We start from the raw sequence: 56,970 nt of genomic DNA on the forward strand, positions 1-56,970 counted from the left end.
CAGGCTTCTGCTCCGCGAGCGAACCCGCCAGCGCCAGAACGAACACCATGGGCAGGAACCGGCCCAACAGCATCGCGATCCCGATAGTGGTGTTGAACCACTGCGTGTCCGCGTTCAGACCCGCGAACGCCGAACCGTTGTTGTTGGCACCCGACGTGTACGCGTACAGAATCTCGGAGAACCCGTGCGCACCCGAGTTCGTCATCGAGTTGACCGGAGTGGGCAGAGCCATCGCCGCAGCGGTGAAGCACAGCACCAGCGCCGGAGTGATCAGGATGTAGCACGCCGCAAGCTTGATCTCACGGGTACCGATCTTCTTGCCGAGGTACTCCGGGGTACGACCGACCATCAGACCCGCGATGAACACCGCGATGATCGCCATGATCAACATGCCGTACAGGCCCGACCCGGTACCACCCGGAGCGATCTCACCGAGCTGCATACCCAGCATCGTGATACCGCCGCCGAAGCCGGTGAACGAGGAGTGGAAGGAGTTCACCGCACCGGTCGAGGTCAGCGTGGTGGCCACCGCGAAGATCGACGAACCGCCGACCCCGAACCGGGTCTCCTTGCCCTCCATCGCCCCACCCGCGATGTCGAACGCCGGCCCGTGATGGGCGAACTCCGTCCACATCATCAACGCGGTGAAGCCCAGCCAGATCACACCCATCGTCGCCAGGATCGCGTACCCCTGCTTCAGGGAGCCCACCATCCGGCCGAACGTACGGGTCAACGCGAACGGAATGACCAGGATCAGGAAGATCTCAAGAAGGTTCGACAGCCCGTTGGGGTTCTCGAACGGATGCGCCGAGTTGGCGTTGAAGTAACCACCACCATTGGTACCCAGCTCCTTGATCGCCTCCTGCGAGGCGACCGCACCACCGTTCCACTGCTGCGAGCCGCCCAGGAACTGGCCGACCCCGTGGATACCCGAGAAGTTCTGGATCGCACCGCACGCCACCAGGGCAACCGCACCCACCACCGAGATCGGCAGCAGGATCCGCACGGTGCCCCGCACCAGGTCGGACCAGAAGTTGCCGAGCTCACCGGTACGCGAACGGGCAAAGCCCCGCACCAGCGCGACCGCGACAGCGATACCCACCGCGGCCGACACGAAGTTCTGCACCGCCAGACCACCGGTCTGCACGACATGGCCCATCGCCTGCTCGCCGTAGTACGACTGCCAGTTGGTGTTCGCGACGAACGACGCCGCCGTGTTGAACGCCTGGTCCGGATCGATCGAGGCGAAGCCGAGCGAGCCGGGCAGACTGCCCTGGACACGCTGCAGCAGATAGAGGAACAGCACGCTCACCGCGGAGAACGCCAGGACACCACGCAGATAAGCGGGCCACCGCATCTCCGTATCAGGATTCGCACCGATGGACTTGTAGATCCACTTCTCGACCCGCAGATGCTTCTTCGAGGAGTAGACGGCGGCCATGTAGTCGCCGAGAGGGCGGTACGCCAGACCCAGCGCCACCACGAGCGCGAGCAGCTGGAGCACACCAGCAAGGACGGGGCTCATATCGGGCTCAGAACCTCTCCGGGTACAGAAGGGCGAGGACGAGATAGCCCAGCAGAGCGACGGCCACGATCAGACCGACAACGTTCTCGGCAGTCACAGCTTCGCCACCCCCTTGGCAACGAGAGCCACCAGCGCGAAGACCGCGATCATGGTGACGACGAAGGCCATGTCGGCCACCGTGTGCTCCTAGATGAGATTCGGATTTTCGGACCTCATGAGCAAACCCTCGTCCGAAGCCCCTGTGGCCTGCGTTGATGCCTTTCTTACGGGTAGGGGCGCGCCCTTGACGGCGCCCATACGTGCCTCATACGCGCCCCATATATGCGCCGGTACGCGCGCCGCGCGGGCACACAGAAGGCCGGTGGGCCGTACTTCCCTGCGGGGAAGTACGGCCCACCGGCCTGAGCTGTCTCGAGCCGCGGTCGGCGACTCAGCGCACCTCGGTGATCTCGGGTCCGCGCTGGAGCTGACCCATGCCACCGGAGAACTTGGAGCCCTCCTGGTCCTCCTGCTGCACACCCTCGGGCACCATCTGGGCGTCGTTGGGGAGCTTGAGGACGATCGGGTCGCGCGGCGCCATCGGGCCCTCGCCACGGACGACCACGGTGTCCCGGAAGATCGTTTCCAGCAGTCCGGCGGCCTCCGGCTGCACGGCTCCCTGACCGGAGATCACTCCGCGCAGGAACCAGCGGGGCCCGTCGACGCCGACGAAGCGCACCAGCTGCACGCCGTTCGTCCCGTCCGGAAGCTGTACGGGGACCTGTGCCCGCAGCTCCCAGCCCAGCGGGCCCTCGAGCTCGTCGATGATCCCGCCCTGCTTGGTGATGCCGGTGGCGATCTCCTCGCGGACCTCGCCCCAGATGCCCTCTTTCTTGGGGGCGGCGAAGGCCTGCAGCTGGATCGCGCTGTCGCGCAGCACGACAGTGGCGGCGACGATCGCGTCTCCGGCGACCTCGACGCGCAGCTCCATGCCCTCGACCCCGGGGACAAAGATGCCGCCCAGGTCGACCCGGCCCTCGCCGGGCTGGGAGACCTCGTCGATGTCCCACGGTCCGTCCGGCCGCGGCGCCGGCGGGAGATTCACCCGGCGCGCACCGCTCTCGGCGGCGTCGGTGTCATCGAGCTCGTCGACGACCTGCTCGGCCTCGCGCGCTTCGTCCGCCACATCCTCGGCGGAACCACTCTTCTTGCGACGTCCGAACACGTCACTGTCCTTCCCGGTCGGGTACGACCGAAGCGTAGCTGTTCCCGCCCTGGGTGATCCCGCCCCTGACGCCATCAACATCGTCACCGGTGGCATGCCCGCCGGTGGATCCGAAACCACCCTCGCCCCGGGCCGAGCCGGGCAGCTCCGACACCTCGTGGAAGCGCACCTTCTCGACCTGCTGGACGACCAGTTGGGCAATCCGGTCGAACCGCTCGAACCGTACGGTCTCGCGCGGGTCGAGATTGATGACGATCACCTTGATCTCTCCACGGTACCCGGCATCAACCGTCCCCGGGGCATTCACGAGGGCGACTCCGCAGCGTGCTGCGAGGCCGGACCGCGGGTGCACGAAGGCGGCGTACCCGTCGGGCAGGGCGATCGACACGCCGGTGGGCAGCACCACCCGTTCCCCGGGGGCGAGTTCGGCGGCCTCGGTGGTCACCAGGTCGGCCCCCGCGTCGCCCGGGTGCCCATATGCCGGAATCGGCACCTCCGGATCGACCCGGCGAATCAGTACGTCGACGGGATGGCGCATCACGGGTTCACCTCGAAGGCGCGGACACGCTTGGACTGGTCCGGGTCGGCCATCGCGGCCTGGATCTCGGCCGGGCGGCCGTTCTCGATGAAGTGGTCGACCTTGACCTCGATGAAGAGGGCCTCGGCGCGGACCGCGACAGGCCCGTCCGGGCCGCCGATCCGGCCGGTCGCACGGGAGTAGATCTTCCGGCCGTGCACGGCGGTGATCTCGGCGTCCAGGTGCAGCACGGTGCCCACCGGCACCGGACGCACGAAGTCGGTCTCCAGCCGTCCGGTCACCGCGATCACCCGCAGCAGCCAGTTCAGCGAGCCGAGCGTCTCGTCCAGCGCGGTGGCCAGTACGCCGCCGTGCGCCAGACCGGGAGCGCCCTGGTGGGCGGGCTTCACGGTGAACTCGGCGGTGACACTCACACCCTCGCCGGCCCGCGCCTGGAGGTGCAGGCCATGTGCCTGCCCCCCACCGCAACCGAAACAGTGTTCGTAGTGCGAACCGAGGAGCTCGCCGGGGGCCGGGGCGTCGGGGTGCCGGACCGGTTTCACCGCGCCGGCCGGCGGCTTCAGAGCCGCAGATGTTCCACTCACAGGCGCAGACCTTACCCGCGCGGGTACCCGCAGGTCGCGCCGTGCCAAGCTTGGGTTCATGCAGCCTTCCACCCCGCCTTTCGACGAACGTCTGACCGCGCCCCGTTCGTGGTGGCTCATCGCCTTCCTGATCGGCGTCGCCTGCGCCCTGATGCTGCTGCCGCTCGGCACCCTGCCGCTGCTGGCCGGCCTGGTCGGCGGCACGGCTCTGGCCTCGCTCGCGGTCAGCTCGTACGGCTCCGCCCGGATCCGGGTGGTGGCGGGCGCCCTGGTCGCGGGCGACGCCCGGATCCCGGTCTCGGCGCTCGGCACGGCCGAGGCGCTGGACGCCGAGGAGGCGCGCGCGTGGCGCTCGTACAAGGCGGACACCCGCGCGTTCATGCTGCTGCGCAGCTACATCCCCACGGCGGTACGGGTAGAGGTCACGGACCCCCAGGACCCGACCCCGTACGTCTATCTGTCGACCCGGGAGCCGCAGGCCCTGGTGGCGGCGCTCACGGCGGTACGGGCGTAGGACGCACGGCCGGCGGCGGCTGCCGGGGCATCGAGGGCTCAGCCCTCGATCTCCTTCGGGAGGTCCTTGTGCAGCTTTCGGGGCCGCTCCAGCGGCGGCTGCTCCGGAAGCCGGTCCCAGGGGACCTGGCCCTTGCGCAGGTCCTTCCTGACCTTCTCGGCAAGCTTCTTCGTGTCGCGGCGGTTCATCATCGCGCCGACGGCGGCGCCGACCATGAACGGGATCAGGTTCGGCAGATCGCGCGCCATGCGCTTCATGATCTGCTGGCGCAGCTCCCGCTTCATCTGGCCGCCCAGCGCCGCATTGACCGTCGTGGGGTGGCCGGCGTCGATGCCGCGCTCCTCCGTCCAGGAGGTGAGGTACGCGGTGCTGCGCTGGGTGAGGCCGCCCGGCGGGCGCTGACCGTAGACCTCGTGCAGTTCGGCCACGAGCTTCATCTCGATCGCGGCCACGCCGGTGATCTCCGCGGCCAGCTCGGCGAGCATGGCCGGCGGTACGGGCATCATGGCCGCCGCGCCGATACCGGCGCCCACGGTGGCCGTGCCCTTGCTCGCACCTGCGACGAGTTTGTCGGCGAGCTCCTCGGGACCGAGTCCCGGGAACTGCCTGCGCAGGGTGGCAAGGTCGCGCACAGGGACGCGGGGAGCCGTTTCGATGATCCGGTCGGCGATATGACCGATCGCCGACCTGGCGCTCTCCCCGCCCTTGCGGACGCCCCGTTTCACTGATTGCAGACGGCCTGCCCCGGTCACGGGCTCCGTCCTGTCGACCTGCTGCTCGGCCCCATCGGCCGCGTCGACTGCTGGTGCTGCCACTCGTCCTGCTCGTGCCACCTCTGCTGCGATGGCGGCTTCCACTGCTTCGAGCGAGGCCCAGCGGCCCCGCTCGTCGTCAGACTCGCCCGGAGGGGGTGGCAGGGCGGACCGCTCGGCAGGCGCTGCTACGCCTTCCACCGGGCCTGTACCGCCCTGATACGCCTCCGACGACCTCTTACGCCACAAGCGCCGCTTCCGGAACGGTGTATCGCCTGCCACGGCCGACCGAACCTAGTCGCAGTCGCGGCAGATCGGCTGGCCGTTCTTCTCGCGAGCCAGCTGACTCCGGTGGTGCACGAGGAAGCAGCTCATGCACGTGAACTCATCGGCCTGCTTGGGCAGAACCCTTACAGCGAGCTCTTCATTGGACAGGTCTGCGCCGGGCAGCTCCAGTCCTTCGGCCGCGTCGAACTCGTCGACGTCGACGGCGGACGCCGTCTTGTCGCTCCGGCGTGCCTTGAGCTCTTCAAGACTGTCCTGGTCGACGTCGTCATCGGTCTTGCGTGGGGTGTCGTAATCCGTTGCCATTTGTCGCACTCCCCCTCTGGGTGTCTGCGGTGTCTCAGCGCACGTAACGCGTGAGAGGCCGGACTTGTGCCCGACCCGAGGCGGAGATTTTGCCTCACATCAAGGTCTGTTACTCAATCGACACCCGAGCGGACCTCTCGAGAGCGATCGGCTTGGGTGGCGAAGGGGACCGTACACGGTCCGAACGCCGCGCTTCACGGGCGCCACCCCGTGTACTTCCCGTGATATCAACCCCCGAAAACCCCGACTTTTGCCGGATTTTTGGTGGGAGGCCTGATCACGGAGCGTGGATGGTCCGAAATTCGCTCCTGTGATCGATCACACACGGCACTTCCGGGCACGGGTCCCGAAAATTCCGCTCAAAGCGAACAGGGCGATCTGTGTGCGAATCGCTCGGACCAGCCTCTCAGACCGGCAGGGTGACGCGCATCACGAGACCACCACCCTCACGGGGCTCCGCGATGATACGGCCGCCATGAGCGCGCGCCACCGACCGCGCGATCGACAGGCCGAGCCCGACCCCCTTGTCGCTGCCCGTTCGCTCCGTACGGAGCCGCCTGAAGGGCTCGAAGAGGTTGTCGATCTCGTACGCCGGCACCACCGGGCCGGTGTTCGAGACCACCAGCACCGCCTGTCCCGGCTGCAGCTCGGTGGTGACCTCCACCCAGCCCTCCTCCGGAATGTTGTAGCGCACGGCGTTCTGCACGAGGTTCAGCGCGATCCGCTCCAGCAGCACACCGTTGCCCTGGACGACGGCGGGCACGATCTCGCCGCGGAACTCCACGCCCTTCTCCTCGGCCTCGCCGCGCGTCTGGTCGAGCGCCCGGGAGGCGACCTCGGCCAGGTCGACCGGTTTGCGCTCGATGATCTGGTTGTCGCTCCGGGCGAGCAGCAGCAGGCCCTCGACCAGCTGCTCGCTGCGCTCGTTGGTGGCCAGCAGGGTCTTGCCGAGCTGCTGGAGCTCCGGCGGCGCCTGCGGGTCGGAGAGATGGACCTCCAGCAGCGTGCGATTGATCGCGAGCGGGGTGCGCAGCTCGTGCGAGGCGTTCCCGACGAACCGCTGCTGTGCGGTGAAGGCCCGTTCCAGCCGGTCGAGCATGTCGTCGAAGGTGTCGGCGAGCTCCTTGAGCTCGTCGTCCGGACCGTCCAGCTCGATCCGCCGGGACAGGTCCGTACCGGCGACCTGGCGGGCGGTCCTGGTGATCCGGCCCAGCGGGGAGAGCACCCGCCCCGCCATGGCGTAGCCGAAGGCGAAGGCGATGACGCTCAGGCCGACGAGGGCCAGCAGCGAGCGGTTCAGGAGCGTGTCGAGCGCCTGCTGCCGCTGATGGTTGACGCACGAGTTCATGGCCGCGTTGACAGCGCTCGGCGACGATCCCTCACCGGACAGGTTGCACACGTCGCTGGACACCTGGCCGCTCACGATCTTGAACGGCAGCTCGCTGCCCACGTGCAGGGCCTGTGCGGCCAGCATGTAGATGATCGAGAGCAGCAGGATGCCGGCGATCAGGAACATCCCGCCGTACAGGAGGGTGAGCCGTATCCGGATGGTCGGGCGCAGCCAGGGGTACGGGGGCTCCAGCTGTTTGGGGTCCCAGGTGGGCTTCGGGGGCGCCGCGGGTGGCGCCGGGGCGGCGGACACCGGCGTCAGATCCGGTAGCCGGAGCCGGGCACGGTGACGATCACCGGCGGCTCTCCGAGTTTGCGGCGCAGCGTCATGACCGTCACCCGCACGACGTTGGTGAACGGGTCGGTGTTCTCGTCCCAGGCCTTCTCCAGCAGCTGTTCCGCCGAGACGACCGCTCCCTCGCTGCGCATGAGCACCTCCAGCACGGCGAACTCCTTCGGCGCGAGCTGGATCTCGTGCTCGTCGCGGAAGACCTCGCGGCGGTTGGGGTCCAGCTTGATGCCGGCGCGCTCCAGGACGGGCGGCAGCGCGACCGTCGTACGGCGCCCGAGGGCCCGTACCCGCGCGGTCAGCTCGCTGAAGGCGAACGGCTTGGGCAGATAGTCGTCGGCTCCGAGCTCCAGGCCCTCCACACGGTCGCTGACGTCCCCGGATGCGGTGAGCATGAGCACCCGGGTCGGCATGCCCAGCTCGACGATGCGACGGCAGACGTCGTCGCCGTGCACCAGGGGGAGGTCCCGGTCCAGCACCACCACGTCGTAGTCGTTGACCTCGATGCGCTCCAGGGCGGCCGCACCGTCGTACACGACGTCGACGGCCATGGCCTCCCGGCGCAGTCCGGTGGCCACCGCATCGGCGAGCAGTTGCTCGTCCTCCACGACGAGTACGCGCACGGCGCTGTCCTTCCTTTGAAACTTCAGAACGTCCGAATGAGCGCACGGACCGTGATCCGGGCCGCTCAGCAGCACTGTCTGTGCGGCACCATCCTGCCCGCAACGCGTATAAACCGGCGGTAAGGCGGCGCGGCACGACCTGCGGCTTCCGGGAATTCACCGGATTTCCGGGCCAGTTGAGGTTTCTCTGAGCCCGGGGCTGGGGAGGACGAATTCACACCCGCGATCACGCCATGTATGTGGCACTCCACGGCCGCTCCGTCCCCCGGAGAGTGCGTGATCACCCGCCCTACCGCCCTCGGCGGAGGGAAACCCGGGCACACCCCCGTGCCACCGACCCACGATGAGGGGGCGCACTATGGACGCTTTCACCGCAGGTCTGCTGCAACGAATCAGGACGACCGAGTCCGACCTCACCCGTGCTCGTGAGACGGGCGACGACTTCCTCGCGGACGTCGAGCAAGGAGAACTGGACGACCTGCACCGCCTGGCCGCCGAGCACGGCGTCGAAATCGGCGCCTCGGCCGTCTGAGTCGTCGGCACAGGGCCCCGGCGTCGCCAGCGACGCCGGGGCCCTGTGCCGTCCGTCAACGTCCACCACAGCCCGTACCAGGGGCTTTGCCGGTGGTGCCGTCAGTCGTGCCAGGCGCCCAGCTCCTCCAGCAGCGCCTGCAGGGGCTCGAAGACGCCCGGCGTGGCGGCCAGTGTCAGCTCGCCGTCGGCAGCCAGCCCGGGCCGCCCGCCGGTGCGGGCGCCCGCCTCCCGGGCGATCAGGTCACCGGCCGCGAGGTCCCAGGGGTGGAGCCCGCGCTCGTAGTAGCCGTCCAGCCGGCCGGCGGCGACGTCGCAGAGATCGATGGCGGCCGAGCCGCCGCGCCGGATGTCGCGCAGCTTCGGGATCAGCTGCTGGGCGACATCCGCCTGATGCCTACGGACGTCTGTGACGTAGTTGAAGCCGGTGGAAACCAGCGCCTGATCGAGCGGCGGCGCGGGCCGGGTGCGCAGCGCCGCACCTTCGCCGTACGCCCCGCCGTTTGCGTACGCACCGCCGCCGAGGACCGCGAAGTACGTCTCGCCGCGCATCGGGGCCTCCACCACGCCCACGACCCGCTCGCCGTCCCGCTCGGCGGCGATCGAGACGGCCCATGTCGGCAGTCCGTAGAGGTAGTTCACCGTGCCGTCGAGCGGATCGATGACCCAGCGGATGCCGCTGCTGCCCGCGGAGCTGGCGCCCTCCTCACCGAGGAAGCCGTCCTGGGGTCGGCGCTCGGCAAGGAAGCCGGTGATCAGCTTCTCGGCTGCGATGTCCATCTCGGTGACGACATCGATGGGGCTCGACTTCGTCGCGGCCACGCCCAGATCGGCGGGGCGGCCGTCGCGCAGCAGCGCACCGGCGCGCCGGGCGGCCTCCCGTGCGAGGTCGAGCAGTTCGGACTGGACGGGGTCGGTCACAGAGGACACAGGGGTCACAGCGGTACAGCGCTCCTAGGCGTAGGGACTGTCGGCGCCCGCGGCGGCGGGCTTGAGGGCACGGGCCGGGCAGCAGCCGACGGGACAGAGGTCGTGGCTCGGGCCGAGCGCCCCGAGCGCGCACCGCTCCACCGGGCGTCCCTGCTCGGTGACGGCGCGCTCCAGCACCAGCTCGCGCACGGCCGCGGCGAACCGCGGGTCGGCGCCGACCGTTGCGGACCGGCGGACCGGCAGGCCGAGCTCGGCGGCCTTCGCGGTGGCCTCGGTGTCGAGGTCGTACAGGACTTCCATGTGGTCCGAGACGAAGCCGATGGGGGCCATCACCACGGCGGGCACGCCCTCCCCGTGGAGCGCCTCCAGGTGGTCGCAGATGTCGGGCTCCAGCCACGGGATGTGCGGGGCACCGCTGCGCGACTGGTAGACGAGCTGCCACGGGTGGTCGGTGCCCGTCTCCTCGCGGACGGCGTCGACGATCAGCCGTGCGACTTCGAGATGCTCGGCCACATAGGAGCCACCGTCGCCGTGCGTCTCCTCGGGGCCGGAGGTGTCGGCGGCGGAGGTGGGGATGGAGTGCGTGGTGAAGGCGAGGTGGGCGCCGGCCCTGACGTCCTCGGGAAGATCGGCCAGCGACTTCAGGACGCCGTCCACCATGGGCCGTACGAAGCCGGGGTGGTTGAAGTAGTGCCGGAGCTTGTCGACGCGTGGCACCGGCAGCCCTTCGGCCTCCAGGGCGGCCAGCGACTCGGCGAGGTTCTCGCGGTACTGACGGCACCCGGAGTACGAGGCGTAGGCGCTGGTGGCGAGGACGGCGATGCGGCGGTGCCCGTCGGCGGCCATCTCGCGCAGGGTGTCGGTGAGGTACGGGGCCCAGTTGCGGTTGCCCCAGTACACCGGCAGATCGAGTCCGTGTTCCGCGAAATCCTTGCGCAGGGCGTCCAGCAGGGCCCTGTTCTGGGCGTTGATCGGGCTGACGCCGCCGAACAGGAAGTAGTGCTTGCCGACCTCCTTGAGCCGCTCCTCGGGGATGCCGCGGCCGCGCGTCACGTTCGCCAGGAACGGGACCACGTCGTCCGGACCTTCGGGTCCGCCGAAGGAGAGCAGCAGCAGGGCGTCGTAGGGAGCGGGAGCGCACAGATCGGACATGGGAACGATCCTGCCACCCGCCTGTGACAGCGCGTCGACCGACGTCCATCGGCGCGCCCGTCGGGCACCCGCCGCGGTGTCCTGCGCAGTTGGCCGCCCGTAAGCTGTAGCGGCCACCTTCACGCATTACACCCGTGCATGACCTCGCTGTACCGGAGCCTCGCTTGCCCAGTCCCTACCGCGCGATATTCGCCGCCCCCGGCACCAAGGGGTTCTCGGCGGCCGGCTTCTTCGGCCGGATGCCGCTGTCCATGATGGGCATCGGCGTGGTGACCATGGTGTCCCAGATCACCGGCCGATACGGGCTCGCGGGAGCGCTCTCCGCGACGCTGGCCATGTCGGCCGCGGTCCTCGGCCCGCAGGTGTCCCGGCTCGTCGACCGGCACGGGCAGCGGCGCGTCCTGCGTCCGGTCACCCTGGTCGCGATAGCGGCGGTGGCCGGTCTGCTGATCTGCGCACAGCAGCGGCTGCCGGACTGGACACTCTTCGTCTTCGCGGCGGGCGCCGGCTGCGTCCCCAGCGTGGGTGCGATGACCCGGGCCCGCTGGGCGGAGATCTACCACGGTTCGCCGCAGCAGCTGCACACCGCGTACTCGTGGGAGTCGATCGTCGACGAGGTGTGTTTCATCTTCGGGCCGATCGTCTCGATCGGCCTGTCCACCGCCTGGTTCCCCGAGGCGGGTCCGCTGCTGGCCGCCGGGTTCCTGCTCGTCGGCGTCTTCTGGCTGACCGCCCAGCGTGCCACGGAGCCGGTGCCGCACCCGCGCGAGCAGCACAGCAGCGGCTCGGCGCTGCGCTCCCGCGGTCTGCAGGTGCTCGTGGCCACCTTCGTGGCGACCGGCGCGATCTTCGGGGCGGTCGATGTGGTGACGGTGGCTTTCGCCGAGGAGCACGGCCACAAGGCCGCGGCGAGCCTGGTGCTGGCCGTGTACGCGCTGGGGTCCTGCCTGGCCGGAGCCGTCTTCGGGCTGCTCAGCCTCAAGGGAAAGCCGGCCACCAGGTGGTTGGTGGGTGTGTGCGCGATGGCCGTGAGTATGATCCCCCTCCAACTGGCCGGGAACCTGCCGTTCCTGGCCGTGGCGCTCTTTGTCGCGGGCCTCGCCATCGCACCGACGATGGTGACCACCATGGCCCTCGTCGAGCAGCACGTGCCACGCGCCAAGCTGACCGAGGGCATGACCTGGACCGGTACCGGGCTCGCCGTCGGTGTGGCGCTCGGCTCCTCGGCCGCAGGCTGGGTGGTCGACGCGTCCGGGGCTGCGGCGGGGTACGCGGTGCCCGTCGTGGCGGGAGCGCTCGCGGCCGCGGTGGCGTTCCTGGGGTATCGCCGGCTGGCCGAGCCGGTTCCTACGGGGAGGCGCGGGGAAGATGACCGACACCTACGCACGGACGACGACGAGCGCGTGGCGTAACTGGGCGGGAAATGTCACCGCCCGTCCGGCCCGGACCGCCGCCCCCGCATCCGTCGACGAGCTGGTGCAGGCACTGCGAAGGGCTTCCGAGGACGGTCTGAAGGTGAAGCCGGTCGGTACCGGCCACTCGTTCACCGCCACCGCGGCCACCGACGGCCTCCTGATCCGCCCCGCTCTGCTCACCGGCATCCGGGAGATCGACCGCAAGGCGCTGACGGTGACCGTCGAGGCCGGCACCCCGCTGAAGCGGCTGAACACCGCGCTCGCCCGGGAGGGCCTGTCGCTCACCAACATGGGCGACATCATGGAACAGACGGTCGCCGGGGCCACTTCGACCGGCACCCACGGGACCGGCCGCGACTCGGCGTCCATATCGGCCCAGATCCGCGCCCTGGAACTGGTCACGGCGGACGGCACGGTCCTGACCTGCTCCGAGAAGGAGAACGCCGACATCTTCGCCGTTGCCCGGATCGGGCTCGGCGCCCTGGGCGTCATCACGGCGATCACATTCGCCGTGGAGCCGGTCTTCCTGCTGACGGCCCGTGAGGAGCCGATGGCCTTCGACCAGGTCACGTCCGACTTCGATCAGCTGGTCGCCGAGAACGAACATTTCGAGTTCTACTGGTTCCCGCACACCGGCAACTGCAACACCAAGCGCAACAACCGCAGCGCGGGCCCCGCCGCTCCGCCCGGCAAGGTCAGCGGCTGGATCGAGGACGAGCTCCTCTCCAACGGGATCTTCCAGGTGGCCTGTTCGCTCGGCCGGGCGGTCCCCGCAGCCATCCCGTCGATAGCCAAGCTCTCCAGCCGCGCCCTGTCGGCCCGTACGTACACCGACATCCCGTACAAGGTCTTCACCAGCCCGCGCCGGGTCCGCTTCGTGGAGATGGAGTACGCCCTCCCGCGCGAGGCCGCTGTCGACGCGCTGCGCGAACTGAAGACGATGGTCGACCGTTCACCGCTGCGGATCAGCTTCCCGGTGGAGGTCCGCACGGCCCCCGCGGACGACATCGCGCTCTCCACGGCTTCGGGCCGGGAGAGCGCGTACATCGCCGTCCATCTCTACAAGGGCACGCCCTACCAGGCGTACTTCACCGCGGTCGAGCGGATCATGACCGCCCATGGCGGCCGCCCGCACTGGGGCAAGGTCAACACCCGCGATGCCGAGTACCTGGCCGGGGTGTATCCGCGGTTCGGCGAGTTCACCGCCGTACGCGACCGGCTCGACCCGGACCGGCTGTTCGGCAACGACTATCTGCGCCGGGTCCTGGGCGACTGACCACGACAGCAGCGGTCAGCGGCCACCGGTGTCCGTGCCGGTCGTGGCGGGGTCCTCCTGCCCCGGGGCGATGCCCGCGCCGGTGGAGTCCGGAGCGACGCTGCTGCCGTCGCTCGGCGTCGGGGTGGGCGTGGGGGCCGGGGCCGTCTCATCGCCACCCGGGCTCGACGGTGTGGGGGTGGGCGTCGGTTCGATCGTGGGACTGTCCCCCTGTCCCGTGTCCGGGCTCCGGCTCTGCCCTTCCTGTGAGTCCGTGCCGGGCGTCCCGCCGCTCTCCTGACCCGGCGTCCGCCCCTGACCCGGATCGCCGCTGACCGAAGGCGCCGGGTCGTCGTGCCCCGGGCCCTGGGCCCCACCGCGCACGACAGAGCCGACGGTCGTTCCCTGACCACCGCTCAGATCGTTGCCGGAGATCAGCTCGTACGTGGTGATGCCGGCCATCGACACGGCGAAGACCGCCACCGCGCCGAGCACGGGACGCTTCCAGCCGCGGATCCGGGTGCCATGGGTGGTGGACGCGGTGAACTCCTCGTCCGGGGCCGCCGGATACGACACGAGCAGCCGGGTCGCGTTGCCGGCGGGCGGCTCCAGCAGTTGCGTACGGTCCGGATCTGCCGTCACTGTACGGAGCACCGTCGTGGCGTCCACGGATGCGTCCGACAACCGTCGCCCGCTCCCCGATCCAGACGGCTCGCGCGCCCCACGGGTGTCCCGCGTCTCCCTCGTATATACCGTGACTTCACGGATCTGCTCGCCCGTACGACGGAAGAAGTGCTGGAAGACGGAGCCGCCGCAGGTGGCGACGACACTCATCACTCCGGCTCCGAGAATCGTTCCGTACACGCCCAGTTGCGAGGCCGCCACGGCTGCCGCGATCGCTGCCACGGCACTCCCCGCCACCTGCGGCACGTTCAGATCTATACGCCTTTCCTTGGGTTCTATGTCAGTTTCCGGCTTCTGCACCATTCCCAGCCCTTGATTGACATCTCTCCCACCATGCAACAGGAAGGGACAATTGGGCGAAGTAAATGGTTCCACTTCAGGCGATTCTGTGAAGCAGGACACGCATCAGGGGCATATCGCGGCCAAGTGGGTATCCGAACTCCCGTGCCTGACGAGAACTTCGGCGGCGCGCCGGTCCACCCACATGGCCCGAATGGAGTACTGTGGCGAGCCCTGGGGCCGGACTCCCACGTGGTGTCCGGGATCTTCGGGAGGGGGCCGAAGGAGGCACTCGATCCGGCGGCGCCACGGCATCGCACGGGGGCCAGCTACGCAGGGTGACAGATAGTCACTCAGCGTCGCACATCAGGTCACCGTGTCATACCGGCGATCAAGGGCTCACGCCCGACACGCCGGGCAACACGGCAATGTTGTGGCAGGCTGCACCCGGGCAGGCCACACTCGACTAGCGGAAGCAGCGACGCACGTGACGTCGGCAGGCACCACCCGGGAGGTCCCCATGCCCGAACTGCGTGTCGTGGCCGTCTCCAACGACGGCACACGACTGGTGCTCAAGGCTGCGGACAGCACGGAGTACACGCTTCCGATCGACGAGCGGCTGCGCGCCGCCGTGCGCAACGACCGCGCGCGCCTCGGCCAGATCGAGATCGAGGTGGAGAGCCACCTCCGCCCCCGCGACATCCAGGCCCGTATACGAGCCGGTGCCTCCGCGGAGGAGGTCGCTCAGCTCGCCGGAATTCCGGTCGACCGTGTCCGCCGCTTCGAGGGCCCCGTGCTCGCCGAGCGTGCCTTCATGGCCGAGCGGGCCCGGAAGACTCCCGTGCGCCGTCCCGGCGAGAACACCGGCCCCCAGCTCGGCGAGGCGGTGCAGGAACGACTCCTGCTGCGCGGCGCCGACAAGGAAACCGTCCAGTGGGACTCGTGGCGCCGCGACGACGGCACCTGGGAAGTCCTGCTCGTGTACCGGGTCGCGGGCGAGCCGCACTCGGCGAGCTGGACGTACGACCCGCCGCGCCGGCTGGTGCAGGCCGTGGACGACGAGGCGCGTTCGCTGATCGGCGAGACCGACGATGTCGCCGCGCCGGAGCCGAGCTTCCCGTTCGTGCCGCGGATCGCGCGGCTGCCGCGTGACCGGCCGCTGGACCGTGCCCTCGACCGCCAGATGGAACGGCCCGCTCCGCCACCCCCGCCCGAGCCGGACGAGCACATCGTCACCGCCTCGGCCAGCGAACGCGACTCGCTGACCAGCCTGCTGGAGGCGGTGCCGAGCTTCCGTGGCGACATGGTGGTACCGGAGCGGCCCGCGCCGCCCGAGCCGCCGACGACCACTCCTGCCGCGCAGGAGCCGGAGGCCGACGAGCCGCCGGCTGCGGCGGCTTCCGCAGGAGCCGGTTCCGCCTATGCGGATGTGCTGATGCCGCGAGCGGTGGCCGGCCACCGCGACCGGCTGACCGGCACGACGGACCGCCAGGCCGAGGCGGACGGCGTCCGTCCGGGCCGCCGGGCCGCGGTGCCGAGCTGGGACGAGATCGTCTTCGGCACCCGCCGCAAGAAGCAGGACTGACCGGGGTGACCGTGGCATGACGAGGGCCCGTACGCCGCTGCGTACGGGCCCTCGTGCTCTCTGCCCGTCCGACCGGAACCCATTTCCGCAGTTCCGCTTACTGGCGGGACCGACGCCGCTACTGCGGATCGGGGCCCTTGGCGACCGGCCGGGACTCGTCGGCGGACCACTCGGACCAGGAGCCCGCATACAGCGCAGCGGGAATCCCGGCGACGGCCAGAGCCAGCACCTCGTGCGCGCCGGAGACACCGGACCCGCAGTAGACGCCGACCTCCGGCGCACCCTCCGTACCGAGCTCCTTGAATCGGGCCGCCAGCACCTCTGCGGGCAGGAACCGGCCGTCGGCGCCGGCGTTCTCGGAGGTCGGGGCCGAGACCGCGCCCGGGATATGACCACCGACCCGGTCGATCGGCTCCACATCGCCTCGGTAGCGCTCCGCGGCCCGGGCGTCGAGCAGCAGGCCGGAGCGGGCCGTTGCCGCGGCGCCGTCGGCGTCCAGCAGGGGCAGTGCGCCCGGCGCGGGCCTGAAGTCGCCCTCGGCAGGGGTGGGCGTCTCGGTGGAGAGCTCGCCCTCCCATGCGGCGAGACCGCCGTCCAGTACGCGGACGTCCGGGTGCCCAGTCCAGCTCAGCAGCCACCAGGCGCGTGCGGCGGCCCAGCCCTGGCCGCCGTCGTAGACCACCACGGGAGTGTCCCGGCTGACGCCTGCGCGGCGCATCGCTGCGCCGAATTCCTCCGGGTCCGGCAGCGGATGACGGCCGCCGCTGCCTGCAGGTCCGGCAAGTTCCGCGTCCAGATCGACAAAGACCGCGCCCGGGATGTGCCCGGCCTCGTAGTCGGGGAGGCCGTGCGGGCCGCCGAGTTGCCAACGTACGTCCAGGAGCACCGGCGGACGCGGCCCCGCCGATTCGCTCACGCATTCGGGTACGGAGATGATGGGCTTCATGGGTGCCATCCTCGCGCAGGAGGCGTCAGACCCGTAACAGCACCGAAGCGGGCACATCGCAATAAACCGGGCTTCCTCTGTCGACATACCGGAAAATGCGGCGCGGCCGGGACGCATCGTGCGCCGGGTGATGCAAGCATCTGCACGGGGCGCACACCTCTCGCACCGCCGGTCGGCGCGTCGGCCCCGTTCCCCCCGTACGGCCACCACGATGGTCCGAGAAGAGAGTGACGATGACCGAGGCTGCCGCCCGGCGCACACCCGGAACACCTTGCTGGGTGAGCTTGATCGTGCACAGTCTGTGTACGACGCAGGAGTTCTACGCCGACCTGTTCGGCTGGGAGTTCGTGCCCGGCCCGGACCAGCTGGGCCCCTACGTCCGCGCGCTGATCGACGGGAAAGAGGTCGCGGGCATCGGACAGCTGCCGCCCGACCGGCACCTGCCGGTCGCCTGGACGACATACCTGGCCACCGACGACGCAGACGTGACGGCGGAGGCGATCCGCTCCTGCGGGGGGACGGTCGGCGTCGGTCCGCTCGACGCGGCCGACGCGGGCCGGATGGCCATCGTCTCCGACCCGAGCGGGGCCGTTTTCGGGATCTGGCAGGCCGCGGCGCACGTCGGTACGGCGCTCGCGGGGGCTCCCGGAACCCCGGTCTGGAACGAGCTGGTGACCAGCGAGACCTCGACGGTCGCCAAGTTCTACCAGGCGGTCTTCGGATTCGAGCCGGAAGCGGTCGTCTCGGCCGACTTCGACTACCAGACGCTGCATCTGGGCGGCCGCCCGGTGGCCTCGCTGCACGGCGTCGGCCGCGCGCTGCCGCGCGACCGGGGCCCGCACTGGATGACGTACTTCGAGGTCGCCGACACCGACGAGGCCGCCGCGCGGGTGGTGGACCTCGGCGGGCATGTGCTGCAGCCACCGCGGGAGGGATCGAGCGGCCGTGTGGCGACGGTCTCGGACCCGGAGGGCGCGGTCTTCACGATCGTACGATCGGCGGATCGCTGATCCCGCACTGCCGATGGCCGCGCAGCCCGGGCCTCTTCGGTTCGTGCGGACTCCTACCGGTCCCCAGCGGCGAGCACCGATTCGATGTGCCGCAGGAGGCCCGGCCACCCCTCGCCCATGCCGTGGAACGCCGTTTTGCCCAGAGGCGAGTCGACATCGAACCCGGCGTGTTCCAGGAACAGCCGGGTGCCCGTCCCCTCGGCCTGAAGCCGCCAGGTGATCGTGGTGTCCAGAGAATCGGGGGCAAAGCTGTAGCGCAGGAGGCGCTCGGGCTCGACGGCGAGCACCTCGCACGCCTGCTGCCCCCAGGGGCCCATGTCCAGGGTGAAGCGGTGTCCCACCACCGGCCGCACATCACCGGCGGCCCACCACCGCGCGTGCAGTTCGGGGTCGGTCAGCACCCGCCAGACCGCCGCCGGCGGATGGGCGATGAACTGGTCGCAATGAATGACGGACGGCTCTGCTCCGGTCACGGGTTCTCCTCGTCGATCAGGTCGCTCAGCGCGCCCATCCGGGCCCGCCAGTAGCGTTCGAAGGGATGCAGCCACTCGACCGCCTCGGCCAGTGGGGCTGCTTCCAGGTGGTAGTAGCGGTACCGCCCCCGCGGTTCCTCACGCACCAGCCCCGCACCTCTGAGCACCGCCAGGTGCTCAGAGACCGCGGGCCTGCTCAGCTCGAACGCGCCGGCAAGATCTCCCGCCGCGCGTGGGCCGTCGCGGAGAGCTTCCAGGAGCGTGCGCCGCACCGGGTTGGCCAGAGCGCTGAACACATCTGCTGCCGCCATGCCCACCATGATGCGTCGGAAAACTCCGACACGTCAAGCGCGCGGTGACGAGACAGGCAGCGGGTGGCGGCCCTGCGGTCCGCAGCGGCGGCTCAGCCGGGCGTGACCGGGAGAACGTCCGGCGACAGTGCGCCCGCGCGGGCCGTCGCGCTGGTCATCCTGCGCTGGTGGTGGCGCCTGCACAGCACCTCGTAACCCACCTCGCCGGCCAGCTGGTTGACATCCCCCACCACGACCTGGGCGCCTTCGACGACCATCTCGCCGCCCACCGTGCGGGCGTTGTGCGTGGCCCGTGCACCGCACCAGCAGAGTGCTTCGACCTGGAGGGTCTCGACCCGGTCGGCCAGCTCGATGAGGCGCTGGGACCCGGGGAACAACTTGGTCCGGAAGTCGGTGGTGATCCCGAACGCGAAGACGTCCAGACCGAGGTCGTCGACGACCCGCGCGAGCTGGTCGATCTGTACGGGGGCGAGGAACTGGGCCTCGTCCACGATCACGTAGTCCGCCCTGCCGCCGCGGGTGATGTGGTCGACGAGGTGTGCGTACACATCCATGTCCTCATCGGCCTCGACGGCCTCCGTGACCAGCCCCAGCCGCGACGAGAGCTTGCCCTCCCCCGCCCGGTCGTCACGGGTGAAGATCACACCTTGCAGACCACGGGCCGACCGGTTGTGGCCGATCTGCAGCGCCAGCGTGCTCTTTCCGCAGTCCATCGTTCCGGAGAAGAACACAAGCTCGGGCATGAGGGGTTGAGCACCTTTCGATTCGAACGGGGGTGGGCGAGCAGCAGGAGCAGGTCAGGAACGCACTTCGAGGAGCGGAACGAGCTGTTCGACGGGGGTCATCGAGCCGTGCATGCCGACCATCGCGGACTCGTGCGGCTCCTGGACGGAGGCGGTGACCACGACGTCGTCGTGGGCGGCCGCGACCACATCGCCGATCCGGCCGTACACCCGCTCGTCGACCTGCGGGCCGAACCAGCCGGCCGCGATCGCCTCGTCCCGACTCGCCACCCAGAACTGTTCGCCGAGCACTTCCTGCCAGACGGTCAGCACATCGGCTTCGGCGCCCGGGACGGCGTACACGTGACGGGCCCGGCCCTCGCCGCCGAGCAGGGCGACGCCCGCGCGCAGCTCCCAGTCCTCGTCGAAGTCGATCCGGGACTGCTCGTCGAACGGAATGTCGATCATGCCGTGGTCCGCGGTGATGTACAGGGCGGAGCGGGGCGGCAGCTGTTCGGCGAGGCGCCGCACGAGACCGTCCACATACATCAGCTGCCCGCGCCAGGCGTCGGAGTCGACGCCGAAGCGGTGCCCCTTGCCGTCGATCTCGCTGTAGTACGTGTAGACGAGCGACCGGTCACCGGCGGCGAGCCGGTCCGCGGCCAGATCCATCCGCTCCTCGCCGGTGAGCCTGCCGTGGAACGTGCCACCGCTGAGCGCGATCTTGGTGAGCGGAGTGTGCTGGAAGGTCGGGGCGGAGACCTGCGCTGTCTGCACGCCCGCCTCGTCCGCGAGCCGGAAGACGGTGGGGTACGGCTGCCAGGTCTCCGGCGGGGTCCAGGGCTTCCAGCGGAGCTGGTTCATCAGCTCGCCGGTCTCCGGATTGCGGGCGGTGTAGCCGGGAAGACCGTGTGCGCCGGGCGGCAGCCCCGTACCGACCGAGGCCAGCGAGGTCGCCGTGGTGGCCGGGAAGCCCGCCGTGATCGGACGGCCGGTGCCCCCGCGCGAGGTGGGGAGCAGCGAGTGCAGATACGGGGCCTCGTCCGGGTGGGACTTGATCTGCTCCCAGCCGAGACCGTCTATCAGGAAGACGCAGTTCCGGTCGGCGGGGGTGAGCTCGGGGATCGCCGCCGTGAAGCCGGGCACGCCCTGTCCGGCGACGAGCGTCGGCAGCAGATCTGCGAGCGAGCCACTGCCGTACTCCGGGACGGGCGCCGTGTCGAGGGGGAGCAGGACGGGGTCCTGCCAGGCCGGATGGGCCATCAGCGGCCGGTCGCCGCGGTCGGAGCCGCGGCCGTCGCCTCGGAGAGCGACTGGGCGAAGGCGAGGGTCTGGCGCACCGTGTCGGGGCCGTCGCCGGCCTCGCTGACACGCAGGCTCAGGTCGTCGGCGGTGGAGCTGCCGGTGTAGCCGTGGTCCGCCTCGCAGTTGGGGTCGCCGCAGGCGGCGGGCTCCAGGTCGATCCGGGAGACCGCACCCCAGCCGATGGTGAGGACGACCTCGCGGGGCAGCGTTCCCGGCACGTACTTCTCGGGGTCGGCCACGACACGGCTGACCACGACCGACGAGATCCGGTCGAGCTTGACCGACTCGGTGGAGGTGGTGGCGTACGGCGACGGGGAGCTGGTGTCGGCGTTCTGCTCGTCGGTGTGGCTGACGATGAAGCGGTTGTCGGTCAGCACCAGGACCGTGACGTGCCTGCGCACCTCGTTGGAGTCGAAAGTGGTCTCCTGGTGCACCAGGTACGACGCGACCGGCTCGCCGCCGACGGCGGCCTCCACCGCCTCGGCCACAAGGGCCGGGTAGTAGCCGCTGCGCTCGATCGCCGCGCGCAGCCCCTGGGTCGTCGTACCGGTCTTCGCCATACGCACCATCCTACGGGGGGTGGATGGCTGCCGGGGACGCTGTGCGAAAGGGCCAGGGGCGGGCCGGCCAGTGGCTTCAGTAGTTGGAAAGGCGACGAGGGCCCAGGTCGGTGCGGGCAGGGGGCGGCGCCAGCCGGACGCTCGCACCGAGCACGGTCAGGCCCTGGGTGGCGACGACGACCGGTTCCAGTGCGACAGAGACCACCTCGGGGTGGTCGTCGACGAGCCGGGACACCCGCAGCAGCAGCTCTTCGAGCGCCGCGGAGTCCACGGGCGCCGAGCCGCGCCAGCCGAAGAGGACCGGGGCCGCCCGGATGGACCTGATCAGCTCGGCGGCGTCGCGGTCGGTGGCCGGTACGAGGCGGTGGGCGGTGTCGCCGAGGAGTTCGGAGGGCGCACCGGCCAGCCCGAAGGAGAGGACGGCGCCCGCGGCCGGGTCGATCGTGGCCCGTACGACGGTGTCCACCCCGCGCGGTGCCATGGACTGGACGACGGGCTGAAGCTCGCTGGGCTTGCCGAGCAGGTCGGTCAGCTCGCCGTAGGCCCGGCGCAGCGCGGCCTCGTTGGCAAGGTCCAGCCGGACGCCGCCGAGGTCGGCGCGGTGACGCAGGTGGGGTGCGGTGGTCTTGAGCGCGACCGGATAGCCGAGCCGGGCCGCCGCAGCGACGGCGGCGTCCGGGTCGGGGGCCGGGAGCGTCGGTCGTACGGTGATGCCGTAGCGGCCCAGCAGCTCGCACGCCTCGTCGTGACCGAGCGAGCGGCCGCGCGGATCGGGGTCGGGCCCGAGGAGCGCGTCGATGCGCGCGGCAGCGCCGGCCTCGTCGATGGTGTCGTCGAGGAACTCGGGCACCTTCCCGGGCACGGCGGCCTGCCGCCGCCACTGGGCGTACTTCACGGCCTCGGCCAGAGCCCGCACGGCACGCTCGGCGGCGGGGTAGGCGGGGATGCGGCCGAGGGTGGGGACGGCGGGGGTGTCGCCCGGGCCCGTGTCGGGCCGCTGCTGAGTGAGGTGATCGCCGGGGGCGGTCGGCGTGGACGGCCCGGCCGGGGCGGTCGACGGCGTGGCCTGGGCAGTGGGCGGGACGGCTCGATCGGCCGGCGCAGTCGCAGCGTCCGGGGCGGCCGGCGCGGACGCACGCGCCACCGGTGGCACCGCGGCCGTGCTCGTGGCGGCGGCGAGCGCCTCGGCCAGACCGCCGATCTCCACATGGACCACGGCCACCGGCTTGGCCGGGCCGGTGGCCGCGGCGGTGCGCAGGGCGGCCGCCAGGACCTCGCCGTCACCCGATTCCGCTTCGCCGTTCTCCCCCACCCAGGGGATCGCCGTCACGACCACCGCGTCGCAGTTACTGTCGGCGAGGGCCTCGGCCAGCGCGTCCCGGAAGTTCTGCGGGGTGGCTGCCGTGGTGAGGTCGCGGGGCGGGCGCGGGCGCAGCCCCTCGGCGAGGCAGGCGTCGTACGTGAGGAGGCCGAGGGACTCGGAGTTGCCGAGAATGGCGATCCTCGGGCCCGCCGGGAGGGGCTGGTCGGCGAGGAGCAGGCCCGCGTCGACCATCTCCGTCACCGTGTCGACGCGGATCACGCCCGCCTGCCGCATGAGCGCGGAGACCGTCGCGTCCGGGATCCGGCTGACCGGTACCGCATGGCCGGGTGGGGTGCTGCCGCTGTGCCGGGCGCCCTTCACCACGACCACGGGCTTCACCGCCGCGGTGCGTCGGGCGAGGCGGGTGAACTTGCGCGGGTTGCCGAGCGATTCGAGGTACAGCAGGGCGACGTCGGTGTCCGGGTCCTCGTACCAGTACTGCAGGAAGTCGTTGCCGGAGATGTCGGCGCGGTTGCCCGCGGAGATGAACGTGGACAGGCCCGCGCCGCGCCGGTAGAGCCCGGAGAGCAGCGCGATGCCGATGGCGCCGGACTGGGTGAACAGGCCGATGCGTCCGGGCGCGGGCGATTCGGGGGCGAGGGAGGCGTTCAGCCGTACGGCGTCGGAGTTGTTGATGACGCCGAAGGCGTTCGGGCCGATGATGCGCATGCCGTACGAGCGGGCCTGGCGCACCAGTTCGCGCTGCCGTTCCCTGCCCTCGGCCCCCCACTCGGCGTATCCGGCGGAGAGGACGACGAGTCCCTGGACGCCGTGCTCGCCGCAGTCGGTGACGGCCTCCGGGACCCGGTCGGCAGGCACGGCGACGACCGCGAGGTCGACCGGTTCGCCGATCTCGCCGATGGAGCGGTGGGCGGGGACGCCGTCGATCGTGGCCTGGTCCGCGGCGAACGCGCTGTTCACCGCGTACGTCCGGCCGGTGAATCCGGCAGCGAGGAGGTTGCGCAGGACCGTACGGCCCACCCCGCCGGGGTTGCGGCCGGTGCCGATGACGGCGACGGAACCCGGCGCGATCAGCCGCTGCACCGACCGCGCCTCCGCCCGCTGCTCACGGGCGCGCTGGACGGCGAGGGACTCGGCGGTCGGTTCGAGGTCGAGGGTGAGGTGGACGGCGCCGTCCTCGAAGCTGCGCTGCTGGGTGTAACCGGCGTCCCGGAACACCTTGATCATCTTGTTGTTGGCGGGCAGCACCTCGGCGGCGAACCGCCGGATGCCGCGCTCGCGGGCCACTGCGGCGATGTGTTCCAGCAGCGCCGACGCCACGCCGCGGCCCTGGTGGGCGTCCTGGACGAGGAAGGCGACCTCGGCCTCGTCGGCGGGGGCGGAGGCGGGCCGGCCGGTCGCGTCGATCCGGTCGTAGCGGACGGTGGCGATGAACTCGCCGCCGACCGTGACGGCGAGACCCACCCGGTCGACGTAGTCGTGATGGGTGAAGCGGTGCACGTCCTTGGCGGAGAGCCGCGGATAAGGGGCGAAGAACCGGTAGTACTTCGACTCGTCAGAAACCTGCTCGTAGAAGCTGACCAGCCGCTCGGCGTCGTCCGTGGTGATGGGCCTGATCCGGGCCGTGCCACCGTCGCGGAGCACGACGTCCGCTTCCCAGTGGTCGGGGTACGCGTGATGCGGACTCTGCTCCGGCGTGGGCTGCATGGGCAAAGCCTACGGCTCGGTCAGCGGTCGCGTACGGCTCGGGGCCGGGGCAGTCTGAGAGGGCCGAACGGCCTTGCGGCACGGGCTGCGGCACCGGGTCGCGGGTCGCGGGTCGGGCGGAACATCGCGCACCACATGAGAGACTGGTCTAGACAACCATTGATTCGTGAAGGGCAGAACCATGGCTGAGCGCCGCGTCAATGTCGGTTGGACCGAGGGCCTGCACGCCCGCCCCGCTTCCATCTTCGTCCGTGCCGCCACGGCGTCGGGCGTCCCCGTGACGGTCTCCAAGGCCGACGGCAGCCCGGTGAATGCCGCTTCCATGCTCGCGGTGCTCGGCCTCGGCGCGCAGGGCGGCGAGGAGATCGTGCTCTCGTCCGAGGCGGACGACTCCGAGGCCGCGCTCGACCGACTGGCGAGGCTGGTCGCGGAGGGGCTCGACGAGCTCCCGGAGACCGTCTGATTCCGGACTTCCCCGGCCCGTTCCGGCCGGACGCATTTCTGCGGCAGAGCCGCGGCACCTTTGACCGGGGCCGCGGCTCTTTCGTTTTCGCAAGCCGTATAGACCTCAGGACCGATCTCCGGGCCCAGTCCCGAGTCGGTTTCCGAGGCTTCCGGAGTAAATTCGGGCAGCCGAAACAAAGCCCCGCAGAATTACATCTCTTTGTATACGGCGCATGTGTTAATGACGGCCGCTCGCGGTGTTTACGGCATGTTGCGAAGTTCTCACCCGGCCGGGCCGCGGCGGGGTGGGTTCACGGCCCGGGATGCGGTCCGCGCGCCGCAGCCGGTGCGCGGCGGTGGCGCGCTCGGCGTGCTGCGCGGCCAGCACCCTGGCCCGTTCCGCGTCACCGCGCGCGACGGCGTCCACGATGGCCCCGTGCTCGGCCCAGGAATCGGTGGGGCGGGCCGGCTGCTCGACCGCGTACATCCAGGCGATCTTGTGCCGGAGCTGAGTGAGCAGCGCGATGAGTCCGGGACTGCCGGAGGCCTGGGCGAGCGTCTCGTGGAACCAGCCGCCCAGCGAGCGCAGATCCTCGCCCTCGCCCCGCCTGGCCCGCTCCTGACCGAGCCTGACCAGGCCGCGGAGGACTTTGAGGTGTGCCTCGGTGCGGCGCTGCGCGGCGCGGGCCGCACCCAGTGGCTCCAGCAGCATCCGGACCTCCAGCAGGTCGGCGGCCTCCTGCTCGGTGGGCTCGGCGACACAGGCGCCGGCGTGCCGGCGGGTGACCACGAAACCCTCGGACTCCAGGGTGCGCAGCGCTTCGCGTACCGGGACACGGGACACCCCGTAACGGCGTGCGAGCAGTTCCTCGGTGAGTCTGCTGCCGCGTTCGAAGACACCGGAGACGATGTCGTCACGGATTGCCGTGCATACCGAATGCGCCGGAATGCGCATGTCCGAACCTCCGCCTTAATCCCCGCGAAACGCGGCCGATCGACGCCTGTTCTGTGACTCTATTGCAATGCGGCTGCATTTCCGACGCCGGGTCGAAATCCATGAATATCTTTTGGTCCGAAGACGGTTCGGCAAGCGCCTCCGGCGGGGGCCGCTCCGGGTACGCCGAAGGCCCCGGCGGGAGCCGGGGCCTTCGGGGATGCCGCGTCGGTCAGACGTTGACGCCGTGGGCGCGCAGGTACGCGACGGGGTCCATGTCGGAGCCGTACGACGGCGTGGTCCGGGCCTCGAAGTGGAGGTGCGGTCCGGTGGAGTTGCCGGTCGAGCCTGAGAAACCGATCCGCTGACCCGCGCCGACGCTCTGGCCGACAGACACGCCGATCGACGAGAGGTGGCCGTACTGGGTGTACGTGCCGTCCGTCATCCGGAGCACGATGTTGTTGCCGTACGCGCCGCCCCAGCCGGCCTCGACGACCGTGCCGGCGCCGACGGCGACGACGGAGCTGCCGGAGGCGGCGTGGAAGTCGATGCCCGAGTGGCGGCCGGAGGACCAGAGGGAGCCGCTGGACTTGTAGCCGGTGGTGACGTACGAACCGGCGACCGGGAGCTGGAAGGCACCGAGGCGGGTGCGCTCGGCGGAACGGGCGGCGCGCGCCTTCACGTCGCGGGCCGCCTTGGCGCGGGCTTCGGCCTTGGCCTTGGCTGCCGCCTTGGCGTTCGCTTCGGCCTTCGCCTTGGCAGCGGCCTTGGCCTTGGCGGCCGCCTTCGCCTTGGCGGCGACCTCGGCCTGGCGCTTCTGCACGTCGGCCTGGGTGGCCACCTGGTCGGCGAGGGTGCCCTCGATGGCGATGACCTGGTTCAGGCCGGTCTCGCTGACGGAGGGGGCTTCGGTGTCGGCGGCGACCGCCGGAGAGGCCAGCCCACCGATGACGCCGGTGGTGGCCAGAGCTGCGATGCCGGCTATCTGCGCGCTCTTGCGCGTCAGACGGTTCGGGGCACGGTGCTTCCCGGTGGGGCGGGTGAACGCCATGAGGTGGCTGGTCCTTTCCTTCCTTCTCGCCTACCGGGTTAGCTGACGGGTTCGGAGCAGGAAGGTCTCCTACGGATCCGCGGGCCCCACAAGAGGCGCGCAGGCATCCGATTCACCCCAGGGACTGCGTGGGTCCCCGGCTCCCCAGGCTCGCGCCTGACGGGGACTCGGCGATAGCTGCCCGGCGCCGCGGATGCGGCATACGGGTCGGACAGCGCTGCCGACGCTAAGCGGGGGGACTTTCATTCACCAAACGGACAGGGCGCTTTGTAGCGCATCCCACAGGGCACATGGTCGGTTATCCGGCAAATAGGACAAAAGGGGAGACCCCGGCGAGAAGTGACTCGCGGGGTCTCCCTCTGTACCGATATGCGGTGATCTGATACGTCAGCCGGTGACGACCGACACCTCTCCGATGCCCAGCGCCCGGACCGGCTCCTCGATCTGGGCGGCGTCGCCGACGAGGATCGTGACCAGACGGTCCACCGGGAAGGCGCTGACCACCGCCGCGGTCGCCTCGACGGTGCCGGTCTCGGCGAGGCGGGCGTAAAGCTGCGCCTGGTAGTCGTCCGGGAGGTGCTGCTCGACTTGGTCGGCGAGCGTGCCCGCGACCGAGGCCGCCGTCTCGAACTTCAGCGGGGCGACGCCCACGAGGTTCTGCACGGCCGTCTCGCGCTCGGCGTCGGTCAGGCCCTCGGCCGCCAGCGTCCGCAGGACCGTCCACAGGTCGCCGAGCGCCGGTCCGGTGGACTCCGTGTCCACCGAACCGCTGATGGCCAGCATCGCGGCGCCCGTCGCCCCGGAGGCGGAGTCCGGTGCCGACGACCGCAGGACCTGCGCGAAGGCCCGCACGCCGTAGGTGTAGCCCTTCTCCTCACGCAGCACCCGGTCCAGCCGGGAGGTGAGCGTGCCGCCCAGGCAGTACGTGCCGAGGACCTGGGCCGGCCAGACGCTGTCGTGCCGGTCGGCGCCGATACGGCCGATCAGCAGCTGGGTCTGCACGGCTCCGGGACGGTCGACGATGACCACCCGGCCGGTGTCGTCGGCGGTGATCGGCGGGACCGGCCGGGACTCGGCACTGTTCCCGGCCCAGTCGCCGACGGTGTCGGCGAGCAACGCCTCCAGGTCGATGCCCGTGAGGTCACCGACGACCACGGCGGTCGCGGTGGAGGGCCGGACATGGGCCTCGTAGAAGCTGCGGACGGCCGCGGAGTCGATCCGCTCCACCGTCTCCTCGGTGCCCTGGCGCGGGCGCGACATCCGCGCGGTGGCCGGGAAGAGCTCCTTGGAGAGCTGCTTGGCGGCGCGGCGGGCCGGGTTGGCCTGCTCGTGCGGGATCTCGTCGAGCCGGTTGCGTACCAGCCGCTCGATCTCGCTGTCGGAGAACGCGGGTGCCCGCAGCGCCTCGGCGACCAGACCGAGCGCCTTGGCCAGCCGGGAGGCCGGGACCTCGAGGGAGACCCGGACGCCGGGGTGGTCGGCGTGCGCGTCGAGGGTGGCCCCGCAGCGCTCCAGCTCGGCTGCGAACTCCTCCGCGGAGTGCTTGTCCGTGCCTTCGGACAGCGCCCGCGCCATGATCGTGGCCACGCCGTCGAGGCCCTCGGGCTCGGCGTCCAGAGGGGCGTCGAGGTAGATCTCGACCGCGACGACCTGCTGGCCGGGGCGGTGGCAGCGCAGCACCGTGAGCCCGTTGGGCAGGGCGCCGCGCTCGGGGGCGGGGAAGGCCCAGGGCCTGGCCGTGCCCGGGGTCGGCTGCGGGTGGTACTCCATCGATACTCCAGTCGCGGCAGCGTCGGTCACTTGTCCGCCCCTTCGTGCGCGTCGGTGTCGGCGTCCGCCTCGTCGGCGGCCGCCCCCTCGGTGGACTCGGCCGGCTCGACCGGCTCGTAGACGAGCACCGCCCGGTTGTCGGGGTGAAGCTGGGCCCTGGCGGCCGCCTGGACCTCCTCCCCCGTGACGTCGAGCACCCGCTGTACGGCGGTCAGGGCGAGCTGCGGGTCACCGAACAGCACGGCGAACCGGCACAGTTCGTCGGCGCGGCCCGCGACCGTACCCAGCCGGTCCAGCCACTCGCGCTCCAACTGGGCCTGGGCGCGCTCCATTTCCTCGGGCGTCGGACCCTCGGCCGCGAACCGGGCCAGCTCCTCGTCGACCGCGGTCTCGATCTGCGCCACCTCGACCCCGCCGGACGTCTTCACGTCCAGCCAGCCGAGCGAGGGCGCACCGGCGAGCCGCAGCAGCCCGAATCCGGCCGCCACGGCCGTCCGGTCGCGGCGGACCAGGCGGTTGTGCAGCCGGGAGGACTCGCCACCGCCCAGCACGGTCAGCGCGAGGTCGGCGGCGTCGCACTCCCGGGTGCCGTCGTGCGGCAGCCGGTAGGCGGCCATCAGCGCCCGCGCCGGGACCTCCTCACGGACCTCTTCGCGCAGCTGCTCGCCGATCACCTCGGGGAGCGCGCCGTCGCGCGGCGGCTGCTTGCCGTCGTGGGACGGGATGGAGCCGAAGTACTTCTCGATCCAGGCGAGCGTCTGCTCGGAGTCGATGTCGCCGACGACGGACAGCACCGCGTTGTTGGGCGCGTAGTACGTACGGAAGAAGGTGCGTGCGTCCTCGAGCGTCGCAGCGTCCAGGTCGGCCATCGAGCCGATCGGGGTGTGGTGGTACGGGTGGCCCTCCGGGTAGACGAGGGCGGTCAGCTTCTCGAACGCCGTGCCGTACGGCACGTTGTCGTAGCGCTGGCGGCGCTCGTTCTTGACGACGTCCCGCTGATTCTCCATGGACTCGTCGTCGAGCGCGGCGAGCAGTGAGCCCATCCGGTCGGCCTCGAGCCAGAGGGCCAGCTCCAGCTGGTGCGTGGGCATCGTCTCGAAGTAGTTGGTGCGTTCGAAGCTGGTGGTCCCGTTGAGGGAGCCGCCGGCCCCCTGCACCAGTTCGAAGTGTCCGTTCCCCTTGACCTGTCCGGAACCCTGGAACATCAGGTGCTCGAAGAGGTGAGCCAGACCCGTGCGCCCCTTGACCTCGTGGCGCGAACCGACGTCGTACCAGAGGCACACCGCGGCGACCGGGGTCAGATGGTCCTCGGAGAGCACCACGCGCAGGCCGTTGGCCAGACGGTGCTCGGTCGCTGTCAAGCCGCCGGAGCCGGCCTGGGCTGTGGCCGTGTGACCCATGGGCATGTACGTCCCTTCGATCGCGATACTGGATTTCCTGCGAGACCTGCCACTGTAAGCAAGCGGACCGACACCTGGCGAAGTTCCCGTGCCGTGGAAGTTCGCGTGAAAGAGCGCCGGACGGCCCCTAGAGACGGGTCGAGGTCGGGGTTGTCAGTGCGGCGGTCCACAATGGTCCGCGTCAGAACCAGAGGTTGCCCGAACAGATCTGTGAAGGAGTCGCAGCAGCGATGGCCCGCCGCAGTACGAAGACCCCGCCGCCGGACGACTTCGAGGAGAAGATCCTCGACATCGACGTCGTCGACGAAATGCAGGGCTCCTTCCTCGAGTACGCGTACTCGGTGATCTACTCACGGGCCCTGCCGGACGCCCGCGACGGCATGAAGCCGGTGCACCGCCGCATCGTGTACCAGATGAACGAAATGGGGCTGCGCCCCGACCGCGGCTACGTGAAGTGTGCCCGCGTCGTCGGCGAGGTCATGGGCAAGTTGCACCCGCACGGCGACGCGTCGATCTACGACGCGCTGGTGCGGATGGCGCAGCCGTTCTCGATGCGGCTCCCGCTCGTCGACGGACACGGCAACTTCGGCTCGCTCGGCAACGACGACCCGCCGGCCGCCATGCGGTACACCGAGTGCCGGATGGCCGACGCCACGTCGCTGATGACGGAGTCGATCGACGAGGACACCGTCGGATTCCAGTCGAACTACGACGGTCAGGAGCAGGAGCCGGTCGTCCTCCCGGCCGCGTATCCGAACCTCCTGGTCAACGGCTCGTCCGGGATCGCGGTCGGCATGGCGACCAACATGCCGCCGCACAACCTGGGCGAGGTCATCGCCGCCGCCCGCCACCTGATCAAGCATCCGGGTGCGGACCTGGACACCCTGATGCGGTTCGTTCCCGGTCCGGACCTGCCGACCGGCGGCCGGATCGTGGGCCTCGGCGGCATCAAGGACGCCTACGCCGCCGGCCGCGGCACGTTCAAGATCCGTGCGACCGTCTCCGTGGAGAACGCCACGGCGCGCCGCAAGGGTCTGGTCGTCACCGAACTGCCGTTCACCGTCGGCCCGGAGAAGGTGATCGCCAAGATCAAGGACCTGGTCTCGGCGAAGAAGCTCCAGGGCATCGCGGACGTCAAGGATCTCACCGACCGCGAGCACGGTCTGCGCCTGGTCATCGAGGTCAAGAACGGCTTCGTGCCCGAGGCCGTGCTGGAGCAGCTCTACAAGCTGACGCCGATGGAGGAGTCCTTCGGCATCAACAATGTGGCGCTGGTCGACGGGCAGCCGCTCACGCTGGGCCTCAAGGAGCTCCTCGAGGTCTATCTCGACCACCGCTTCGACGTGGTGCGCCGCCGCAGTGAGTTCCGCCGGACCAAGCGTCGCGACCGGCTCCATCTGGTCGAGGGCCTGCTCGTCGCGCTGATCGACATCGACGAGGTCATCCGGCTCATCCGGTCCAGTGACAATTCGGCGCAGGCGAAGGAGCGGCTCATCGAGCACTTCTCGCTGAGCGAGATCCAGACGCAGTACATCCTGGACACCCCGCTGCGCCGGCTCACCCGGTTCGACCGGATCGAGCTGGAGAGCGAGCGGGACCGGCTCAACACCGAGATCGACGAGCTGACCGCGATCCTCGAATCGGACGCCGAGCTGCGCAAGCTGGTCTCCACCGAACTGGCCGCGGTCGCCAAGAAGTTCGGCACCGACCGGCGTACGGTGCTGCTGGAGTCGGCCGGTGCGCAGGTCGCTGCGGTGCCGCTGGAGGTCGCGGACGACCCGTGCCGGGTGCTGCTCTCCTCGACCGGTCTGCTGGCCCGTACGGCAACCGGCGACCCGATCGCGTTCGACGAGGACGCCAAGCGGGCCAAGCACGATGTGATCGTGTCGGCCGTGCCGGCGACGGCGCGCGGCGATGTGGGTGCGGTGACGTCCACCGGGCGGTTGCTGCGGCTCGCGGTAATCGATCTGCCGCAGCTTCCGGACACGCACGCGGCGCCCAATCTCTCGGGCGGCGCGATGGTTTCGGAGTTCCTCACGCTGGAGAACGACGAGGAAGTCGTCTGCCTCACCACTCTCGACGAGTCCTCCCCCGGCCTGGCGATCGGCACCCTGCAGGGGGTCGTCAAGCGGGTGGTGCCGGACTACCCGGCCAACAAGGACGAGTTGGAGGTCATCACCCTCAAGGAGGGTGACCGGATCGTCGGCGCCGCCGAACTGCGTACCGGCGAGGAGGATCTGGTCTTCATCACGTCCGACGCGCAGCTGCTGCGTTACCCGGCGGCGCAGGTGCGGCCGCAGGGCCGGCCGGCCGGCGGTATGGCGGGGGTGAAGCTGACCGCAGGCGCCGAGGTGCTCTCGTTCGGTGCGGTGGATCCGGCGGTGGACGCGATGGTGTTCACGGTGGCGGGCTCGCACGGCACGCTGGACGACTCGGTGCTGACGGCGAAGCTCACGCCGTTCGACCAGTATCCGCGCAAGGGCAGGGCGACCGGCGGGGTGCGCTGTCAGCGGTTCCTCAAGGGCGAGGACGTCCTGGTGTTCGCCTGGGCGGGCGCGACGCCTGCGCGGGCGGCGCAGAAGAACGGCACGCCGACCGAGCTGCCGGAGCCGGATCCGCGCCGCGACGGTTCGGGTACGCCGCTGGCCAAGCCGGTCGCGGTGATCGCCGGACCGGCGTAGCCACCGCCCGACCCGCGGCGGCCGGTCGGTGTCGGGCCGACGGGCTACGCGTCGTCGACCGGCTGTTGTACGTACCGCAGGACGCCCCACATGCTCTGCTCATGTGCGGCGTCCTGCGGCGCGTCCGGGGACGTTGCCGCGTGCGGAGCGGTGTCCGGCGTGTCAGGTGCGGCGTTCTCGCGACAGGCGGCCAGCTCCTTGTGCAGGGTGTCCGGGGCGATGCCGGAGCCGATCAGCACGAGCTGGGTGAGACGTGGTTCGTCGCGCTTCCAGGGCCGGGGGCCGAACCGCAGGAATCTGCCGACGGCATGCAGCGCATATGTGTTCCCGCGGTCACCCGCGCCGAAGTCGACGAACCCCTTGATCCGGTAGAGGCCCTCGGGCCGGGAGTCGAGAAACCCCATCAGTCGGCGGGGGTTCATGGGCACGTCGGAGGTGAAGGAGACACTCTCGTACGCGGCGTGCAGATGCCCCGCGTGTGCCTCGCTCCCTTCCGCACCCTCCTCCAGCAGGAGGTCCTCGAAGGTGAGCTGACGCATCCTCTCCTCACCGTCCGGCCGCAGCGCCGGGTCGAAGAGAAGCTCCGGATCGATACGTCCGTACGTGGCGGAGATGACGGCCGCCCCGCTGCCGGTCGCCGCGATGGCCTTGCGGATACGGATCTGTTCCTCGTCCTCGATCCGGTCGGTCTTGTTCAGTACGACGAGATCGGCGACGCCGAGATGGCGGTCGATCTCCGGATGACGCCCCCGGGTGGCGTCGAATTCGGCGGCGTCGACGACCTCGACCAGTCCCCCGTACACGATGTGCGGGTTGTCGCTGGCCAGCAGCATCCTTACAAGCTCCTGGGGTTCGGCGAGTCCGCTCGCCTCGATGACGATCACATCGAGGCGGGCGGCGGGCCTGGTGAGCGTCTCCAGGAAGGTGTCGAGTTCGCTCGCGTCGACGGCACAGCACAGGCAGCCGTTGCCCAGCGAGACGGTCGAGCCGACCTGGCCCGAGACCGTCATGGCATCGATCTCGATGGAGCCGAAATCGTTGACGATCACGCCGATCCTGCTCCCCGCACGGTGGCGCAGGAGATGGTTGAGCAGAGTCGTCTTGCCGGATCCCAGGAACCCGGCCAGGACGATGACCGGGATCTGCTGCTTACGGGGCGGGGACGACGGGTTCAACGGGGGCCTTCCTCGGGAAACGTCAGGGCGCCGGGACCGGCTGGGGCGGGGTCGGACCGATGTAGCGGGCCGCCGGGCGGATGATCTTGGAGTCCTCCGCCTGCTCCAGGATATTGGCGCTCCAGCCGACCACCCGCGCCGCACAGAAGGTCGGAGTGAACATCTCGCGCGGCAGCCCGCACAGCTCCATGACGACCCCGGCGTAGAACTCCACGTTGGTGTGCAGCTCACGCCCCGGCTTGAGCTCGGCGAGGATCGCCTCGACCTGGCGCTCCACCTCGACCGCGAAGTCGACCAGCGGGCTGCCGAAACCCTGGGCGATCCCGCGCAGCATGCGTGAGCGCGGGTCCTCGGTGCGGTACACGGGGTGGCCGAAGCCCATGATCCGCTCGCCCGCGAGCACGCGCTCGCGGATCCAGCTGTCGATGCGGTCGGGGGTGCCGATCGCGTCCAGCGTGGCGAGCGCGCGGCTGGGAGCTCCGCCGTGCAGCGGGCCGGAGAGTGCGCCGACGGCCGCCACCAGGCAGGCGGCGATGTCCGCGCCGGTGGAGGCGACGACCCGGCCGGTGAAGGTCGAGGCGTTGAAGCCGTGGTCGACGGTGGAGATCAGATACTGCTCGACGGCCCTCACGCGGGCGGCGTCCGCCTCGGATCCGGTGAGCATGTAGAGGTAGTTGGCGGCGTACGGCAGATCGTCGCGCGGCTCGACCGGTTCCAGGCCCTGGCCGAGCCGGTACAGGGCGGTCAGCACGGTGGGGACGGCCGCGCAGGCAGCCAGCGCGTCGCTGCGGCGCCGGTCGCCGTCGATGTCGTACACCGGACGGAAGCCGGCCGAGGCGCCGAGCAGCGACAGTGCGGTGCGCAGCCCGGCGAGGGGGCCGGAGACCGCGCCCGCACGGGCTATCGCCGGCAGGGCGCCCCGTACCTCCGGGGGCAGTCGGCGCATGGCGGCGGTGCGCGCGGCGAAGTCGGCGCGGGCGGCCGGACCGGGCAGCTCGCCGTGGAACATCAGGTACCAGACGTCCTCGAAGCTGCGGGTCTGAGCGAGCTCGATCGCCGAGTACTGCCGGTAGTGGTAGAAGCCCTCGCGTCCCCGGACGTCTCCGAGGGCGGTGTCCGTGACGACGACACCCGCGAGGCCTCGGGGTACGTCGAGCGGGGTTCCGTTGGTCATGGTCGGCATCTCTTCCTCCGCGAGCTTCACTGTGCAGGACCATCAATATTGATTCGACTGTCTATGCTTGACTTCAATCCTGTCAATGTTGATTGAATCAATATGGATACGGTGAGCAGCATGAGCGATCAAGCAGCACCCGACGACCGCGCCGACGCGCGCGCGGAGCGGCTCACGACGCGCGAGACTGCCGAGCGCCTGGGCGTGAAGCCCGAGACGGTGTACGCGTACGTCAGCCGGGGTCAGCTGAGCAGCAGGCGCGCCCCCGGCGGTCGCGGCAGTACGTTCGACGCCACGGAGGTCGATGCACTGGTACGGCGTACGGGACGGAGGGAACCCGCCCCGGCCGGCGGTGACCTGGTGTTCCGTACCGGCATCACGCTGATCGAGACCGACCGGTACTACTTCCGGGGTGTCGACGCGACCGAGCTGGCCACGCACTACTCCTACGAGGAGATCGCCGAATGGCTGTGGACCGGTGATCTCCGGCCCGGCATCCGCTTCACCGCGCCTGCCGAGGCCCTGACCGCGGCGCGCCGGGCCGTCGGTGCGCTGCCCGCGCACAGCGGGTCGACGGACCGACTGCGGGTTGCCGTGGTCGCCGCGGCGGCCGCCGATCCGCTGCGCTTCGACCTCTCGCGCGAGGCCGTGCTCGGCAGCGCGCGGAGCCTGATCCCGACCCTGGTCGGCGCGTTGCCCACGGCTGTCGGTGCACCCGCGACGGCCGACGGCGAAGCCGCTTCGCACCCGCCCGGCCTGGCGCACCGTCTGTGGCCGAAACTCACCGCCCGGCCGGCCGACGCGCCTTCACTTGCCGCGCTTGACACGGCTCTCGGCCTGCTGCTCGACCACGATCTGGCCGCCTCGACACTGGCCGCGCGGGTCGCCGCATCCGCCCGCGCCCATCCGTACGCGGTGGTCTCCGCGGGCCTCGGGGTCCTGGAGGGCCCCCTGCACGGCGCCGCGAGCAGCCTGGCCCACAGGATGCTGACCGAGGTCCTGGAGCGGGGCAGTGCGACCCCGGTGGTCGCGGACCATCTCCGCACCGGCCGTCAGGTGCCGGGGCTCGGACACCGGCTCTACACCACCGAGGATCCGCGCGCACGGACGCTGTTCGCCAGGCTCGCGGAGGTCCCGCAGGCGGCACCCGCGCTGGCCGCTGCACGCGACGTGGTCACCACGACCGCGCGCCACACCCCGCTGCACGCCAACGTCGACCTGGCGCTGGCCGTGCTCTCCGTCGCCTCCGGCATGTCGGCGGAGGCGGGTGAGACGGTGTTCGCGGTGTCCCGTACAGCGGGCTGGATCGCCCATGCGCTGGAGGAGTACGGGGAACGTCCGTTGCGGATGCGCCCCAGCGGCCAGTACGGAGGTCCCCGCCCGCCTCAGTCACTGCCTGCCCCGGGATCGGTCGCCACACACGGGGCTCACTCGCAATAGATGGGCCATAGCGCGCAAAATATCGATGATCAGCCGGAAATGTCCCGCGGAGGCTGCGCGGTGGACCCCCGCACCACCAGCTCCGGTTCGAAGAGGAGCTCGTCCGACGGCACCGTACGACCCCCGATCTGAAGGGTGAGCAGTTCGACGGCGGCACGCCCCATGGCCTCGATCGGCTGACGGACCGTGGTCAGCGGCGGCTCGGTGCAGTTCATGAAGGCGGAGTCGTCGTAGCCCACGACCGAGACGTCGGCGGGCACGGAGAGACCGCGCCGGCGGGCCGCACGGACCGCCCCGAGAGCGAGCGGGTCGCTCGCGCAGATGATGCCGGTGACGCCCCGGTCCAGCAGGCGCATGGCGGCGGCCTGTCCGCCCTCCAGCGAGAACATGGCCCGGGCCACCCACTCGTCCGGCACAGTACTGCCGGCCTCCTCCGCCAGCGCCCGGGCGGCGGTCAGCTTGCGCTGTGAGGGCACATGGTCGGCGGGGCCGAGCACCAGGCCGATGCGCTCGTGACCGAGCGAGACGAGATGGCGCCAGGCTTGCTCGACGGCGACGGAGTCGTCGCAGGAGACACCGGGGAAGCCGAGATGGGCAATGGCCGCATTGATCAGGACCACCGGGATCTTGCGGTCGGCCAGCACCTTGTAGTGATCGTGTGCGGCGTCGGCCTGGTGGTAGAGCCCGCCCGCGAAGACCACCCCGGACACCTGCTGCTGCAGGAGCAGCTCCACGTAGTCGGCCTCGGAGACGCCGCCCTTGGTCTGGGTACACAGCACAGGGGTCAGGCCCTGCTGCGCCAACGCACCGCCGACGACTTCGGCGAAGGCAGGGAAGATCGGGTTCTGCAGCTCGGGCAGGACCAGACCGACCAGTCTTGCCCGTTCGCCCCGCAGCTGGGTCGGACGCTCGTAACCGAGGACGTCGAGCGCGGAGAGCACGGCCTTCCGGGTGGCATCGGAGACGCCTGGCTTACCGTTGAGCACCCGGCTGACCGTGGCCTCGCTGACTCCCACCTTCTGTGCCACTTGAGCAAGTCGTCGCGTCATACACGCAAGATTAGCGCAAGAAACGCAAGTGGGTTGCGTGGAGTTGGAAACAACAAAAATTTCGGAAAGCGCCGGTATGCCCTTTACCTTCGTACGATGAGCGCCCCACCGCCCACCCCCCGGAGGCCGCGACGGCTCGGTTGGCCGCAGCGGGTCTTCTCCCAGGTGCTGCTGATACAACTCGCCATCGCCACCGGCGTCACCGTACTCGCCACCGGCCTCTTTCTGGCACCCCTCAGCGCACAGCTCGACGACGAGGCGATGCACCGTGCGCTCGCCATCGCGCAGAGCACGGCGGCCCAGCCGCAGATCACCGAGGCGCTGCTCGCCACCGCCCCGGCCCCCGGCGGGCCCGTGCAGTCGGCGGCCGAGCGGGTCAGGCGGTCCACCGGCGCCGAGTACGTCGTCGTCATGGACCGGCGCGGGGTGCGCTGGTCGCACCCCGACGCCGGCCGGATCGGAAAGGTCGTCTCCACCGACCCCGGTGAGGCGCTCGCGGGCGACCAGGTCATGGAGATCGACAGCGGCACGCTCGGCCGCTCGGCCCGTGGCAAGGTGCCGCTCCGCGACGAGTCGGGCCACATCGTCGGGGCGGTCTCGGTCGGTATCGCGTACGACAGCGTCCGCGCCCACCTCCTGGCGGCGATCCCCGGGCTGCTCGCCTACGCGGGCGGGGCGCTGGCCGTCGGGGCGCTCGCCGCCTATCTCGTCTCCCGTCGTATCCAGCGGCAGACCCAGGACCTTGCCTTTTCCGACATCTCCGCGCTGCTGACCGAACGCGAGGCAATGCTGCACAGCATCCGGGAAGGGGTGGTCGCGCTCGACCGGACGGGACGTATCCGGCTCCTGAACGACGAGGCGCAGCGGCTGCTCGGGCTCGGCCCCGATGCCGCGGGCCGCCCGCTCGACGAGGCGCTCGGCCTCGGGCGGACGGCCGACGTGCTGGCCGGCCGAGTGGTCGGCGACGATCTGCTGACCGTACGGGGCAACCGGGTGCTGCTCGCCAACCGGATGCCGACCGACGACGGGGGTGCGGTCGCCACCCTCCGCGACCGCACCGAACTCGAGCATCTCGGCCGAGAACTCGACTCCACCCGCGGTCTGATCGACGCCCTGCGCGCGCAGGACCACGAACACGCCAACCGGCTGCACACGCTCCTGGGGCTGCTGGAGCTGGAGATGCACGACGACGCGATTGAGTTCGTCACGGAGGTCGTCGGCGGCCACCGGGCCACCGCCGAGCAGGTCACCGAGAAGGTTCACGACCCGCTGCTGGCGGCCCTGCTGGTCGGCAAGGCGACGGTCGCGGCGGAGCGCGGCGTCTCCCTTCGGATGGCGCCCGGCACGCTGCTCCCGGACCGGCTGGTGGATTCGCGCGGGCTCGTCACCGCCGTCGGCAATCTCGTCGACAACGCCCTGGACGCGGCGGCCGGGTCGGACGGCGCCGTGATCGAGGTGGGCCTTCGGGCGGACGGCCGTACGGTGGTGCTGCAGGTCCGCGACAGCGGCCCGGGCGTCCCTCCCGAGCAGCACGAATCGATCTTTACCGAGGGCTGGTCGACCAAGGAGCTCCCGGCGCACGGCAAACGCGGTCTGGGTCTCGCACTGGTACGGCGGCTGGCCGAACGACAGGGCGGCAGCGTCACCGTCGGCTCGGCGCCGGAGGGCGGCGCCGAGTTCACCGTCGTACTGCCGGAGGCCCTCCCCGAACCGGGGCTGACGGCGACAGCCCATCCGGAGCCGAGCACCGCAGGAGAAGTTCAGTGATCGAGGTCCTGATCGTCGACGACGACATCCGGGTTACGCAGATCAACGCGGCCTACGTCTCCAGGGTGCCCGGATTCCGGGTGGCCGCTCAGGCGCACAGCGCCGCAGCGGCCCTCGCCGCGGTCGAGTCACAGCGCGTGGATCTCGTCCTGCTGGACCACTACATGCCCGACCGCAACGGCCTGACCGTGGTGCGGGAGCTGCGCAGGCTCGGCCACCGCACCGACGTGATCATGGTGACGGCGGCGCGCGACGTCGCGACCGTCCAGGAGGCCATGCGCCACGGTGCGCTCCAGTACCTGGTGAAGCCGTTCACCTACGCGGGGCTGCGGACCAAGCTGGAGGCCTACGCGGCGCTGCACCACACCCTGGAGGGCGGCGGCGAGGCCGAACAGGGTGACGTGGACCGGCTCTTCGGTGCCCTGTGGGCCGGGGGCGAACCCGGTCTGCCCAAGGGGCACTCGCCGACGACGGCGGAGCTGGTCCGCCAGGCGCTCCGTGGCGCCGACGGTCCGCTCTCCGCGCAGGAGATCGCGGAGAGCGCCGGGATGAGCCGGCAGACGGCGCAGCGGTATCTGAAGCTGCTGGAGCGGACGGGCCGGGTACGACTGACACTGCGGTACGGCGAGACGGGCCGCCCGGAGCACCGCTACACCTGGGCCACCGGCTCCTGAGGGGCCAGCGGCTGCCGAAGCACGTCCGGCCACCACGGCACCGGTTCCTGAGACGCCGTCGGCTACACGGCACCGGCCCCGGTCAGCGCCCGGACCTCGGTCTCCGCGTGCTTGGCGGCATCCGGTGGCTCGGCCGAGGTGACCGTGCCGATCCAGCCCGCCAGGAAGCCGAGCGGGATGGAGACCAGGCCGGGGTTCTCCAGCGGGAAGAGCTGGAAATCCACTCCGGGGAAGAGAGCGGTGGGACTGCCGGAGACGACCGGTGAGAACAGTACGAGCAGAACCGCGGGGAACAGCCCTCCGTAGACCGACCAGACCGCCCCGCGCGTGGTGAAGTTCCGCCAGAACAGCGAGTACAGCAGCACGGGCAGATTGGCCGAAGCGGCGACGGCGAAGGCGAGCGCCACCAGGAACGCGACGTTCAGATCCTGCGCGACCAGACCGAGCGCAATGGCGGCCACCCCGATCCCGGCAGCTGCGACCCGGGCCACGGTGACCTCACTGTGCTGCTTCCAGCCCGGACGTCTGAGTGAGGCGTAGAGGTCGTGGGCCACGGAGGCCGACGAGGCGAGCGTGATCCCGGCGACGACGGCGAGGATGGTCGCGAAGGCCACGGCGGCGACCACGGCGAACAGAATCGTCCCCCCGGTGGAACCTTCGCCGCCGCCGAGCACCAGCGCCAGCAGCGGAACTGCCGTGTTCCCGGCGGGATTCGACGCCCGGACGTCCGCCGAACCGACCAGCGCCGCCGCGCCGAACCCGAGCACGATCGTCATCAGATAGAAGCTGCCGATGAGGCCGATCGACCAGACGACCGAGCGGCGGGCGGCGCGGGCGGTGGGCACCGTGTAGAAGCGCGACAGGATGTGCGGCAGCCCCGCCGTACCGAGCACCAGGGCAAGACCCAGACTGACGAAGTCGAAGCGCGCGGTCCAGCTCCCGCCGTACTTGAGGCCAGGAGAGAGGAACTCCAGCCCGTGCCCGCTCCGTTCGGCGGCGGAATTGAGCAGCGTGTTGACATTGCCGTGGAAGTGGACAAGTACGAGCACGGTCAGCACGCTCGCGCCCACCATCAGCATGACGGCCTTGACGATCTGGATCCAGGTCGTGGCGCGCATCCCGCCGAAGGACACATAGATCACCATGAGCGCTCCGACCCCGATGACGGTCCAGGAGCGGGCAGCACCACTGGTGCCGCCGAGAAGCAGAGCGACCAGACTGCCCGCACCCACCATCTGCGCCACCAGATAGAGCACGGAGACGGCGACGGAGGAGGTACCCGCCGCGATCCGGACCGGACGTTCCGCCATCCTGGCCGCCACCACATCGGCGAGGGTGAACCGGCCGCAGTTGCGGACGAGTTCCGCGACGAGCAGCAGGACGACGAGCCAGGCGACGAGGAATCCGACCGAGTAGAGCATGCCGTCGTAACCGAACAGGGCGATCAGGCCGGAGATGCCGAGGAAGGACGCGGCCGACATGTAGTCGCCGGCGATGGCAAAACCGTTCTCCATGGGGGAGAACAGCCGGCCGCCCGCATAGAACTCCTCCGCCGATCCATGCCGGTTGCGGCTCACCCACGTGGTGATGGCGAGCGTCACTGCAACGAACGCGCTGAACAGCAGCAGCGCCAGGGTCTGGTGGTTCCCGATCAACGCCCGATCCCCCGCGTCATTTCCTGAGTGTCCCAGCGCAGATCGAGCGCGGCCCGGTCCCTGCGCAGCCGCGCATGCCGTGCGTACGCCCCGGTGAGCAGGAACGTCGTGAGGAACTGTCCGAGCCCCGCGATCATCGCCACATTGACCGCGCCGGCCACCGGCCGGGCCATCAGCCCGGGTGCGGTGATCGCTGTGACGACATAGGCGAGGTACCAGACGAGGAACGCGAGGGTGGCGGGGACGACGAACCGCCGGTACCTGCGGCGCACTTCCTGGAAGGCCTCGCTGCGTTGCACCTCCAGATAGATGTCGGCCGCGCTGTGGCCACGCCGCGGGGGCACGGAACCGGGTGGCCCGGCCGGCACGAAGCCTCCCGTACCGTCCAGCTCGCCCCATCCGGAAGCCAGCGCGTCGTACCACGGGTCGTCGAGTCGCATCGCTGCGGCCTCGCTCCCTGCTTCCTTCTCCACCGAACAACTCCCCTGGTCCACGGACCACTTCGGCCGCGTACCCAAGAATGGACAGATCGGGAAGTTCCCGGGCAGGTCATTTGCCGCACTTCACCTCTTCAGGTGAAGGATGTCCCGGGCGGGTGTGCGAGCCCGCGAACATACGCATAGCGCACGGCCTGCGCCCTGTCGCGCACTCCGGTCTTGGCGAAGAGATTGTTGATGTGGCTCTTCACGGTGGCCTGCGAGATGTGCAGCTTGCGGGCGATCTCCGGGTTGGACAGTCCCTCGGCGATCAGGACGAGCACTTCCGCCTCGCGGGGCGTGAGGCCGTCGGGCAGTTGCGGCTCGGCGGCGGGCGGACCGGCCGACGCGGGTGCCGTGGTGACCCGCTCCAGCAGCCGCCGCTGCACCGCAGGCGAGAATCCGGCCTCGCCCGACAGCACAGCGTGGATGGCCCGCACGATCTCGTCGCCCCCGGCGTCCTTGGTGAGATATCCGCGAGCCCCCGCCTGCAGTGCGGGGAAGAGCGACTCGTCCTCCGCGAACGTCGTGAGCACCACCACCTGAGTGTTCGGGTACTCCTTGCGGATGCGCCGCGTCGCCTCCACCCCGTCGCAACGCGGCATGCGGAGGTCCATCAGAACCACATCCGGAGCCCGCTCCGCGACGAGCGCGACGGCCTCTACCCCGTCCCTGGCCGATCCCACCACCTCGATCCCTGGCAGCAGCCCCAGCAGCATCACGATTCCTTCGCGCACCACCGACTGGTCGTCGGCAACCACGACACGCGCGGTCACGCGGGCACCCGCAGTCTCACCACGAACCCCTCCTCGCCCGGACCGGCCTCCAGTGTCCCGCCGAGCAGCTCGGCACGTTCCCTCATTCCCAGCAGACCGTAACCGGAGCCACTGACAGCGAGCTCCTCCACGGGCAGGCGGCCACCCCGGTCCCTGACCTCCAGGGCGACCTCGCCCGGCAGATACTCGAGCCGTACGAGCACGTCGGCCCCCGGCGCGTGCTTGCGCACATTGGTCAGCGCCTCCTGTGCCACCCGCCTGACCGCTTGCGAGGCCTCGGCCGTCAGCGGCCGCTGCTCCCCGGCCACCGTCACCTCGCCCGGCTCCACCGCGGCCACCAGATGTCGCAGGTAGTCCTCGACCGGGGAGACCTCCCCCCGCAGGGCGGAGAGCGCCTGCCGGGTCTCGGCCAGCCCATCGCGCGCCATCGAGCGGGCCGCCACCACCCGCTCCAGCACCTGGTCCCGGAACTCCCCCGAAGGTTCTCTCTCGATGAGCAGCCGCGCCGCCTCCAGGTGCACCAACTGCGCGGAGAGACTGTGCGCGAGCACATCGTGGATCTCGCGGGCGATCCTGGAGCGCTCGTCCAGCGCCGCCGACTCGGCTTCGGCCACCCTGGCAGCCCGCTCCTGCTCGAGGAGCCGCTGGGCGCTGCCGCGGGCCTCGGCATCCAGCCGGAGCACGTATCCCGCAAGGCAGAGACCCGCTGTGGTCACCGCCGTCGTCATCCAGCCGTCGGTGTTGACGGCGGCGTACGCGGCCAGCGCGACGGCCGTGGCGGGAACGCCCGCCGAGAGCGGCAACCGCTCCAGAGCCGTGACCGCGCAGCCGCACCACAAGATCACGGCCGGCACACCCGCACCGGCTTGCTGCGCCCCGAAGGCCGCCGCCATCAGCAGCGCCATGAGCCCCAGGGACGGCCAGAGCCGATGCTCCAGGCTGGTCCGGAAGAATGCCCACCCGGCCCAGACGCAGCCGATGACGCCCAGCAGGCCGACCACGACTTCCCAGGGCCCGAACCTGCCGTCGGAGAAGGTGCCCCAGAGCATGAGGGTCAGCAACAGAACCCGGACGGACCAGGCGATGGCCGCCCGGGGGCGGGTGCGGCCCCTTCTCGAGAGAGCCTCCCGGGACGGCCAGCTCGTCCAGGTAGCGCTTGTCACACACTGTCCTTCCACGCCGGCCGCGACGGCATGCCGTCCGCAGCGCCACCGTACGCCGGACGCATCTGGCGGGCCCGCCACATCAGCACGCCGCTGCGCATCAGCAGCGTCACCGCAAGAGCCGTCATCAGAGCGGCACTGCCTTGATGTATACCCATCAGCGCGGCAGCCCCGTACAGAGCGGCTCGCAGCACCAGACCTCCCGTCCAGACGAAGACGGTGGCCTTGGTGCCCTTGCTCCACAGCGAGCCGTCCGGTTCACGCCACAGCCTGGCCGTCCAGCCCCAGCCGGCGCCGGTGACCAGCCCCACCGCCAGTTCGGCGCCAAGGACCACGACGGACAACGCCTCGTGGTGTGCGTCCATCAGCCCGGGTTCGCGCAAAGACAAGACGAGCAGGATGCCCGGCAGGATCCACCAGCGCCGGTCGTCGGAGATCCGCCGTGCCGAGCACTGGCGGACCACGACGACAGCCACGACGGCAATGATCAGCAGGGCATTGACGAGCCCGGACATGGCGGCCTCCGAAGTGCGGGAAAGGTCTTCGCCTTCGACGCTACGGAAAGGCCCAGGTCAGGGGATCGGCCCAGGGGTTGATCGTGGGTGGAGTCGTAGTCTCCACCCAGGGGTGGAGAGACTACGACTGCCGGTCATGCGTCGATGCGCGAGCGGTCCAGCGTGGCTGCCGAGTTGGAGATGAACTCCTTGCGGGGCGCGACCTCGTTGCCCATCAGCAGATCGAAGACCTGCTCGGACGATTCCAGGTCGCCGATGTTGATCCGCCGCAGCGTGCGGTGACGCGGATCCATCGTGGTCTCCGCCAGCTGATCGGCATCCATCTCGCCGAGACCCTTGTACCGCTGGATCGAGTCCTTGTAGCGCACGTTCTTCCGCTGCAGCTCCAGGAGCGTATCCCGCAGCTCGCGGTCCGAGTACGTGTAGATGTACTTGTCCTGGCCCTTCTTCGGCTGACTGAGCTCGATCCGGTGCAGCGGCGGCACCGCCGCGAAGACCCGGCCCGCCTCGACCATGGGCCGCATGTAGCGCTGGAAGAGAGTGAGCAGCAGAATGCGGATGTGCGCGCCGTCGACATCGGCGTCGACGAGAAGGATGATCTTCCCGTAGCGAGCCGCGTCGATGTCGAAGGTCCGGCCTGACCCCGCTCCTATGACCTGGATGATCGCGCCGCACTCAGCGTTCTTGAGCATGTCCGTGACGGACGCCTTCTGGACGTTGAGAATCTTGCCGCGAATCGGCAGCAGTGCCTGGAACTCGGAGTTCCGGGCGAGCTTGGCAGTACCCAGCGCCGAGTCTCCCTCGACGATGAACAGCTCACTGCGCTCCACGTCGTCACTGCGGCAGTCGGCAAGCTTGGCCGGCAGCGAGGAGGACTCCAGGGCCGTCTTCCGGCGCTGCGCGTCCTTGTGCTGACGGGCCGCGATGCGGGTCCGCGCGGCGGCCACCGCCTTGTCCAGGACCGCCCTGGCCTGCGCCTTGGCATCACGCTTGGTGGAGGTCAGGAACGCCTTGAGTTCCTTGGCCACGACATTGGCGACGATCCGGTTGGCGGCCGAGGTGCCGAGCACCTCCTTGGTCTGACCCTCGAACTGCGGTTCCGCCAGCCGTACGGTGACGACCGCGGTGAGGCCCTCCAAGGCGTCGTCCTTGACGATGTCGTCCTCGGCGACGCGCAGCAGCTTCGCGGAGCGGAGCACCTCGTTGACCGTCTTGGTCACGGAGCGTTCGAAGCCGGTCACATGGGTGCCGCCCTTGGGGGTGGCGATGATGTTGACGAAGGACTTGAGGTTGGTGTCGTACCCGGTGCCCCAGCGCATGGCGATGTCGACGACGAGCTCACGGGTGACCTCGGTCGCCGTCATGTGCCCGCGCTCGTCCAGGACCGGCACGGTCTCCTTGAAGGTGCCCTGACCGGTCAGGCGCAGAACGTCGCAGACGGCCTTGTCCTGCGCGAGGTACTCGCAGAATTCGCTGATCCCGCCGTCGAAGCGGAACGTCTCCTCGGTCTTGCCCTCACCGTCGAGACCGCGCTCGTCGCGCACGACGATCGTGAGGCCGGGGACGAGGAAGGCCGTCTGCCGCGCCCGCTGGTGCAGCGTCTCCAGACCGAGCTTGGCGTCCTTGAGGAAGATCTGCCGGTCCGCCCAGTAGCGCACCCTGGTGCCGGTACGCGTCTTCGGTACCCGCTTCCCCTTGCGGAGACCGTTGGCCGGGTCGAACGGGCTGTCCGGCCCCTGCTCGGTGAAGATACCCGGAACGCCGCGCCGGAAGCTGATCGAGTGGGTCGCGCTGTTGCGGTCGACCTCGACGTCGAGCCGGGCCGAGAGCGCGTTGACGACGGAAGCGCCGACGCCGTGCAGACCGCCCGACGCGGCGTACGAGCCGCCACCGAACTTGCCGCCGGCGTGCAGCTTGGTCATCACGACTTCGATACCGGACAGGCCGGTCTTGGGCTCCACGTCGACCGGGATGCCGCGGCCGTTGTCCCGGACCTCGACGGAGTTGTCGTCGTGAAGGATGACCTCGATGTGATCGCAGTGGCCGCCGAGAGCCTCGTCGACCGAGTTGTCGATGATCTCCCAGAGGCAGTGCATGAGGCCGCGGCTGTCAGTCGACCCGATGTACATCCCGGGGCGCTTACGCACCGCTTCGAGCCCCTCGAGTACGAGAAGGTGCCGCGCGGTGTAGTTGGAGCCGTCTTGGTCTGCTCCGGTCAGCAGCGCAGTGGACGGCACGGACGTATCGGCGGTCACGCGGTTCGCTCCTCGCTGAATTTCATTTGGGGCCCGAGTGGGTAACGGGCTCGGCTTCGGTAGCCGCTGAGAGCGTACCGAGGCCTGGTAGAGCGGTTGTAACGCCACCCTCGGGGGAATGCTCACAGTAGTCCAGCCTCGCATACGCGTTCGATCCCTCGTTGGAGTGACGCGCACATCACGTTCCCTTCGAGGCATGAACCATTTAGGCTCCGGGCACGTCCTCATGAACAAACCGGCAAGCCGGCCGGACGGACTACCGACCAAGACAAGCAACGCGAAACCGTAGCGCTACGCAATACGGCACATTCGCCGCCAACCGGCAACAGACAGCCATTTTGAGAAGAAGTTTCGAAGAAAAGCCACGAGCGGGAACGTTTTCGGCCTGGTTGGATGTTGACCCTGGTACGACAGCTCGTCGAGCTAGAGAAGAGGCGACGTGACTACTGTTCTGACCCCCGCGAGCCCGCTGACCGCAGCAGACCGCTGTGACCGTTGCGGCGCCCAGGCATATCTGCGCGTCGTCCTGATCAGCGGCGGTGAACTGCTCTTCTGCGCCCACCACGGTCGCAAGTTCGAGCCGGAACTCAAGAAGATCGCCGCGGAAATACAGGATGAGACGGACCGGCTGACGGCCGTGCAGGCCAATGCCGCCGAAGAGGAACAACACTGACACCTCGCATCCACGACGAGCCAGGGTCCGGTTCCTTACGGACGACGGGCGCCTTCCCCTGCGAGGGGGAGGCGCCCGTTCTCATACCCGCGGAGCGGTGCCGGTCAGCTACTGCCCGCCATCCACCCGATGGCGGCGGAAATGCGCGTGTAGACGCCGGGAGTGCCCGGGAGCCCGCAGCCGTTCCCCCAGGAGACCAGTCCGACGAGTCGCCCGCGGGCGACCAGCGGCCCTCCGCTGTCTCCCTGGCACGCATCGTGCCCGCCCAGCGGGTCGCCCGCACAGAGCATCGCCGAGGCCTTGTACTTCCCCGCTCTGCCCCCGGGGTAGGCCCGCTCGCACGTGCTGTCCGGAAGGATGCTCACCTGGGTGGATCGGAGAGACGACGCAAAGTCACCGCGACCTGTCGTGTCACCCCATCCATAGACCAAGGCGCCGGCAGCCGGCTCATAGGCCTGGTCGCCGGTCTGGGCCATCGGGATCACGCTCTGCTCGGGAAGCGCGTTGGCCAGGGTGAGCACCGCCAGATCGCCGACATTGGTCGTGCGGTCGTATCCCGGGTTGATCCAGGTCCCTTTCACCGCGATCTCATGACCTCCGGTCCCATTCAGCTCGTCCCGCCCGGCGATGATCCGCAGATCGCTCGCCTGGCTCACGTCGGTGCCGAGCTCCTCCTGGTTCAGGCAGTGCGCGGCAGTCAGCGCCTTCGTGGGAGTCACCATCACGGCGCCGCAGAACTGGCCCGCGCGGGTACCTCCGAAACGGTCACGGCTGGACAGCGCGACGACCCAGGGACTGTCCTTGACGTGAGCGGGCTGCCCACCGATGACAATGCTGTCCGCAGCCGCCGGAACCGGGGAGCCGAGCGGTATCACGACCGCGCAGGCAGTCAGGGCAAGGGCCCCGGTCATGGCGTGGGCGACGGTGCGGAACATGCGTACTCCTGACTCTGTGATGGATCATGCCCACTCAGAGTCATTCAGCCCGTCGGCGACCGCACCTGCACATAGGCCAAGGGCCCGGTTCCCATCGGAACCGGGCCCTTGGCCTATGTACTCCTGCGACCTAGTCGAGGTAGTCGCGCAGCACCTGCGAACGCGACGGGTGGCGCAGCTTCGACATGGTCTTCGACTCGATCTGGCGAATGCGCTCACGCGTCACGCCGTAGACCTTGCCGATCTCGTCGAGGGTCTTCGGCTGACCGTCGGTGAGACCGAAGCGCATCGAGACCACGCCCGCCTCACGCTCGGAGAGCGTGTCGAGCACCGAGTGCAGCTGCTCCTGGAGGAGCGTGAAGCTGACCGCGTCGGCCGGGACGACCGCCTCGGAGTCCTCGATCAGGTCACCGAACTCACTGTCCCCGTCCTCACCCAGCGGGGTGTGGAGGGAGATCGGCTCACGACCGTACTTCTGGACCTCGATGACCTTCTCAGGGGTCATGTCGAGTTCCTTGGCCAGCTCCTCCGGGGTGGGCTCGCGGCCCAGGTCCTGGAGCATCTGGCGCTGCACGCGCGCGAGCTTGTTGATGACCTCGACCATGTGCACCGGGATACGGATGGTGCGGGCCTGGTCGGCCATGGCGCGGGTGATCGCCTGACGGATCCACCAGGTGGCATACGTGGAGAACTTGTAGCCCTTGGTGTAGTCGAACTTCTCGACCGCGCGGATCAGACCGAGGTTGCCCTCCTGGATCAGGTCCAGGAAGAGCATGCCGCGGCCGGTGTAGCGCTTGGCCAGCGAGACCACGAGACGGAGGTTGGCCTCCAGCAGGTGGTTCTTGGCTCGACGGCCGTCCTCGGCGATGATCTCCAGCTCGCGCTTGAGCTTCGGCGCGAGCTTGTCGGAGTTCGCCAGCTTGTCCTCGGCGAACAGACCCGCCTCGATGCGCTTGGCGAGCTCGACCTCCTGCTCGGCGTTGAGGAGGGGAACCTTGCCGATCTGCTTCAGGTAGTCCTTGACCGGGTCGGCCGTGGCGCCGGCGACGGCGACCTGCTGCGCAGGAGCGTCGTCCTCGTCGTCGTCGGAGAGGACGAAGCCCTTGGTCTCGCCCTCGCCCTCCTCTTCGTCGCCCTTGCCGACCTGTACTTCCTCGGTCGCCTCGTCGCCGTCGAGCAGCTCGTCGGCGTCCTTCTTGCCGGACTTCTTCGTTGCTGTCTTCTTGGCCGCCGTCTTCTTCACGGCGGTCTTCTTGGCAGCCGTCTTCTTGGCTGCCACCTTCTTCGCAGGGCTGGCCGCGGCGGCGTCGTCGGCCACCACGTCCACGGTCTCGGCCGACGGGGCGGCGGTGGCCGCGACGGTCCTCGTCACGGTCGTCTTGGCCGCGACAGTCTTGGTGGCGGTGCGCTTGACCGGGCTCTTCGCTGCGACGCTCTTGCGGGCGCGTTTCGGCGACTCCGCGGCACTGACCATCAGCGTCACACCCTCTTCCTCGAGGATCTGGTTGAGGCTGCGCAGAACATTCTTCCACTGGGTTGGCGGAATCTGGTCAGCCTCGAAGGCCCGACGCACGTCATCGCCGGCGATCTGCCCATCAGCCTTTCCCCGCTCGATGAGCGCCATCACAGACTCTGACTCGGCGATCTCCGGCGGGAGCGTACGGGATGTGCTGGCCGACACGAACAACCTCTCGGAACGATGGAAACGGCTTCCGGCCCGGCCCGGGAGAGGGCTGGAACCGACGACCGCCGGGCTGGGAATATACCGACGGCGCGGGCTTGGCCTCAGAACTGCACAGCGCGCCCAATGGCTGCTGTATTCCTTCCGCGGCGGTCACCTCTTAAGTCATCGCACTGTCTCGAGGAGTGTTACGCCCAATCCGCGTGGCCCGAGTCACACCTCATTTGCGACGAACATGACCAGGAACGACATCTCTCCACAATTGTGCCGCCGGACCGCGAGGATCCGGCGACACGTTGTCCGTGACCCTGGCCGCGTTGCGCTCAGTGCTCGCGCGGCGCCGGCACCACTCGCTCCACCTCCGGGTGGACGACAAGAAGTTGGCGCATGGCCGCCTCGGCACCCGTCGCGTCTCCGGTGGCGAGGGCCTCGACGATCCGGGCATGGTGGCCGAGGGACGCCTCGCCGGGACGGTCGCAGGCCGTGATCGGACCGCCCGAGACCTGCAGGGCGGCGGAAACGATGCCGGAGAGGTGTTCAAGCATGCGATTGCCGGCCGCCTGGATGAGCAGGGAGTGGAACTCGGCATCGGCCCGGGAGCAGGTGATCCCGTCACCCTGGGCGACCGCGTGCCCCATGATCTCGACCATGTCACCGAGGCGCTGCTGGATGTCCTCGCGACCGTGACCGGCGGCCAGGCGAGCGGCGAGCGGCTCGATCGTCCATCGGAGCTCACCGAGCTCACGACGCTGGTCGTCGCGCTGCGGACCGAAAGCTCGCCACTCGATGATGTCGGGGTCCAGCAGATTCCAGTCACTGACCGGGCGGACCCGGGTACCCACGTTCGGCCGGGCACTGACCAGACCTTTGGCCTCAAGAACGCGCAGTGACTCGCGTACGACGGTGCGGGAGACCTCGAAACGCTGGCCGATCTCCTCCGGCACGAGCGGTCGGTCGGCGCCCAGATCACCGGAGACGATCATCTGACCCAGCTGCTGAACGAGTTGGCCGTGGAGGCCGCGGCCGCGGCTCGCCGAGCCCCGTCGGCCCACCCGGCCCAGCTCGGCGTCGGCGCCGTCCCATGAACGGACGGCTGCATGCTCGCCGGCCGGCGCCTCCGTATAGGGGTAGCGATCGAGATCACCCGAGCCGGCGAGGCCGGAGTCGACGGAGCGGGCGGCGGTCATCATGGTGTGCGCAAGGGTACTCACGCATCCTTTGTCGGCGCGGCCCAGCCACCCCTTGAGGTCTTTGGTGAAAAGCACACGAAAGGGTGATCAGCGCCAGCCCCCCAATTGACGCCTTATCTACACAAAACGGGCACTTCTCAAGGAATTTCGCGCCCCTCGACAGTCTGGCCATGTTCCGCGATCACCAACGAACCCTGCCGCGAAGACTGGTGAACAAATACGCGCAGATCAGGACCGAGAGCGACAATGACAGCGCCACCCCCACCGGGTGCACCACCATGCGCACGACACCCGTCATCCATCGATCCACCACGTGCGGCCACTGCACCCAGGCCAGCTCGCGGAGCCTGGCCGGAAGTCCGAGCATCGAATGTGCGGCCGGCCCCGCCGGCACCTTCTCCATGAGTGGGACGACGAGCACGGGAACGGCGAGTACCGCGGCAAGTCCGGCGGACGTCACCCTGAAGATTCCGGCGGCCAGCAGACCGGCCCAGGCGCACCCCACGTTCACGGCCGCCCAACTCGCCCCAAGATACGTCGCATTCGGCGGGACACGGATCAAGTCGCCTCCGTACAAGAGATGGAGGGCTCCCTCGGATGCCAGAACGGTCAGCAGTGCGAGCAGCACCGCGACGCCCGCCGAAACAAGCAGCTTGGCCAGCAGCAGGCCGATGCGGCGGGGAACAGTACCTCGACCCGCCGCGAGCGCGGGGTAGCGGAACTCGTCACCGAACGAGAGCGCTCCGAGCAGCCCGGCGCCGAACGCGACGGGCGGCAACGGCAGCGTCGACGGCCAGGCGGCGAGCACATCGGGGAGCCGGGCATGGCCGCCGCGGGAGAGCAGGACCGAGAGCGCGACCGAGACGACCAGAACGACAACCATGATCACCGTCGTTGTTCTGACGCCGAAGAGTCGGCGCAGTTCGTAGCGCAGCGGTTGGAGCGGCCCACGGGCCGGACGCCGTCGGACCGGCGGCGGCAGTTCCGACGCGGATCCGCGTGACGCGGGCCCCGGTCCGGCATCCGGATCGGTGGCCGGCGACTCCGGACGAGGTACAGCCTCTGGTCCGGAAGGGCCGGTGGTGACCGGGCCGGTGTCACCGACCTCGTCGGCCAGTTGATGAACGGGTACGCCGTGACGGAATGCCGTGTCGCCGATCTCCGCGCAACTGCTGCCGTACACCGACAGACAACTACTCGCTTCGGCGACCACCTCGACGGAGCGCTGCGCCGCGCCCGCCTCACGGCTGACCACCGTGGCGAGCCGGGCAGCGTGCGGAGTACGGACAACGACGCGGGGGCGCAGCCGGGTACGGGAGAAGGCGGCGCTTCCCTGGTCGGCGACGAGACGTCCGGCGTCGAGCGTGACCACGTGGTCGGCCGCACGCGCGGCCTCCTTGGGGTCGCGGGTGGTGTAGAGAACCGTCCCGCCCCGGGCGGCATGGGCACGGAGCAGCCCGTGCAACCAGTTCTTCTCGTGTGGGGAGAGCCCCTCTCCGGGATCGTCGAGGATCAGTGCATGAGGGTCGCCGAGCAGCGCCGCAGCAAGGCCGAGCCTCCGGTCCATGCCGACCGACATCGCGCCGATGCGCTGGTCACGGAGCGCGGCGAGGCCGACCGTCTCGAGCAGCTCGTCGGCCCGGGAGGCGGGCACCCCCGCGGCGGCGCAGAGCATGCGGAGCTGGCCACGGGCGGTTCGAGCGGGATGACCGGGTACGTCTCCGAGAAGCACCCCCACCTCACGGGCGGGGTGCGGGATGCGGTGCAGGGGTCTGCCGCGGAAGTAGGTGACCCCCCGCCCCGATTCGATGTCGAGCATCAGACGAAGGGCCATGGTCTTGCCGGAGCCGGGGGCACCGAGGAGTGCGGTGACGGCGCCCGGCGTGGCTTCGAAAGTGAGGTCGTCCACGGCGGGCGGACGGCCGCGGTGGGGAGCACTGGTGAGTCCGATGGCCTGGAGCATCGCTTCTCTCGCGGAAGGTGAGACCGCTCGGCGGCAGGGTGATTACCGCAGCAAGATAACGCGACATTTAGGACTTTTAGCGCAGCGCCGGACTCGCGGGCGTTCCGCAGGTCAGACTTCGGGCCTCAGCATCGGCGGATTGAGCACCGTGGCCGCACCGGCCCGGAAAAGCTGGGCCGGACGCCCGCCCTGGCGGGTGGTGGTTCCGCCGGAGGGCACCAGGAATCCGGGCGTGCCCGTTACCTTGCGGTGGAAGTTCCGCGGATCGAGGACCACGCCCCACACCGCCTCGTACACCCGACGGAGTTCGCCGACCGTAAACGCCGGCGGACAGAAGGCGGTGGCCAACGAGGAGTACTCGATCTTGGAACGGGCCCGCTCGACACCGTCGGCGAGGATCTGCGCATGGTCGAAGGCCAGCGGGGCCTGCTGCTCGCCCTCGCGACCGTAGCCACCCTCCGGTCCGAGCAGGTCGTCGACAGGCGCCCACCGCGCACTGTTCGCATCACCGCCCGCACGGGGGGCGGGCAGGTCGGGCGCCAGTGCGAGGTGGGCGACGCTGACGACCCGCATCCGCGGGTCCCGCTTCGGGTCGCCGTAGGTGGCCAGCTGTTCGAGATGGGCACCGTTCCCGACGGCCGGGGCTGCCGGGTCGTGGGCGCACAGCCCGGTTTCCTCAGCCAGCTCGCGTGCCGCCGCGGCCCCGAGGTCCTCATCGGCCTTGACGAAGCCCCCGGGCAGCGCCCATCGGCCCTGGAACGGCGACTCGCCACGGCGAACCACCAGCGCGCACAACGCATGGCGGCGCACGGTGAGCACAACGAGGTCGACGGTGACAGCGAAGGGCGGGAAGGTCGACGGGTCGTAGGGCGGCATGCCGTGATCATAGTCGTCTGCCTGACGATAAACACTCCCTTCGTCATGCTCTTCATTCGTTCCGGACCAAGTGCCGCGCTGCCCATTCCCTCCACACGCCTTGCTCCTGACGTCAGGCGCAAGGCCGCGCGCCCGGTCACGGCTGTCGACCGCTCTTGGTCCCGCCCCGGCCATCCGCCCGCGACTCCCCCCGGGCACGCCTTCGCGCAACCCTCGTTCCGGGACGGACGGAGCCGGGCTGCGCCCGCTTCCGCGTCACGGCCCGCGGGCGTACCGCGCGGGGCGCCGCGCTCCGCTCCGTACGGTGAGTGCTCCGGCCCGTCCGGTCACTGCGCTCTCCACGCAGACAACGACGCAGGGTCTCCGGGTCGAGTCCCTGGTTGCACGCCTGGTGGAGAAGTTGGGCAAAGGTGTACTCGGGGTCCGCCTGCATGGCCAGGCCCAGGGCGACCCGCGCACCCGGTTCGTCGCCGGTGGACCAGGCGACCCAGCCCGTCAGGGTGAGCGGCGCCGCGGCATGCTCCCCGTACGGTCCGACGCAACGACGCGAGAGCGCCCGCCACAACCGCAACGCAGATTCCGCTTCGGGCCCCTCCATCCATTCGGCGGCCTTGTCCCGGGTCTCCCGGTCCTGAAGGCCGAGGATCACCGCGGCGGCCTCGTCATGGCTGATCAGTGAGTCGTCCTGGATGTCCGCAGCGGAGGGCGCCGTCGTCGGCGCCTCCCGAAGGCGTTTCATCAGAGCACGGGCGAGCACCAGCGTCTCCCGAGCCACCTCCTTGCGTCCCTCCTCGTCGAGGATCCTCGGAACCAGTGCGGCGCCCGCCGCGTCCAGAGCCTGTGGCTGATCCGCCACGGACGGGGTCTTCAGGGGCATGAGCCTGGCTTCCATCTCCCGCAGAGATCCACGCACTTGAATGCCCGCATAGGTGGCGGCGGCCGCCATCACCGAGGTGCCGGGAAGGGAAAGCGACTTCCCCTCGGCCGGACAGCAGCGCGGGTCGGGGCAGCAGTAGGACCAGTAGCGGCCGTCGGAGATGCAGAGCGCTTCGAGTACGGGTACGTCCAGTGCTCCGCAGGCCGTGCGCAGACGTTGGGCCAGCGGCCGCAGCCGCTCCATCACCTGCCCCGGGATCTCCCCGTCGGCAGGGTCCTGACAGAGAAAGATGACGATCGCATCGGGACGCTCCCCGCGCCGCTCGCTGCCCTTGACCAGGCACTCGGCGAGTTGCTCAGCGGTGGACGGCCATTCTTGCGGTGACTGCGGAATTCCGAGCCTGAGCCGCCCGCCGAAGCGGCCGCGGCCGCCGTGCAGGGCGACCATGACCACACTGTCGTTCGGATAGAACCCCATGAGATACGGGAGGGCATCGGCGAGTTCGGCAGGCCCTCGCAGAGTGATCTGCTGCTCGTCGGCCGGCCCGGTGGATTCGTGGTGCTTGTTCATGGCACGACCGTCCCGCGAGCGGCAGAATTCCGCGACCCCCTGTGGATAAGTTATCCACAGGGCCGCGGGGTCGTTCGCGGTTTGTCACAGCCATCGGGTTGCATGGGGGCATGACCAACGCAGACCGCGCAGAGCTCAGGGCTTCGGCCGATTCCGTACTCGCCCGACTCGTCGGGGACACCACCGACACCGCTCGGCTGCGCGAGGACCAGTGGCGGGCCATCGAGGCGCTGGTCGCGGACAGACGCAGAGCGCTGGTCGTCCAGCGGACCGGCTGGGGCAAGTCCGCCGTGTATTTCGTCGCGACCTCACTGCTGCGGGCGCAGGGCAGCGGCCCGACGGTGATCGTCTCGCCGTTGCTCGCACTGATGCGTAACCAGGTGGCGGCCGCGGCCCGGGCCGGGATCACCGCCCGCACGATCAACTCGTCCAACACCGAGGAGTGGGACACCGTCCAGGCCGAGGTGGCAGCAGGGGAGGTGGATGTGCTGCTCGTCAGCCCCGAGCGGCTCAACAACCCCGACTTCCGGGACCAGGTCCTGCCCCGGCTCGCTGCCGCAACCGGGCTGCTCGTGGTCGACGAGGCGCACTGCATCTCCGACTGGGGCCACGACTTCCGGCCGGATTACCGCCGGCTGCGGACCATGCTCGCCGATCTACCGGCGGGCGTACCCGTGCTCGCGACGACCGCCACTGCGAACGCACGGGTGACCGCGGATGTCGCCGAGCAGCTCGGTACGGGCGCGGGCACGGACGCGCTGGTGCTGCGCGGGCCTCTCGACCGCGAGAGTCTCAGCCTCGGCGTGCTCCAACTGCCGAACGCCGCACACCGGCTGGCCTGGCTGGGTGATCATCTCAAGGAGCTCCCCGGCTCCGGGATCATCTACACGCTCACCGTCGCGGCCGCCGAGGAGATCACGGCGTATCTGCGCCAGTGCGGGCACACCGTGGCCTCCTACACCGGCCGCACCGAGAACGCAGACCGGCAGCAGGCGGAGGACGATCTCCTGGCCAACCGGGTCAAGGCCCTGGTCGCAACGTCCGCGCTCGGTATGGGATTCGACAAGCCCGACCTCGGCTTCGTCGTGCACCTCGGCTCCCCCTCCTCCCCCATCGCCTACTACCAGCAGGTGGGTCGCGCGGGCCGAGGCGTCGAGCATGCCGAGGTGCTACTGCTCCCGGGCAGGGAGGACGAGGCGATCTGGCAGTACTTCGCATCGGTTGCCTTCCCCCCGGAGGAGCAGGTCCGGCGGACGATCGATGTGCTCGCCCAGGCCGGCCGGCCGCTCTCGCTGCCTGCTCTGGAGCCGCTGGTCGAGCTGCGGCGCACCCGCCTGGAGACGATGCTCAAGGTCCTCGACGTCGACGGTGCGGTCAAGCGGGTGAAGGGCGGCTGGATCGCCACGGGAGAGCCCTGGGTCTACGACTCCGAGCGCTATGCCTGGGTGGCACGCCAACGGTCCGCCGAGCAGCAGGCGATGCGCGACTACGCAACGACGACCGGGTGCCGGATGGAGTTCCTCCGTCGCCAGCTGGACGACGAGGAAGCGGCGGCCTGCGGACGCTGTGACAACTGCGCGGGCGCGCGCTTCGACGACCAGGTGTCGA

51 protein-coding genes and 1 riboswitch (2 of these 52 only partly in view) are annotated in these 56,970 nt (G+C 70.0%); of the genes, 13 read left to right on the forward strand and 38 right to left on the reverse strand.

Annotated elements, in window-relative coordinates; all coding sequences use genetic code 11:
- The 5 genes from kdpA to OHB49_RS12470 all read right to left on the reverse strand — a co-directional run.
- Positions 1-1,525, reverse strand: the 5' portion of a protein-coding gene (gene kdpA / locus OHB49_RS12450) for a potassium-transporting ATPase subunit KdpA (protein ID WP_329158345.1). The gene continues 140 nt to the left of window position 1, outside the view; only the first 1,525 of its 1,665 coding nucleotides appear in the window; its start codon is at positions 1,523-1,525; its stop codon lies beyond the left edge, outside the window.
- Positions 1,526-1,532: 7 nt separating this feature from the next.
- Positions 1,533-1,622 (reverse strand): K(+)-transporting ATPase subunit F, encoded by a 90-nt coding sequence (kdpF, locus tag OHB49_RS12455; RefSeq protein WP_037823947.1) that lies wholly within the window; start codon positions 1,620-1,622, stop codon positions 1,533-1,535.
- A gap of 333 nt (positions 1,623-1,955) precedes the next feature.
- Positions 1,956-2,729: a DUF3710 domain-containing protein gene (locus OHB49_RS12460; RefSeq protein ID WP_313939589.1), complete on the reverse strand. Its 774-nt coding sequence runs from the start codon at positions 2,727-2,729 to the stop codon at positions 1,956-1,958.
- 1 nt (position 2,730) lies between these two features.
- A complete protein-coding gene (gene dut, locus OHB49_RS12465; RefSeq protein ID WP_030973995.1) occupies positions 2,731-3,267 on the reverse strand; it encodes a dUTP diphosphatase in 537 nt (178 codons plus the stop codon).
- The gene (locus OHB49_RS12470; RefSeq protein WP_030973996.1) at positions 3,267-3,851 is read right to left on the reverse strand and encodes a PaaI family thioesterase; all 585 of its coding nucleotides are present in this window, start codon (positions 3,849-3,851) and stop codon (positions 3,267-3,269) included. The genes dut and OHB49_RS12470 overlap by 1 nt, the downstream gene beginning before the upstream one ends.
- Before the next feature lie 58 nt (positions 3,852-3,909).
- Between OHB49_RS12470 and OHB49_RS12475 the strand changes: the two genes are divergently transcribed.
- Positions 3,910-4,365 carry a DUF3093 domain-containing protein gene (locus tag OHB49_RS12475; protein ID WP_030973997.1) on the forward strand — a complete coding sequence of 152 codons (456 nt, stop codon included), beginning with the start codon at positions 3,910-3,912 and terminating at the stop codon, positions 4,363-4,365.
- Positions 4,366-4,403: 38 nt separating this feature from the next.
- Here the strand turns inward: OHB49_RS12475 and OHB49_RS12480 are convergent, their stop codons facing one another.
- The 4 genes from OHB49_RS12480 to OHB49_RS12495 all read right to left on the reverse strand — a co-directional run bounded on the left by OHB49_RS12480 (position 4,404) and on the right by OHB49_RS12495 (position 8,009).
- Positions 4,404-5,399, reverse strand: a complete 996-nt coding sequence (locus tag OHB49_RS12480) for a hypothetical protein (RefSeq protein WP_329160265.1) — start codon at positions 5,397-5,399, stop codon at positions 4,404-4,406.
- A gap of 12 nt (positions 5,400-5,411) precedes the next feature.
- The gene (locus OHB49_RS12485; protein WP_003965732.1) at positions 5,412-5,708 is read right to left on the reverse strand and encodes a DUF4193 domain-containing protein; all 297 of its coding nucleotides are present in this window, start codon (positions 5,706-5,708) and stop codon (positions 5,412-5,414) included.
- A gap of 406 nt (positions 5,709-6,114) precedes the next feature.
- Positions 6,115-7,350 (reverse strand): sensor histidine kinase, encoded by a 1,236-nt coding sequence (locus OHB49_RS12490; RefSeq protein WP_329160267.1) that lies wholly within the window; start codon positions 7,348-7,350, stop codon positions 6,115-6,117.
- 5 nt (positions 7,351-7,355) lie between these two features.
- Entirely contained in the window at positions 7,356-8,009 is a 654-nt protein-coding gene (locus tag OHB49_RS12495; RefSeq protein ID WP_030927249.1) for a response regulator transcription factor, read from the reverse strand.
- A gap of 358 nt (positions 8,010-8,367) precedes the next feature.
- On the opposite strand from OHB49_RS12495, the gene OHB49_RS12500 reads away from it, so the two are divergent.
- Positions 8,368-8,541 carry a hypothetical protein gene (locus tag OHB49_RS12500; RefSeq protein ID WP_199919231.1) on the forward strand — a complete coding sequence of 58 codons (174 nt, stop codon included), beginning with the start codon at positions 8,368-8,370 and terminating at the stop codon, positions 8,539-8,541.
- 101 nt (positions 8,542-8,642) lie between these two features.
- Here OHB49_RS12500 and OHB49_RS12505 read toward each other — a convergent pair whose 3' ends face one another.
- Both OHB49_RS12505 and OHB49_RS12510 read right to left on the reverse strand, forming a co-directional pair.
- Positions 8,643-9,461, reverse strand: a complete 819-nt coding sequence (locus OHB49_RS12505; protein WP_329160269.1) for an inositol monophosphatase family protein — start codon at positions 9,459-9,461, stop codon at positions 8,643-8,645.
- Between the two features lie 33 nt (positions 9,462-9,494).
- The gene (locus OHB49_RS12510; RefSeq protein ID WP_329160271.1) at positions 9,495-10,622 is read right to left on the reverse strand and encodes a ferrochelatase; all 1,128 of its coding nucleotides are present in this window, start codon (positions 10,620-10,622) and stop codon (positions 9,495-9,497) included.
- Positions 10,623-10,786: 164 nt separating this feature from the next.
- Between OHB49_RS12510 and OHB49_RS12515 the strand changes: the two genes are divergently transcribed.
- Both OHB49_RS12515 and OHB49_RS12520 read left to right on the forward strand, forming a co-directional pair.
- A complete protein-coding gene (locus OHB49_RS12515) occupies positions 10,787-12,034 on the forward strand; it encodes an MFS transporter (protein WP_327127167.1) in 1,248 nt (415 codons plus the stop codon).
- A complete protein-coding gene (locus tag OHB49_RS12520; RefSeq protein WP_329160276.1) occupies positions 11,991-13,313 on the forward strand; it encodes a D-arabinono-1,4-lactone oxidase in 1,323 nt (440 codons plus the stop codon). The genes OHB49_RS12515 and OHB49_RS12520 overlap by 44 nt, the downstream gene beginning before the upstream one ends.
- A 15-nt stretch (positions 13,314-13,328) precedes the next feature.
- Here OHB49_RS12520 and OHB49_RS12525 read toward each other — a convergent pair whose 3' ends face one another.
- Positions 13,329-14,279 (reverse strand): hypothetical protein, encoded by a 951-nt coding sequence (locus tag OHB49_RS12525; RefSeq protein WP_329160278.1) that lies wholly within the window; start codon positions 14,277-14,279, stop codon positions 13,329-13,331.
- Between the two features lie 496 nt (positions 14,280-14,775).
- Here OHB49_RS12525 and sepH point away from each other — a divergent pair, with 496 nt between their 5' ends.
- Positions 14,776-15,840 carry a septation protein SepH gene (gene sepH / locus OHB49_RS12530; RefSeq protein ID WP_329160279.1) on the forward strand — a complete coding sequence of 355 codons (1,065 nt, stop codon included), beginning with the start codon at positions 14,776-14,778 and terminating at the stop codon, positions 15,838-15,840.
- Between the two features lie 118 nt (positions 15,841-15,958).
- Here sepH and OHB49_RS12535 read toward each other — a convergent pair whose 3' ends face one another.
- Positions 15,959-16,786, reverse strand: coding sequence for a sulfurtransferase (locus OHB49_RS12535; protein WP_329160280.1), 828 nt, complete (start codon positions 16,784-16,786; stop codon positions 15,959-15,961).
- A gap of 233 nt (positions 16,787-17,019) precedes the next feature.
- On the opposite strand from OHB49_RS12535, the gene OHB49_RS12540 reads away from it, so the two are divergent.
- The gene (locus tag OHB49_RS12540; protein ID WP_329160281.1) at positions 17,020-17,796 is read left to right on the forward strand and encodes a VOC family protein; all 777 of its coding nucleotides are present in this window, start codon (positions 17,020-17,022) and stop codon (positions 17,794-17,796) included.
- 53 nt (positions 17,797-17,849) lie between these two features.
- Here the strand turns inward: OHB49_RS12540 and OHB49_RS12545 are convergent, their stop codons facing one another.
- The 6 genes from OHB49_RS12545 to OHB49_RS12570 all read right to left on the reverse strand — a co-directional run bounded on the left by OHB49_RS12545 (position 17,850) and on the right by OHB49_RS12570 (position 24,198).
- Positions 17,850-18,269, reverse strand: coding sequence for an SRPBCC family protein (locus OHB49_RS12545; RefSeq protein ID WP_329160282.1), 420 nt, complete (start codon positions 18,267-18,269; stop codon positions 17,850-17,852).
- The gene (locus OHB49_RS12550; RefSeq protein WP_329160284.1) at positions 18,266-18,589 is read right to left on the reverse strand and encodes an ArsR/SmtB family transcription factor; all 324 of its coding nucleotides are present in this window, start codon (positions 18,587-18,589) and stop codon (positions 18,266-18,268) included. The genes OHB49_RS12545 and OHB49_RS12550 overlap by 4 nt, the downstream gene beginning before the upstream one ends.
- Positions 18,590-18,672: 83 nt before the next feature.
- Positions 18,673-19,323: a thymidine kinase gene (locus OHB49_RS12555; protein ID WP_030974021.1), complete on the reverse strand. Its 651-nt coding sequence runs from the start codon at positions 19,321-19,323 to the stop codon at positions 18,673-18,675.
- 54 nt (positions 19,324-19,377) lie between these two features.
- The gene (locus OHB49_RS12560) at positions 19,378-20,565 is read right to left on the reverse strand and encodes an alkaline phosphatase family protein (protein WP_329160286.1); all 1,188 of its coding nucleotides are present in this window, start codon (positions 20,563-20,565) and stop codon (positions 19,378-19,380) included.
- Positions 20,565-21,167, reverse strand: a complete 603-nt coding sequence (locus tag OHB49_RS12565) for a DUF5998 family protein (RefSeq protein ID WP_030974026.1) — start codon at positions 21,165-21,167, stop codon at positions 20,565-20,567. Before OHB49_RS12565 ends, OHB49_RS12560 begins: the two co-directional genes overlap by 1 nt.
- Before the next feature lie 76 nt (positions 21,168-21,243).
- Positions 21,244-24,198, reverse strand: coding sequence for a bifunctional acetate--CoA ligase family protein/GNAT family N-acetyltransferase (locus tag OHB49_RS12570; protein WP_329160287.1), 2,955 nt, complete (start codon positions 24,196-24,198; stop codon positions 21,244-21,246).
- A 181-nt stretch (positions 24,199-24,379) separates the two neighbouring features.
- Between OHB49_RS12570 and OHB49_RS12575 the strand changes: the two genes are divergently transcribed.
- Entirely contained in the window at positions 24,380-24,661 is a 282-nt protein-coding gene (locus OHB49_RS12575; protein WP_030927219.1) for an HPr family phosphocarrier protein, read from the forward strand.
- Positions 24,662-24,880: 219 nt separating this feature from the next.
- On the opposite strand, the gene OHB49_RS12580 is transcribed toward OHB49_RS12575, so the two are convergent.
- The 4 genes from OHB49_RS12580 to OHB49_RS12595 all read right to left on the reverse strand — a co-directional run bounded on the left by OHB49_RS12580 (position 24,881) and on the right by OHB49_RS12595 (position 29,803).
- Complete coding sequence (locus OHB49_RS12580; protein WP_329160291.1) at positions 24,881-25,597, reverse strand: GntR family transcriptional regulator; 717 nt, start codon at positions 25,595-25,597, stop codon at positions 24,881-24,883.
- 211 nt (positions 25,598-25,808) lie between these two features.
- Positions 25,809-26,627, reverse strand: a complete 819-nt coding sequence (locus OHB49_RS12585) for a M23 family metallopeptidase (protein ID WP_329160293.1) — start codon at positions 26,625-26,627, stop codon at positions 25,809-25,811.
- A gap of 13 nt (positions 26,628-26,640) precedes the next feature.
- Positions 26,641-26,810: riboswitch (cyclic di-AMP (ydaO/yuaA leader) on the reverse strand.
- 204 nt (positions 26,811-27,014) lie between these two features.
- Positions 27,015-28,397 (reverse strand): M16 family metallopeptidase, encoded by a 1,383-nt coding sequence (locus tag OHB49_RS12590; RefSeq protein ID WP_030974034.1) that lies wholly within the window; start codon positions 28,395-28,397, stop codon positions 27,015-27,017.
- A gap of 26 nt (positions 28,398-28,423) precedes the next feature.
- On the reverse strand, positions 28,424-29,803 hold the full coding sequence (locus OHB49_RS12595; protein ID WP_030974042.1) for a M16 family metallopeptidase: 1,380 nt from the start codon (positions 29,801-29,803) through the stop codon (positions 28,424-28,426).
- A gap of 224 nt (positions 29,804-30,027) precedes the next feature.
- Between OHB49_RS12595 and OHB49_RS12600 the strand changes: the two genes are divergently transcribed.
- Positions 30,028-32,478 carry a DNA gyrase/topoisomerase IV subunit A gene (locus OHB49_RS12600; RefSeq protein ID WP_329160296.1) on the forward strand — a complete coding sequence of 817 codons (2,451 nt, stop codon included), beginning with the start codon at positions 30,028-30,030 and terminating at the stop codon, positions 32,476-32,478.
- Positions 32,479-32,522: 44 nt separating this feature from the next.
- On the opposite strand, the gene OHB49_RS12605 is transcribed toward OHB49_RS12600, so the two are convergent.
- A complete protein-coding gene (locus OHB49_RS12605) occupies positions 32,523-33,653 on the reverse strand; it encodes a CobW family GTP-binding protein (RefSeq protein WP_329160297.1) in 1,131 nt (376 codons plus the stop codon).
- A 22-nt stretch (positions 33,654-33,675) separates the two neighbouring features.
- A complete protein-coding gene (locus OHB49_RS12610) occupies positions 33,676-34,836 on the reverse strand; it encodes a citrate synthase/methylcitrate synthase (RefSeq protein WP_329160299.1) in 1,161 nt (386 codons plus the stop codon).
- Between the two features lie 111 nt (positions 34,837-34,947).
- On the opposite strand from OHB49_RS12610, the gene OHB49_RS12615 reads away from it, so the two are divergent.
- Positions 34,948-36,267: a citrate synthase gene (locus OHB49_RS12615; protein WP_329160301.1), complete on the forward strand. Its 1,320-nt coding sequence runs from the start codon at positions 34,948-34,950 to the stop codon at positions 36,265-36,267.
- Positions 36,268-36,296: 29 nt separating this feature from the next.
- On the opposite strand, the gene OHB49_RS12620 is transcribed toward OHB49_RS12615, so the two are convergent.
- Complete coding sequence (locus tag OHB49_RS12620) at positions 36,297-37,316, reverse strand: LacI family DNA-binding transcriptional regulator (protein ID WP_329160303.1); 1,020 nt, start codon at positions 37,314-37,316, stop codon at positions 36,297-36,299.
- A 96-nt stretch (positions 37,317-37,412) separates the two neighbouring features.
- On the opposite strand from OHB49_RS12620, the gene OHB49_RS12625 reads away from it, so the two are divergent.
- Positions 37,413-39,083, forward strand: a complete 1,671-nt coding sequence (locus tag OHB49_RS12625) for a sensor histidine kinase (protein WP_329160305.1) — start codon at positions 37,413-37,415, stop codon at positions 39,081-39,083.
- The gene (locus OHB49_RS12630) at positions 39,080-39,757 is read left to right on the forward strand and encodes a DUF7342 family protein (protein ID WP_329160307.1); all 678 of its coding nucleotides are present in this window, start codon (positions 39,080-39,082) and stop codon (positions 39,755-39,757) included. Before OHB49_RS12625 ends, OHB49_RS12630 begins: the two co-directional genes overlap by 4 nt.
- A gap of 62 nt (positions 39,758-39,819) precedes the next feature.
- Here the strand turns inward: OHB49_RS12630 and OHB49_RS12635 are convergent, their stop codons facing one another.
- From OHB49_RS12635 to OHB49_RS12660, 6 genes are all read right to left on the reverse strand, one after another.
- Positions 39,820-41,412, reverse strand: coding sequence for a solute symporter family protein (locus OHB49_RS12635; protein WP_329160309.1), 1,593 nt, complete (start codon positions 41,410-41,412; stop codon positions 39,820-39,822).
- Positions 41,409-41,852, reverse strand: coding sequence for a DUF485 domain-containing protein (locus tag OHB49_RS12640; protein WP_329166456.1), 444 nt, complete (start codon positions 41,850-41,852; stop codon positions 41,409-41,411). Before OHB49_RS12640 ends, OHB49_RS12635 begins: the two co-directional genes overlap by 4 nt.
- A gap of 131 nt (positions 41,853-41,983) precedes the next feature.
- Positions 41,984-42,664 carry a response regulator transcription factor gene (locus tag OHB49_RS12645; RefSeq protein WP_329160311.1) on the reverse strand — a complete coding sequence of 227 codons (681 nt, stop codon included), beginning with the start codon at positions 42,662-42,664 and terminating at the stop codon, positions 41,984-41,986.
- The gene (locus tag OHB49_RS12650; protein WP_329160312.1) at positions 42,661-43,827 is read right to left on the reverse strand and encodes a sensor histidine kinase; all 1,167 of its coding nucleotides are present in this window, start codon (positions 43,825-43,827) and stop codon (positions 42,661-42,663) included. The genes OHB49_RS12645 and OHB49_RS12650 overlap by 4 nt, the downstream gene beginning before the upstream one ends.
- The gene (locus OHB49_RS12655) at positions 43,824-44,342 is read right to left on the reverse strand and encodes a DUF1453 domain-containing protein (RefSeq protein ID WP_329160313.1); all 519 of its coding nucleotides are present in this window, start codon (positions 44,340-44,342) and stop codon (positions 43,824-43,826) included. Before OHB49_RS12655 ends, OHB49_RS12650 begins: the two co-directional genes overlap by 4 nt.
- A 134-nt stretch (positions 44,343-44,476) precedes the next feature.
- Entirely contained in the window at positions 44,477-46,597 is a 2,121-nt protein-coding gene (locus tag OHB49_RS12660; RefSeq protein WP_329160314.1) for a DNA gyrase/topoisomerase IV subunit B, read from the reverse strand.
- A 439-nt stretch (positions 46,598-47,036) separates the two neighbouring features.
- Here OHB49_RS12660 and OHB49_RS12665 point away from each other — a divergent pair, with 439 nt between their 5' ends.
- A complete protein-coding gene (locus tag OHB49_RS12665; RefSeq protein WP_030927184.1) occupies positions 47,037-47,270 on the forward strand; it encodes a DUF7455 domain-containing protein in 234 nt (77 codons plus the stop codon).
- 104 nt (positions 47,271-47,374) lie between these two features.
- Here OHB49_RS12665 and OHB49_RS12670 read toward each other — a convergent pair whose 3' ends face one another.
- From OHB49_RS12670 to OHB49_RS12695, 6 genes are all read right to left on the reverse strand, one after another.
- Positions 47,375-48,205 (reverse strand): S1 family peptidase, encoded by an 831-nt coding sequence (locus OHB49_RS12670; protein WP_329160315.1) that lies wholly within the window; start codon positions 48,203-48,205, stop codon positions 47,375-47,377.
- Between the two features lie 130 nt (positions 48,206-48,335).
- Positions 48,336-49,886, reverse strand: coding sequence for an RNA polymerase sigma factor (locus OHB49_RS12675; RefSeq protein WP_030927180.1), 1,551 nt, complete (start codon positions 49,884-49,886; stop codon positions 48,336-48,338).
- Between the two features lie 323 nt (positions 49,887-50,209).
- Positions 50,210-51,076 carry a FadR/GntR family transcriptional regulator gene (locus OHB49_RS12680; protein ID WP_030974071.1) on the reverse strand — a complete coding sequence of 289 codons (867 nt, stop codon included), beginning with the start codon at positions 51,074-51,076 and terminating at the stop codon, positions 50,210-50,212.
- Between the two features lie 181 nt (positions 51,077-51,257).
- The gene (locus OHB49_RS12685; RefSeq protein ID WP_329160316.1) at positions 51,258-53,039 is read right to left on the reverse strand and encodes an ATP-binding cassette domain-containing protein; all 1,782 of its coding nucleotides are present in this window, start codon (positions 53,037-53,039) and stop codon (positions 51,258-51,260) included.
- 111 nt (positions 53,040-53,150) lie between these two features.
- On the reverse strand, positions 53,151-53,915 hold the full coding sequence (locus tag OHB49_RS12690; RefSeq protein WP_030974075.1) for an NUDIX hydrolase: 765 nt from the start codon (positions 53,913-53,915) through the stop codon (positions 53,151-53,153).
- 136 nt (positions 53,916-54,051) lie between these two features.
- Positions 54,052-55,362, reverse strand: a complete 1,311-nt coding sequence (locus OHB49_RS12695; RefSeq protein WP_329160319.1) for a DUF4192 domain-containing protein — start codon at positions 55,360-55,362, stop codon at positions 54,052-54,054.
- Between the two features lie 110 nt (positions 55,363-55,472).
- Between OHB49_RS12695 and OHB49_RS12700 the strand changes: the two genes are divergently transcribed.
- Positions 55,473-56,970 carry the 5' portion of a RecQ family ATP-dependent DNA helicase gene (locus tag OHB49_RS12700; RefSeq protein ID WP_329160320.1) on the forward strand. 674 nt of this gene lie beyond the right edge of the window, so only the first 1,498 of its 2,172 coding nucleotides appear in the window; the start codon lies at positions 55,473-55,475; its stop codon lies off the right edge, out of view.

This window comes from Streptomyces sp. NBC_01717, from assembly GCF_036248255.1.
In the GTDB taxonomy this organism is placed as follows: domain Bacteria; phylum Actinomycetota; class Actinomycetes; order Streptomycetales; family Streptomycetaceae; genus Streptomyces.

What these genes read in the sequence shown, in the direction of transcription:
- OHB49_RS12655 (WP_329160313.1), bottom strand. Translation starts at nt 44,342, where the DNA reads ATGTCCGGGCTCGTCAATGCCCTGCTGATCATTGCCGTCGTGGCTGTC.
- OHB49_RS12510 (WP_329160271.1), bottom strand. Translation starts at nt 10,622, where the DNA reads ATGTCCGATCTGTGCGCTCCCGCTCCCTACGACGCCCTGCTGCTGCTC.
- OHB49_RS12595 (WP_030974042.1), bottom strand. Translation starts at nt 29,803, where the DNA reads ATGCCCATGGGTCACACGGCCACAGCCCAGGCCGGCTCCGGCGGCTTG.
- OHB49_RS12615 (WP_329160301.1), top strand. Translation starts at nt 34,948, where the DNA reads ATGAGCGATCAAGCAGCACCCGACGACCGCGCCGACGCGCGCGCGGAG.
- OHB49_RS12475 (WP_030973997.1), top strand. Translation starts at nt 3,910, where the DNA reads ATGCAGCCTTCCACCCCGCCTTTCGACGAACGTCTGACCGCGCCCCGT.
- OHB49_RS12500 (WP_199919231.1), top strand. Translation starts at nt 8,368, where the DNA reads ATGGACGCTTTCACCGCAGGTCTGCTGCAACGAATCAGGACGACCGAG.
- OHB49_RS12585 (WP_329160293.1), bottom strand. Translation starts at nt 26,627, where the DNA reads ATGGCGTTCACCCGCCCCACCGGGAAGCACCGTGCCCCGAACCGTCTG.
- OHB49_RS12575 (WP_030927219.1), top strand. Translation starts at nt 24,380, where the DNA reads ATGGCTGAGCGCCGCGTCAATGTCGGTTGGACCGAGGGCCTGCACGCC.
- OHB49_RS12555 (WP_030974021.1), bottom strand. Translation starts at nt 19,323, where the DNA reads ATGCCCGAGCTTGTGTTCTTCTCCGGAACGATGGACTGCGGAAAGAGC.
- OHB49_RS12550 (WP_329160284.1), bottom strand. Translation starts at nt 18,589, where the DNA reads ATGGTGGGCATGGCGGCAGCAGATGTGTTCAGCGCTCTGGCCAACCCG.
- OHB49_RS12695 (WP_329160319.1), bottom strand. Translation starts at nt 55,362, where the DNA reads ATGAACAAGCACCACGAATCCACCGGGCCGGCCGACGAGCAGCAGATC.
- OHB49_RS12565 (WP_030974026.1), bottom strand. Translation starts at nt 21,167, where the DNA reads ATGGCGAAGACCGGTACGACGACCCAGGGGCTGCGCGCGGCGATCGAG.
- OHB49_RS12685 (WP_329160316.1), bottom strand. Translation starts at nt 53,039, where the DNA reads ATGCTCCAGGCCATCGGACTCACCAGTGCTCCCCACCGCGGCCGTCCG.
- OHB49_RS12625 (WP_329160305.1), top strand. Translation starts at nt 37,413, where the DNA reads ATGAGCGCCCCACCGCCCACCCCCCGGAGGCCGCGACGGCTCGGTTGG.
- OHB49_RS12610 (WP_329160299.1), bottom strand. Translation starts at nt 34,836, where the DNA reads ATGCCGACCATGACCAACGGAACCCCGCTCGACGTACCCCGAGGCCTC.
- OHB49_RS12680 (WP_030974071.1), bottom strand. Translation starts at nt 51,076, where the DNA reads ATGATGACCGCCGCCCGCTCCGTCGACTCCGGCCTCGCCGGCTCGGGT.
- sepH (WP_329160279.1), top strand. Translation starts at nt 14,776, where the DNA reads ATGCCCGAACTGCGTGTCGTGGCCGTCTCCAACGACGGCACACGACTG.
- OHB49_RS12670 (WP_329160315.1), bottom strand. Translation starts at nt 48,205, where the DNA reads ATGTTCCGCACCGTCGCCCACGCCATGACCGGGGCCCTTGCCCTGACT.
- OHB49_RS12525 (WP_329160278.1), bottom strand. Translation starts at nt 14,279, where the DNA reads ATGGTGCAGAAGCCGGAAACTGACATAGAACCCAAGGAAAGGCGTATA.
- OHB49_RS12600 (WP_329160296.1), top strand. Translation starts at nt 30,028, where the DNA reads ATGGCCCGCCGCAGTACGAAGACCCCGCCGCCGGACGACTTCGAGGAG.
- OHB49_RS12640 (WP_329166456.1), bottom strand. Translation starts at nt 41,852, where the DNA reads ATGCGACTCGACGACCCGTGGTACGACGCGCTGGCTTCCGGATGGGGC.
- OHB49_RS12570 (WP_329160287.1), bottom strand. Translation starts at nt 24,198, where the DNA reads ATGCAGCCCACGCCGGAGCAGAGTCCGCATCACGCGTACCCCGACCAC.
- OHB49_RS12560 (WP_329160286.1), bottom strand. Translation starts at nt 20,565, where the DNA reads ATGGCCCATCCGGCCTGGCAGGACCCCGTCCTGCTCCCCCTCGACACG.
- OHB49_RS12620 (WP_329160303.1), bottom strand. Translation starts at nt 37,316, where the DNA reads ATGACGCGACGACTTGCTCAAGTGGCACAGAAGGTGGGAGTCAGCGAG.
- OHB49_RS12540 (WP_329160281.1), top strand. Translation starts at nt 17,020, where the DNA reads ATGACCGAGGCTGCCGCCCGGCGCACACCCGGAACACCTTGCTGGGTG.
- OHB49_RS12690 (WP_030974075.1), bottom strand. Translation starts at nt 53,915, where the DNA reads ATGCCGCCCTACGACCCGTCGACCTTCCCGCCCTTCGCTGTCACCGTC.
- OHB49_RS12580 (WP_329160291.1), bottom strand. Translation starts at nt 25,597, where the DNA reads ATGCGCATTCCGGCGCATTCGGTATGCACGGCAATCCGTGACGACATC.
- OHB49_RS12590 (WP_030974034.1), bottom strand. Translation starts at nt 28,397, where the DNA reads ATGGAGTACCACCCGCAGCCGACCCCGGGCACGGCCAGGCCCTGGGCC.
- dut (WP_030973995.1), bottom strand. Translation starts at nt 3,267, where the DNA reads ATGCGCCATCCCGTCGACGTACTGATTCGCCGGGTCGATCCGGAGGTG.
- OHB49_RS12520 (WP_329160276.1), top strand. Translation starts at nt 11,991, where the DNA reads ATGACCGACACCTACGCACGGACGACGACGAGCGCGTGGCGTAACTGG.
- OHB49_RS12485 (WP_003965732.1), bottom strand. Translation starts at nt 5,708, where the DNA reads ATGGCAACGGATTACGACACCCCACGCAAGACCGATGACGACGTCGAC.
- OHB49_RS12535 (WP_329160280.1), bottom strand. Translation starts at nt 16,786, where the DNA reads ATGAAGCCCATCATCTCCGTACCCGAATGCGTGAGCGAATCGGCGGGG.